Annotated in this window: 54 protein-coding genes (1 of these 54 only partly in view); 21 read left to right on the forward strand and 33 right to left on the reverse strand. The window is 50.5% G+C overall.

The features are described 5' to 3' along the window. Together V5T57_RS05410 and V5T57_RS05415 are read right to left on the reverse strand one after the other, a co-directional pair. On the reverse strand, window positions 1-955 hold the 5' portion of the coding sequence (locus V5T57_RS05410) for a HAMP domain-containing methyl-accepting chemotaxis protein (protein ID WP_332890148.1). 1070 nt of this gene lie to the left of the window's left edge; 955 of the gene's 2025 nt are visible here — the first part of the coding sequence; it begins with the start codon at window positions 953-955; its stop codon lies beyond the left edge, outside the window. A gap of 318 nt (window positions 956-1273) precedes the next feature. Next, window positions 1274-2824: an NAD(P)H-hydrate dehydratase gene (locus V5T57_RS05415; RefSeq protein WP_332890149.1), complete on the reverse strand. Its 1551-nt coding sequence runs from the start codon at window positions 2822-2824 to the stop codon at window positions 1274-1276. A 103-nt stretch (window positions 2825-2927) separates the two neighbouring features. Between V5T57_RS05415 and V5T57_RS05420 the strand changes: the two genes are divergently transcribed. Both V5T57_RS05420 and V5T57_RS05425 read left to right on the forward strand, forming a co-directional pair. After that, window positions 2928-3836 (forward strand): ATP-binding cassette domain-containing protein, encoded by a 909-nt coding sequence (locus V5T57_RS05420; protein ID WP_332890150.1) that lies wholly within the window; start codon window positions 2928-2930, stop codon window positions 3834-3836. 59 nt (window positions 3837-3895) lie between these two features. Continuing rightward, window positions 3896-4678 (forward strand): ABC transporter permease, encoded by a 783-nt coding sequence (locus V5T57_RS05425; RefSeq protein WP_332890151.1) that lies wholly within the window; start codon window positions 3896-3898, stop codon window positions 4676-4678. Between the two features lie 181 nt (window positions 4679-4859). Here V5T57_RS05425 and V5T57_RS05430 read toward each other — a convergent pair whose 3' ends face one another. Both V5T57_RS05430 and V5T57_RS05435 read right to left on the reverse strand, forming a co-directional pair. Beyond that, window positions 4860-5099: a hypothetical protein gene (locus V5T57_RS05430; RefSeq protein WP_332890152.1), complete on the reverse strand. Its 240-nt coding sequence runs from the start codon at window positions 5097-5099 to the stop codon at window positions 4860-4862. 441 nt (window positions 5100-5540) lie between these two features. Next, window positions 5541-6602 carry a helix-turn-helix domain-containing protein gene (locus V5T57_RS05435; RefSeq protein ID WP_332890153.1) on the reverse strand — a complete coding sequence of 354 codons (1062 nt, stop codon included), beginning with the start codon at window positions 6600-6602 and terminating at the stop codon, window positions 5541-5543. A gap of 338 nt (window positions 6603-6940) precedes the next feature. On the opposite strand from V5T57_RS05435, the gene V5T57_RS05440 reads away from it, so the two are divergent. Both V5T57_RS05440 and V5T57_RS05445 read left to right on the forward strand, forming a co-directional pair. Further along, the gene (locus V5T57_RS05440) at window positions 6941-7792 is read left to right on the forward strand and encodes an SHOCT domain-containing protein (RefSeq protein WP_332890154.1); all 852 of its coding nucleotides are present in this window, start codon (window positions 6941-6943) and stop codon (window positions 7790-7792) included. Between the two features lie 101 nt (window positions 7793-7893). Further along, on the forward strand, window positions 7894-8364 hold the full coding sequence (locus V5T57_RS05445) for a bacteriohemerythrin (protein ID WP_332890155.1): 471 nt from the start codon (window positions 7894-7896) through the stop codon (window positions 8362-8364). Window positions 8365-8426: 62 nt separating this feature from the next. On the opposite strand, the gene V5T57_RS05450 is transcribed toward V5T57_RS05445, so the two are convergent. The 4 genes from V5T57_RS05450 to V5T57_RS05465 all read right to left on the reverse strand — a co-directional run bounded on the left by V5T57_RS05450 (window position 8427) and on the right by V5T57_RS05465 (window position 12688). Then, window positions 8427-9242 carry an SDR family oxidoreductase gene (locus V5T57_RS05450; protein WP_332890156.1) on the reverse strand — a complete coding sequence of 272 codons (816 nt, stop codon included), beginning with the start codon at window positions 9240-9242 and terminating at the stop codon, window positions 8427-8429. A 10-nt stretch (window positions 9243-9252) separates the two neighbouring features. Further along, entirely contained in the window at window positions 9253-9669 is a 417-nt protein-coding gene (locus tag V5T57_RS05455) for a GNAT family N-acetyltransferase (RefSeq protein ID WP_332890157.1), read from the reverse strand. Window positions 9670-9719: 50 nt separating this feature from the next. Further along, window positions 9720-10223, reverse strand: coding sequence for an Lcl C-terminal domain-containing protein (locus tag V5T57_RS05460; RefSeq protein ID WP_332890158.1), 504 nt, complete (start codon window positions 10221-10223; stop codon window positions 9720-9722). Between the two features lie 377 nt (window positions 10224-10600). Then, entirely contained in the window at window positions 10601-12688 is a 2088-nt protein-coding gene (locus V5T57_RS05465; RefSeq protein ID WP_332890159.1) for a penicillin-binding protein activator, read from the reverse strand. Between the two features lie 11 nt (window positions 12689-12699). Between V5T57_RS05465 and rsmI the strand changes: the two genes are divergently transcribed. The 6 genes from rsmI (at window position 12700) to V5T57_RS05495 (ending at window position 18871) form a co-directional block, all read left to right on the forward strand. Next, window positions 12700-13575 carry a 16S rRNA (cytidine(1402)-2'-O)-methyltransferase gene (gene rsmI, locus V5T57_RS05470; protein ID WP_332890160.1) on the forward strand — a complete coding sequence of 292 codons (876 nt, stop codon included), beginning with the start codon at window positions 12700-12702 and terminating at the stop codon, window positions 13573-13575. 76 nt (window positions 13576-13651) lie between these two features. Further along, window positions 13652-14026: a YraN family protein gene (locus tag V5T57_RS05475; RefSeq protein WP_332890161.1), complete on the forward strand. Its 375-nt coding sequence runs from the start codon at window positions 13652-13654 to the stop codon at window positions 14024-14026. Between the two features lie 58 nt (window positions 14027-14084). Next, entirely contained in the window at window positions 14085-14714 is a 630-nt protein-coding gene (locus V5T57_RS05480; protein ID WP_332890162.1) for a BON domain-containing protein, read from the forward strand. A 10-nt stretch (window positions 14715-14724) separates the two neighbouring features. Beyond that, window positions 14725-16149, forward strand: a complete 1425-nt coding sequence (locus tag V5T57_RS05485) for an FAD-binding oxidoreductase (protein WP_332890163.1) — start codon at window positions 14725-14727, stop codon at window positions 16147-16149. A 181-nt stretch (window positions 16150-16330) separates the two neighbouring features. Further along, window positions 16331-16801 carry an RNA polymerase-binding protein DksA gene (gene dksA / locus V5T57_RS05490; protein WP_332890164.1) on the forward strand — a complete coding sequence of 157 codons (471 nt, stop codon included), beginning with the start codon at window positions 16331-16333 and terminating at the stop codon, window positions 16799-16801. Window positions 16802-16903: 102 nt separating this feature from the next. Then, the gene (locus V5T57_RS05495; protein WP_332890165.1) at window positions 16904-18871 is read left to right on the forward strand and encodes a CHASE2 domain-containing protein; all 1968 of its coding nucleotides are present in this window, start codon (window positions 16904-16906) and stop codon (window positions 18869-18871) included. Between the two features lies 1 nt (window position 18872). Here V5T57_RS05495 and V5T57_RS05500 read toward each other — a convergent pair whose 3' ends face one another. From V5T57_RS05500 to V5T57_RS05530, 7 genes are all read right to left on the reverse strand, one after another. Next, window positions 18873-20120 (reverse strand): adenylate/guanylate cyclase domain-containing protein, encoded by a 1248-nt coding sequence (locus tag V5T57_RS05500; protein ID WP_332890166.1) that lies wholly within the window; start codon window positions 20118-20120, stop codon window positions 18873-18875. A gap of 203 nt (window positions 20121-20323) precedes the next feature. Then, the gene (locus V5T57_RS05505; protein WP_332890167.1) at window positions 20324-20806 is read right to left on the reverse strand and encodes a cyclic nucleotide-binding domain-containing protein; all 483 of its coding nucleotides are present in this window, start codon (window positions 20804-20806) and stop codon (window positions 20324-20326) included. 101 nt (window positions 20807-20907) lie between these two features. Beyond that, window positions 20908-21828: a GGDEF domain-containing protein gene (locus V5T57_RS05510; protein ID WP_332890168.1), complete on the reverse strand. Its 921-nt coding sequence runs from the start codon at window positions 21826-21828 to the stop codon at window positions 20908-20910. A 101-nt stretch (window positions 21829-21929) separates the two neighbouring features. Next, window positions 21930-22838: a sulfurtransferase gene (locus V5T57_RS05515; protein WP_332890169.1), complete on the reverse strand. Its 909-nt coding sequence runs from the start codon at window positions 22836-22838 to the stop codon at window positions 21930-21932. Window positions 22839-22990: 152 nt separating this feature from the next. After that, a complete protein-coding gene (locus tag V5T57_RS05520; protein WP_332890170.1) occupies window positions 22991-23578 on the reverse strand; it encodes a TlpA disulfide reductase family protein in 588 nt (195 codons plus the stop codon). Then, the gene (locus V5T57_RS05525) at window positions 23575-24036 is read right to left on the reverse strand and encodes a DUF302 domain-containing protein (RefSeq protein WP_332890171.1); all 462 of its coding nucleotides are present in this window, start codon (window positions 24034-24036) and stop codon (window positions 23575-23577) included. Before V5T57_RS05525 ends, V5T57_RS05520 begins: the two co-directional genes overlap by 4 nt. A gap of 301 nt (window positions 24037-24337) precedes the next feature. Continuing rightward, a complete protein-coding gene (locus tag V5T57_RS05530; RefSeq protein ID WP_332890172.1) occupies window positions 24338-24577 on the reverse strand; it encodes a hypothetical protein in 240 nt (79 codons plus the stop codon). Window positions 24578-24729: 152 nt separating this feature from the next. Between V5T57_RS05530 and V5T57_RS05535 the strand changes: the two genes are divergently transcribed. After that, window positions 24730-25605 carry a LysR substrate-binding domain-containing protein gene (locus tag V5T57_RS05535; RefSeq protein WP_332890173.1) on the forward strand — a complete coding sequence of 292 codons (876 nt, stop codon included), beginning with the start codon at window positions 24730-24732 and terminating at the stop codon, window positions 25603-25605. 153 nt (window positions 25606-25758) lie between these two features. On the opposite strand, the gene thiE is transcribed toward V5T57_RS05535, so the two are convergent. The 7 genes from thiE to V5T57_RS05570 form a co-directional block, all read right to left on the reverse strand. Beyond that, on the reverse strand, window positions 25759-26415 hold the full coding sequence (gene thiE / locus V5T57_RS05540; protein ID WP_332890174.1) for a thiamine phosphate synthase: 657 nt from the start codon (window positions 26413-26415) through the stop codon (window positions 25759-25761). Beyond that, on the reverse strand, window positions 26412-26810 hold the full coding sequence (locus V5T57_RS05545; protein ID WP_332890175.1) for a PilZ domain-containing protein: 399 nt from the start codon (window positions 26808-26810) through the stop codon (window positions 26412-26414). The genes thiE and V5T57_RS05545 overlap by 4 nt, the downstream gene beginning before the upstream one ends. A gap of 100 nt (window positions 26811-26910) precedes the next feature. After that, window positions 26911-27903, reverse strand: coding sequence for an adenosine kinase (locus tag V5T57_RS05550; protein ID WP_332890176.1), 993 nt, complete (start codon window positions 27901-27903; stop codon window positions 26911-26913). A gap of 44 nt (window positions 27904-27947) precedes the next feature. Continuing rightward, the gene (locus V5T57_RS05555; RefSeq protein WP_332890177.1) at window positions 27948-28772 is read right to left on the reverse strand and encodes a 3'(2'),5'-bisphosphate nucleotidase CysQ; all 825 of its coding nucleotides are present in this window, start codon (window positions 28770-28772) and stop codon (window positions 27948-27950) included. A gap of 204 nt (window positions 28773-28976) precedes the next feature. Beyond that, window positions 28977-30008 (reverse strand): permease, encoded by a 1032-nt coding sequence (locus tag V5T57_RS05560; RefSeq protein ID WP_332890178.1) that lies wholly within the window; start codon window positions 30006-30008, stop codon window positions 28977-28979. 147 nt (window positions 30009-30155) lie between these two features. Next, window positions 30156-30458, reverse strand: coding sequence for an ArsR/SmtB family transcription factor (locus V5T57_RS05565; protein WP_332890179.1), 303 nt, complete (start codon window positions 30456-30458; stop codon window positions 30156-30158). A 111-nt stretch (window positions 30459-30569) separates the two neighbouring features. Next, on the reverse strand, window positions 30570-31070 hold the full coding sequence (locus tag V5T57_RS05570; RefSeq protein ID WP_332890180.1) for a rubrerythrin family protein: 501 nt from the start codon (window positions 31068-31070) through the stop codon (window positions 30570-30572). Window positions 31071-31216: 146 nt separating this feature from the next. Here V5T57_RS05570 and V5T57_RS05575 point away from each other — a divergent pair, with 146 nt between their 5' ends. Continuing rightward, window positions 31217-31858: a methyltransferase gene (locus V5T57_RS05575; RefSeq protein WP_332890181.1), complete on the forward strand. Its 642-nt coding sequence runs from the start codon at window positions 31217-31219 to the stop codon at window positions 31856-31858. Between the two features lie 74 nt (window positions 31859-31932). Here V5T57_RS05575 and V5T57_RS05580 read toward each other — a convergent pair whose 3' ends face one another. Next, entirely contained in the window at window positions 31933-32487 is a 555-nt protein-coding gene (locus V5T57_RS05580) for a DciA family protein (protein ID WP_332890182.1), read from the reverse strand. 2 nt (window positions 32488-32489) lie between these two features. Further along, window positions 32490-32879, reverse strand: coding sequence for a hypothetical protein (locus tag V5T57_RS05585; RefSeq protein ID WP_332890183.1), 390 nt, complete (start codon window positions 32877-32879; stop codon window positions 32490-32492). 159 nt (window positions 32880-33038) lie between these two features. Here V5T57_RS05585 and V5T57_RS05590 point away from each other — a divergent pair, with 159 nt between their 5' ends. From V5T57_RS05590 to V5T57_RS05600, 3 genes are all read left to right on the forward strand, one after another. Further along, window positions 33039-33755, forward strand: coding sequence for an SPOR domain-containing protein (locus V5T57_RS05590; protein ID WP_332890184.1), 717 nt, complete (start codon window positions 33039-33041; stop codon window positions 33753-33755). Window positions 33756-33998: 243 nt separating this feature from the next. Further along, window positions 33999-36707 (forward strand): preprotein translocase subunit SecA, encoded by a 2709-nt coding sequence (secA, locus tag V5T57_RS05595; RefSeq protein ID WP_332890185.1) that lies wholly within the window; start codon window positions 33999-34001, stop codon window positions 36705-36707. Between the two features lie 142 nt (window positions 36708-36849). Next, a complete protein-coding gene (locus V5T57_RS05600; protein ID WP_332890186.1) occupies window positions 36850-38106 on the forward strand; it encodes a glycosyltransferase in 1257 nt (418 codons plus the stop codon). A 326-nt stretch (window positions 38107-38432) separates the two neighbouring features. On the opposite strand, the gene V5T57_RS05605 is transcribed toward V5T57_RS05600, so the two are convergent. Further along, entirely contained in the window at window positions 38433-39077 is a 645-nt protein-coding gene (locus tag V5T57_RS05605) for a protein-L-isoaspartate(D-aspartate) O-methyltransferase (protein WP_332890187.1), read from the reverse strand. Between the two features lie 138 nt (window positions 39078-39215). Between V5T57_RS05605 and V5T57_RS05610 the strand changes: the two genes are divergently transcribed. Beyond that, window positions 39216-39908 carry a class I SAM-dependent methyltransferase gene (locus V5T57_RS05610; protein WP_332890188.1) on the forward strand — a complete coding sequence of 231 codons (693 nt, stop codon included), beginning with the start codon at window positions 39216-39218 and terminating at the stop codon, window positions 39906-39908. Window positions 39909-40030: 122 nt separating this feature from the next. On the opposite strand, the gene V5T57_RS05615 is transcribed toward V5T57_RS05610, so the two are convergent. The 3 genes from V5T57_RS05615 to V5T57_RS05625 form a co-directional block, all read right to left on the reverse strand. Then, complete coding sequence (locus V5T57_RS05615; RefSeq protein ID WP_332890189.1) at window positions 40031-40975, reverse strand: GDP-L-fucose synthase family protein; 945 nt, start codon at window positions 40973-40975, stop codon at window positions 40031-40033. A gap of 161 nt (window positions 40976-41136) precedes the next feature. Then, window positions 41137-42537 (reverse strand): radical SAM/SPASM domain-containing protein, encoded by a 1401-nt coding sequence (locus V5T57_RS05620; RefSeq protein WP_332890190.1) that lies wholly within the window; start codon window positions 42535-42537, stop codon window positions 41137-41139. 232 nt (window positions 42538-42769) lie between these two features. Continuing rightward, a complete protein-coding gene (locus V5T57_RS05625) occupies window positions 42770-43948 on the reverse strand; it encodes a glycosyltransferase (RefSeq protein ID WP_332890191.1) in 1179 nt (392 codons plus the stop codon). A gap of 843 nt (window positions 43949-44791) precedes the next feature. On the opposite strand from V5T57_RS05625, the gene V5T57_RS05630 reads away from it, so the two are divergent. Both V5T57_RS05630 and V5T57_RS05635 read left to right on the forward strand, forming a co-directional pair. Next, window positions 44792-45637 carry a hypothetical protein gene (locus V5T57_RS05630; RefSeq protein ID WP_332890192.1) on the forward strand — a complete coding sequence of 282 codons (846 nt, stop codon included), beginning with the start codon at window positions 44792-44794 and terminating at the stop codon, window positions 45635-45637. A gap of 2 nt (window positions 45638-45639) precedes the next feature. Further along, on the forward strand, window positions 45640-46635 hold the full coding sequence (locus tag V5T57_RS05635) for a polysaccharide deacetylase family protein (RefSeq protein ID WP_332890193.1): 996 nt from the start codon (window positions 45640-45642) through the stop codon (window positions 46633-46635). Between the two features lie 7 nt (window positions 46636-46642). Here V5T57_RS05635 and V5T57_RS05640 read toward each other — a convergent pair whose 3' ends face one another. The 3 genes from V5T57_RS05640 to V5T57_RS05650 form a co-directional block, all read right to left on the reverse strand. Next, on the reverse strand, window positions 46643-47758 hold the full coding sequence (locus V5T57_RS05640) for a S1C family serine protease (RefSeq protein ID WP_332890194.1): 1116 nt from the start codon (window positions 47756-47758) through the stop codon (window positions 46643-46645). Window positions 47759-47853: 95 nt separating this feature from the next. Next, the gene (locus V5T57_RS05645; RefSeq protein WP_332890195.1) at window positions 47854-48099 is read right to left on the reverse strand and encodes a hypothetical protein; all 246 of its coding nucleotides are present in this window, start codon (window positions 48097-48099) and stop codon (window positions 47854-47856) included. A gap of 42 nt (window positions 48100-48141) precedes the next feature. Continuing rightward, window positions 48142-49971 carry a Na/Pi cotransporter family protein gene (locus V5T57_RS05650; protein WP_332890196.1) on the reverse strand — a complete coding sequence of 610 codons (1830 nt, stop codon included), beginning with the start codon at window positions 49969-49971 and terminating at the stop codon, window positions 48142-48144. A gap of 442 nt (window positions 49972-50413) precedes the next feature. Here V5T57_RS05650 and V5T57_RS05655 point away from each other — a divergent pair, with 442 nt between their 5' ends. From V5T57_RS05655 to V5T57_RS05665, 3 genes are all read left to right on the forward strand, one after another. After that, on the forward strand, window positions 50414-51700 hold the full coding sequence (locus tag V5T57_RS05655; RefSeq protein WP_332890197.1) for a GAF domain-containing protein: 1287 nt from the start codon (window positions 50414-50416) through the stop codon (window positions 51698-51700). 685 nt (window positions 51701-52385) lie between these two features. Further along, window positions 52386-53069: a TIGR00153 family protein gene (locus V5T57_RS05660; RefSeq protein ID WP_332890198.1), complete on the forward strand. Its 684-nt coding sequence runs from the start codon at window positions 52386-52388 to the stop codon at window positions 53067-53069. A 35-nt stretch (window positions 53070-53104) separates the two neighbouring features. Next, a complete protein-coding gene (locus tag V5T57_RS05665) occupies window positions 53105-54373 on the forward strand; it encodes an inorganic phosphate transporter (RefSeq protein ID WP_332890199.1) in 1269 nt (422 codons plus the stop codon). A gap of 436 nt (window positions 54374-54809) precedes the next feature. On the opposite strand, the gene asnB is transcribed toward V5T57_RS05665, so the two are convergent. Together asnB and V5T57_RS05675 are read right to left on the reverse strand one after the other, a co-directional pair. Further along, window positions 54810-56705, reverse strand: a complete 1896-nt coding sequence (asnB, locus tag V5T57_RS05670) for an asparagine synthase (glutamine-hydrolyzing) (protein ID WP_332890200.1) — start codon at window positions 56703-56705, stop codon at window positions 54810-54812. Window positions 56706-56709: 4 nt separating this feature from the next. Further along, window positions 56710-57651, reverse strand: a complete 942-nt coding sequence (locus tag V5T57_RS05675; protein ID WP_332890201.1) for a glycosyltransferase family 2 protein — start codon at window positions 57649-57651, stop codon at window positions 56710-56712. Window positions 57652-57671: the final 20 nt, after the last annotated feature.

Raw genomic sequence — 57671 nt, forward strand, 5'->3', positions numbered from 1 at the left:
GTGTGATGTACCAACCAATGAAAATGGCAACTATGACACTGATTATGGAGACAATGATCACCAGTGTAATGGTGTTTTCGTTGGCCATTTGTACCTGGGGGCCGAGTTTATCCTGATCGGCTTTAACGGATAATTTCACTTCCTCAACCGCTTTGGCGATTTCAGGGCCAAGCCGGTCCAAGGTCCCCGTGATGACTTGATTACGGGCCAAAATAATGGTGACGGTCTCTTTGAAATGCTTAACGTAGGCGTCGCGTGCCAACTTGGCTTCTGCCATCAGTTGGCGACGCCTTGGGTTTTGAAGCTCTTTGTCCATGGTATTAAAGATTGGGTCGAGCTGCGTATTCAATTCATTTAAGGCTCGATCCGCATCAGCTTGGGCATTGGTTTGTAAAAATTTGGCCGCATACAGACGGCCCAGCAGGACATGTTCTTGAGCACGGCCAGCATAGTAGGCACCAGAGGGATCACCATCTTGGAAAGCGGATTCCATAATGGCCGTTATATCTTTGCGCATTTTTAAACCGTTAGGGTCCATACCGTCTTGGACCGCTTTATTTCGTGAAAGGCGAAATGCTTTAACTTGATCAAACCCGCGCTGATACTCTTTTACTTTACGGTTTACATCAGAGACCAGTGAGGCCCGCTCAGGCTTTTGGATCTCTTCAAGCGCTTCGGTCAAGAAGGTGCTCATCTTCTCGTAGTAGTCGTTATATTGATCAATATCCTTTTGGCTGCCGGTGATATTAAAATCCTTAACATTCATCCGCACCATGAGCATGTTGGCCTGCAGGCGGCCCGCCAAATTGGTGTCACGGGCTAAGCCCCGGTATTCGGTAAAACCGGTAACCGCATCTTTTAACCCTAAGAAAGAGGCAATGGAAACAACCAGCAATAAGGTTATGACCACGCCAAACCCCAAAGCCATAATACTCGAGAGCTTCATATTGCCCATAACCATCTCCCCTTTAAGGTTTAAGTCTGAAATATATGTATGCCCTGTTTTAGGCAAAATTTTGTGCGTTATGTGTGTTCCGCACTAAGAGTAGTCTACTGTATTTTTACGTTTTTAGGGTGTAAAAGCGGATGCCTGATGAGAAAAAGACATGAATCTATATAAGTTTATGAAATTCTAGTCAAAAATAATGATTAAATGCGGGGGCTAATGGCTAGAGTGCCGCGGCTAAAACGAACATTTTCAGCCTGTGTGCAGCGCATTGATGCGGATAAGTAACTTCCAAATTAAAAAAGAGTGGCGCTTTATTGCGACAATTCAGTTTATGGCTTGATTACGTAATTGACGGAGATAGGGGAGTAGATCACGGCTGGTCATGCCCACTTGTCCGCCCTGTTGTTGCGCACTAAGGTCGGCAGCCCGACCATGCATCCATACCGCTGCTAAAATGGCGTCTTGCATGCTCCAGCCTTGGGCAAGGAGCCCTGCGATACAACCGGTCAACAGATCACCACTACCCCCCGTCGCCAACCCGTGGTTACCGGTTGGGTTAATCCAAACCCGGTTATCTGGTGAGGCGATAACCGTTCCTGCACCTTTTAACACCAACCAAACCCGCCATGAACGGGAAAAATCTCGGGCTTTAGTGATGCGATCTGCCTGAATTGCTTCAACTGTGTGACCACTTAAGCGGGCAAATTCGCCAGGGTGGGGGGTCAGCACCAATTCGGGCGCCCGGTGCGCACGTAATAAACCGGGCTGAAGTGCCATTAAGTTTAAGGCATCGGCATCCATCACCATAGGTAGGGGGGTGCGTACCAGTTGAGCAATCAACTCAGCCGCGCCACCACCGGTACCCAACCCGGGGCCGACAGCAACCACGGTTGGGTTAAACCCAATCTGTTTAAAGGGGCCGTGGTGTTCAGGCAGCATGCCTCCATCTCCCTCCTCATCCATCGGAAAGGTCATCACTTCAGGACAGAGTGTCGCAACCTGGGGCTGTACAGATTTAGGAACCGCGCAGGTGATTAACCCCGTACCCATACGTTGGGCCCCCATGGCGGTGAGAGCAGGCGCCCCCCCTTTACCACGAGACCCCCCTAGAATGAGCAGGTGACCATGGCTACCTTTGTGACTGGCAGGACAACGCTGGGGTGGGTGCCATAAGTTGGGGGTGTTAAGTTGAACGGAATGTTCCGGGATATCCAACATGGATTGGGGGATGCCAATGGGGGCGGTGACCACCTCCCCACAATACGCTGCACCGGGATGGGTGTAGTGGGCAATTTTGGCAGCCGCAAAGGTCACACTCCAGTTCGCGCGTACGGCACAGCCAAGAATTTGTCCGGTATCTGCATGAATACCTGAAGGAAGATCGACAGACAGTACAGGTTTGGTTGCGGCGTTAATCTGCTCAATGGCCAGCGCATAGTGTCCCTCAACAGGCCGCTCTAAGCCGGTACCAAGAAGTGCATCGATAACTACACCAGCATGTCCGATCCAGGATGGAAAGGCCGCCAGATCTTCAGGGGTGTAGACATGGCGAATACGCCCGCCCATTTTTTCATAGACAGCATAGTTAATGGCTGCATCTCGCTTGAGCCGCTCGGCTGGGGTGAACATAACGACACGGGTATCCATGCCCTGCTCTTTAAGCCAGCGGGCCATGACCAACCCATCCCCCCCATTATTTCCCCCACCACAAAGAATAAGGACCCGTTGCTGGTTGAGGTCTGGCATACGCTCCAAAAGTAGGTTAACGCATGCTCGCCCTGCATTTTCCATAAGGACCATACTGGGCAAACCCAGTTGTTCGATGGTGTTTTGATCCACACGGCGCATTTGATCAGCAGTAAGTAAAGGCTGCATAATAGGTCCTCAATATTCTTTCATTCCAATTTTTACCCATTGCCGTCAGGTTAAGGACGCGCAAAAATAGTGGGCTCTTCCCCTTTTGCCCCGTGGAGCCACTATGGCATGCGTTGTCCGTGCAACGGATTTGACCAAACAGTATCAGGATACTCCAGTTGTCAACCGAATCAACTTTGAGATTCGCCGTGGAGAGTGTTTTGGCATATTAGGCCCAAATGGTGCGGGAAAAAGCACCACTATGCGTATGTTGACGGGTCTCTCACCAGTTGATGGTGGTGAGTTGCTGGTTTTTGATGAGCCCATGACGCCAGAATGCCTCTCTGTGCGTCGCCGCTTGGGCGTGGTCGCCCAGGAGGATAACCTGGATGATGATCTGCTGGTTTGGGAAAATATTCTGGTGTATGGCCGTTATTTTCAGCTACCCGATAGTATCATTAAGCCCCGCATTGAGGCGTTGTTGAAATTTGCTAGGCTTGAGGATCGGGCACAATCGGCCGTACGTACGCTCTCGGGTGGTATGAAGCGGCGGTTGGTGATTGCACGTGCTTTGGTTGCAGAGCCTGAACTGGTGGTGTTGGATGAACCTACCACAGGGCTTGATCCCCAGGCACGGCACCTGATCTGGCAACGTCTGCGTCAACTGCGGGAAGAGGGTAAAACCCTACTGTTAACCACCCACTATATGGAAGAGGCCGCTCAATTATGTGACCGCTTGTTGATACTCGATAGCGGTAATATTTTGGACCAGGGCTCCCCTGTAGAGTTAATTGACCGCCATGTTGAGCCAGATGTGGTGGAGGTGCGCTCGAGCATTCCCTTGGTCCTTGCAGAGCTGCCCCAACTCCCTGCACGCCTAGAGCAGGTGGGGGATACCCTCTTCTGTTATACTGACCAGCCAGGGGCCATTTTGGAGAAGTTGGGTAATCGTCACGATTTAACCCTGCTGGCTCGGCCTGCCAACCTGGAAGATGTGTTTCTTAAACTGACCGGGCGAGAGTTGCGGGATTAAGGGATCGAAACCGCAATCTATTTTAATGATACAGCCCTTTATGGGCTTTAAAAAACCGGATGACTATGCAAGCCACCGATTATCTCCCCTCCAAAGGCTGGGTTCAGACCTGGCGCCGCCACTTTATGGTATGGCGTAAAACCTATACGGCTTCCTTGGCCGGTAACTTGGGTGAACCGCTACTCTATTTGGCAGGTATGGGTTATGGACTCGGGCGTTTTGTGGGGGAAGTGGAGGGGATGGCCTATCTGGTCTTTGTGGCATCCGGTATTCTGGCCAGTAGCTCTATGAACAGCAGTACCTTTGAGGTGCTCTATGGGGCCTTTACCCGTATGACCCGCCAAAATACCTATCATGCGCAGCTAACCACTCCACTAAGTGTCGCGGATGTGGTGGCTGGAGAGGTGATTTGGGCTGCCAGTAAAGCGCTGATCGCAGGCTTTGCCATCTTTTTGGTGGCGACACTGTTTGGTGCTTTTGAGATCCAAAATATCCTGTTAACCCTACCCATTGTCTTCTTGTCAGGTTTAACCTTTGCCAGCTTGGGTATGGTGGTGACCGCTGTTTCACCCAGTTATGAATTTTTTCTCTACTACACGACGTTGGTGACGGTCCCCATGTTTCTCTTCTGTGGGGTGTTCTACCCCGTCAACACCCTGCCAGAACTTCTACAGTATTTTATTTTGTTACTGCCTTTAACCCATGTTGTTGAGCTTATGCGTCCTCTGGCGACAGGGGGGGTGGTGCAAGATGTACTCTTACACCTATCGGTCATTACGTTCTATCTGGTCATTGGGTTTATCTGGGCGGTTAAGCTGGTGCGGCGCCGTATTATTGTGTGAGCCTTTGCCTAACGGCGATCTATGTAACTGCCTTTGCCCCAAGTGTTGCCCTAATGCGTCCGCTGGCGATGGGGGTGCAAGATGTACTCTTACACCTATCGGTCATTACGTTCTATCGGGTCATTGGGTTTATCTGGGCGGTTACACTGGTGCGGCGCCGTATGATTGTGTGAGCCTTTGGCTAACGGCGACGTCTGCGTATACGGCTTTGAGAACGCTTAAGTTGACGGGCAGCCAGTTCCTGTGGGGTGGGAGGATCTGCAATGCGTAGTCGGCTTGCTTTTAGGCGGCATGGATCACACAAAAATGTGAGTGTTTGACTGTCCGTCTGCTCTTTACTGCCACACATTGTACAGGTACGGCTTTTGGCTAATGGCGCCTCTGCCTCGCTGTATGTTTTTTGAAGTACATCTGTACTCATGGCTCTGCCCATACTCTTTAATGTATGTTTTAGCCGCAGCATATCATCTTAGGGTTGCTCTTTAAGCTTTCCTGAAGTCATCCTTCAAGAATACCCCTTTTCGGTGTAGGCCTGTCGGCATCCTAACCCTATGCTGTGCCCTTTGTGGCTACCATACGCACGTTCGTTACCCAGCAGAGGGTAGCTGTGCTCTGTATTGGGGGCCTTAAACTCTGCCAGGGCTCCGTTTGTATAACCGGCCCCCTTTTAGAGAGATCATCTCTGTCGTCTCTGCTGGCCTCTGTCTGAATGGATGAGAAGATTTAACACCGTATCATAATGGCTCTTATGACAATTGACGGGGAGTCTCAAAACTTTGTCAGCATGTATCAATCGTGATGCAGTGGGTATGTAAGAAACAGCATATTGGTGGGCTTGAAGTGCGGTGTGAGAGGCAGAGCGTCAGATGCGGAGTGTCTTAGAAAGCCAGGTTTCGTAGATTCGGTCCCCCACTTTAGGATCATCAAAGGGTGAGGATTGCTGGGTAAGTTGGTGGGATGCCCGGTTTTCTCGAAAAGCCTTTGGTGAGACCTGGAAGTGCTCTTTAAACAGACTGGAGAAGTGTGACTGGCTGGTAAAGCCCCAACCAAAAGCGATATCTGCAATGGAGCGATGCTGGTGGGCGGGGTGGAGCAACGCTTCAGCACAGCGGCGTAAACGCCGTTTTTGAATATATTTATGAATGCCACCTACCGGTTTGAAGAGGCGGTAGAGGCTGGAGCGGGAAATATGGAGTTTAGAGCAAAGATAGTCTGTGGTTAATTTGGGGTGAGACAGCATATGCTCAATCTCTGTTTTAATCTGCAATAAGGTGACCTGTACAATACTGTTGGCCCCCTGATCCACCTGTTCAGTCGTACCATTAATGGCACTGGCCATAAGCATAAGGGTGGGTTGTACCAACTGCGCGGCTTCATCTGGCGTTAGTTGATCGGCGATACGGTGCAGGGTGTGAAAATGGGTGCGGGCAATGGTGGTCAGTGGGTTGTCTGCCTGGAGCACACGCCCTTCCTGGCTATCAGGATTTTCCAGGAGTGGGGCCAGCAACATGCGTGGAACCACTAAGGAAAGATTAGAAAAATCACTGGCTTGGGAATGGTGTAGATCGGCAAGATCCAAAACAGCGACATCACCAGGTCGGCATACATGGGTTTTGGAACCCACCGTAAAGTGTTGCTCGCCGCTAAAATGGGTTTGGATCATATAATAATCCAAACCATCCTCAGTGGTTCGTAATGCATTGCGGGTAAACAGTTGAGCCCGTGTTTGACAGTGGGCCAGCATTAACTGTTCATTGAGCAGATGGCTGGTCACCGAGGCATGGAACTGATCGTCCGTTACCTGATTGGATAGCTTAATATCAAAGAGTGTCCCTATGCTCTCCCGCCAAGCTTCTGTCCGGTCATCTGGATCCAGGTTATTGGCTGTAAAGTGGGATTTTTGTAGTGTCTGAGGATCAGACATGAATTTTCCCGTTCGTTTCGTCAAAGAGCGTATGAAGTTAAGGGGTAAGCCTGGTATTTTTGATATGTGTTGTGTTTAATAACAAACCTCATTTTGTGCGATTGAGCAACCTTTTTTACATATCTTTTGGGTGGTTGCATGCTTATTGATCAAAGGGATGCTTAAGCTTGGCTTTGCTGGAGACGCAAAAAACTCTGGCCCCTTATTGCTTGAAATAGGCGAATCAGCAAGCAATCTAAATCCATCCATGTCATGATGTCCGTAACAATGCAGGAGTGTGCACCCCCGTACAGCTCATGACCCCCAATAAATGTGACACAAAGTAAGGATTTCTCCCCATGGCACGCTTAACGCCCGAAGGCCAACAGATGGTGGATGCCATTGCCCAACGCTATGCGCTATCCAGTGATGCGGTGGCGCAAATGCTCGACGCCGTCGCTATGGGTGGTGGTTCCATGGCACAGTTTAATATTCCTGAACTGGGTGGTGGTGGTCAGTGGATGCAAGGCGGCATGACCATGGTGGGTGATATGTTCAACCATGGTCTGAAAATGACGGTGGATAACCTGTGTGCAGAACTCTCTACCCTCTATTACAATCAGCCCTTTGAGCCAACCCCCCAACCCGCCTCAGGTCCCCAGGGCGGGGTGAGTTTGTTTGTGCCCGGTAGCAGTCAAAGCAACTGGTGGCCGCAGGCTTTGGGGCAGCCGGCCTCCTCGGGTAGCCAAAACAATATGCGTTATGCTTATTTTCCCAATTTTAAGCGGTTGGCGGTGGATGCTGGGGGGCAGGTGGCGCTTTACGATACGTTAAACCATCAGATTGGTGGCTTTAGCCAGCAGCAATCTTTTGATGGAAGCATCACATTAACCAGTCAATTTGGTGTGGTAGCCCTGGCAGAACTGCCCCATGTCATATTAAATGATCCTTTGGGGCCCTCCTATGCCGAGATGGCGCCGACCCCCGATCTTCAGCCAGAAGACACGATGGAGCAGATGCCAGAACCTCAGCCTGATCCCACGATCGGGCAGGTACCGGAAGTACCACCCACGGTTACCGAGCCTGTGGCTGCGGTGGATGCAGATACCATTTTTGCAACCATTGAAAAACTGGGGGGGCTTATGGAGCGTGGTTTGATTACAGAGCAGGAATTTCAAGATAAAAAAAGAGAGTTATTAGAGCGTTTATGAGCGTGAGGTGAGCGGGTATTTATCGGCATGATGCATAGGTCATATTTCCCCTTTCTTTTGCAGGTTATGGTATAGTCCTCTCAACTCTTGAGAGGTGGATTATGGCCAGTAAGTATTCCCAGGCAATGGACCAAGAACCCGAGCAGGCTCGGGATTATCTGCGTTCCAAGCTTCCTGTTATTGGTGTTGGAAATATTGATCTCCAGCATCGTCAACTACTCGATCATATTGTGGATTTTCATGCGCTGGTTGAACAGTTGCTCAAACAGCGCCCGGATGATCAAACATGGGCTGAAATTCAGAGCCACTTTGACTTTCTCTTCCGCTATATTCGTGAACATTTGGCGTATGAAGAGCAGTTAATGGAGAGTAATAACTATATTGGCTTTGAAGCCCACAAACGTGAGCATGAGGATTTTGCCAAAAAGGTTGAATCCTTTAAACGAGACCTGCTGGATAAGCAGGATATTTACGCCACGGTTAATGTGAAGTTTTTTCTGTTGGACTGGCTTTTTTCTCATACCAATAATACCGATGTTCAACTTAAAGGTATGCGGATGAAAAACCTTTAAAACAGATCTGTATGAAGGTGTTAAGAAGGTTATGCCGCTTGTCAGTCTTCTCTGCTGACCGATCAAGTGCTTGAATGATCGGTTGTGGGGCGGGCATGGCTACCTGCCAGAATACCACCATCAATATTCAGCTCAATTCCCGTCACATATTTTGACTCATCCGAAGCCAAATAGAGTGCTGCATAGGCGACATCATCGGCTTCGCCCATCACCCCCAAGGGAATATCCTTGGCAAGGGCTTCGATCGCCCTTTGCCGCGGTTCACCCTGGCCAAGCATGGCATCCCACATGGGTGTCAGGATAGCACCTGGATGTATGGAGTTGCAGCGGATGGGGTAGCGCTGTTCGGCACAGTATAGCGCAACTGATTTGCTGTGGTTACGTACAGCGGCTTTGCTGGCAGCATAGGCCGCTGCTGCAGGAATACCGACCAAACCGGAACGTGAAGATATGTTGATCAGGCTACCGGCCTGCGTGCCCTTCATCATCTTAATGCCATATTTACAACCCAGGGCCACACCATCCAGGTTGGTGGCTTGTACGTGATGCCAGCTTTGCATATCCAGATTTTCAGGATCATGGGGTCCTGGTGTTTCTAAAAAACCGGTTATCCCAGCATTATTGACCAGGATGTCCAACCGGCCATGCTGGGCCAGGATGGATGGGGTGATCTGTTGCCACTGATCCTCTTGGGAGACATCCAAGTGCTGATATTCAGCTTGGCGACCAAAAGGGTGTATCATCTGTTGGCCAAGATTATCTTGGATGTCCGTAGCGATCAGATAAGCCCCTTCTTGCACAAAGCGTTGGGCGATGGCTTGGCCAATGCCTCTTGCCGACCCGGTGATCAGGGCTATTTTTCCCTCTAAGCGTCCCATGGGCTCTCCTTTAAGTGTGATCTGCTCGGCGGCTCATGGCGGGGGATTGGGCATCACGTAATAAAAAGCCAAACTGTTTATAAAACTCGGCTTTTCCCTCTGCAGCAATAAGACCTATAAACCGATTGGGTGTATGGGTGTTTAGCCATGATAGCAGTGTTTTAACAATCTGTTGACCGACCCCCATGCCCTGATAATCCGGGTGCACAATAACATCTTGTAGATAGTTGTATAGAGCACCATCCCCCACCAGACGACCACAGGCAATGGTCTGCCCCTGTACCTGGACATGCACAAAATAGACGGATCCATCAATCGCCCGCTGCATAATGGATGGTTCCAGCACGGGCCAACCTACAGCTTGGAACAACATTTGGTAGGCCGCTAGGGTGGGGGCATAGGGGTGCAATGTATACGGTGGTTTCATGGTGGTGCCTACTGATTATAAAGGATGCTGTGATGTGGACGAAATAAGGGTTAGGGGATATCACGGACCAAACGTACCGCCAAAGGAAAATCGGGGGTATGTCCATCCACATCACCCTGCTTGAAATGGATGGCGTAGACAAGCCCGGGTATCTCCTCAACTGGGGAATTGCTCCAAAAAAAGGCCTCTTCCCCCGCCCTTGTTTGTGGAAATATCTGCGTGTTAATAGCAGGTTGCCCACAGCTTGGATCGACAAGGCTAAACAGCTCATCAATGGTGGGTAAGCGCCACCCTGTTCCCTTTTGTTGGGCAAGCTGGTGGGCATGGTGGAGCGTATGGTGTTCGGCGTGGCCCCGGCACCCTTGCTGGCTGTGCCATGGACTGCCAATGGGGCAGCGCTGCCATAAGATAGCGTTCGTTAGATCCTTAATATAGGGCCCTTGTCGCACAAAACGTTGTGTTAGGGGCGGGGAGCTACAGGCTGCCAAGGCTAGGGCGCTGTGAAAGCCAAGTATCATCACAAGCCCACAGATCATAACGGGTAAGGGTGGCATGGTTTGGTCGTTCCTTTGCGCGCACATGGTCTGGGGGTGTGCTGCTTCTCACGCAGCTTCAATCGATGGGTAAACCATGGGAGGGGGGATAAATTCGTATCCCTTCAGGCAGTGGCAGAGCTTAAAAAAACCGCGTGACGAGCAAACTGTGGTGAGTGCTCTTTTGCTTAGTTATTTCCGACCTTAACGGTAAGCTAGGGTGGCTCAATAGCGTGTCAAATAGAGGGCATGTGCGCTCATAAGGATGCTCCGTTCAAGCGCATAGATGGCTCAGTCACAGGCGTCCATCTTCTGCCTGGTTGGTGTCAGAAACCGATCCCTAAGGCTTTCTGTCGTCAGGCCTGCTCATCTGCTCAACCCTAACCGTTTAACCGGTATTATTCCTCATCATCCAAGACCACAGGAATAATTTTACCATCCCCAATTTCATAGTAGGGATAGCTGCGTACCGAACGGCCGTCGGGCATGTATCTGAGTGGACCTGTGATACCGGCAAAGCCTTCACCACGGCTAAGTTGGCTCAGCCAGTACCGGTGGTTCAACTTCTCCATCCGCATATCCCGCATCAATTGGGCTACGGTGACAACACTGTCATAAGCCAGCATGGCCAAGGTGGAGGGATCCTGTTGCCAGTGGCGTCGGTAGTTGTTATCAAAGGTTAATTTGCGGTCTGCGGGTAGATCAGTAAAGACCGCCCCTTTCAGATAATCGGTCCCTTCTGCCATCAGCTCAGGGCTGTTCCATAAGGGCATGCCCAGTAGCGAGACCGAGGGGGTGCGCACATTATAAAAGGCCAGTTGTGGGGCGATTAAGCGTGCTTGGTGCGCAGGTACTGGAAGAAAAATGGCATCAAAATCCGCCCAAGGTTGCACCTCATCCTTATCCGTTGCTGCCGGTGGATCGGCTGGGTCAAGAGAGCGGTAACGGCTGGCCCGTCTCAGACGTTTGGCCACCATATCCCGATCTACGTGGACCATCTTTTTTAGCCAGGGTGAAAAATCGCGGCTATCTTCAGGAAAATAATAGGGTTCCAGCACGGTGGCACCAAGCTTAATGGCCTCATTTCTAAAGGCGAGCACACTCAGTTTACCAAAGTCACTGTCTGGCGCCAAAAAGGCGATACGACGGCGTCCTTCCACTTTAACCGCATAGTGGGCCATATCCCGCGCCTGTTGCTCAGGATCAAAGGCATTGAGATAGATCCAACGTAGACGGTTTTGTTGTCCAGGCCGGCTGGCAGGATCGATATTGGCAATACTTTTACGGGGGTTTAGAACAATAATGGGGCGTTGCAAGGTCACCGCTGTGCGTGCTGCCGTGGCGGCCTCATAATGAAAAATGGGGCCGAGCATCAACTCGACACCCTGATCCACCAAGCCACGGACCACTTTCTCGGTGATAATTTCATCCCCTTTGGTATCCCCAACAAAGAGGGAGAGGGGAACGTCTGGATAGTCAGCCAGGGCTTGTTGAACCCCTTGGAGCGCATTATTACCCAAATGACCATACTGTCCGGTAAGGGGGAGTAGCAGACCCAGCTGCATGGTGGGGTTGCGATCTGGGGTCAGGCGGTGGCGTGCTTCACGGGTAAGTGGGGTCCAGCGGCTTTTGGCCAGGACCATTTGCCACAGTTTGCGGGCACCCTGTTGGTCCCCCTGCTTCCAGCGGGCATCCCCTAACGCCAAAGCCAGGTAAGGGGTGATCAATGGTCGGTCGGTGGGTTGCTGTTTGAGCAGAACTTCCAACCGTTCTGGGCTCTGCCCCCGGATCATGCGCCAGGTTAAGTGAGCTTGTTGCCCCTGGATTACTGTATCCGCTGGGTAGGCATAAGCCAGGGTCATGGTATCCTGCAACGCACCACGGGTTAGATAGTGGTTAAGGTAGCGCTGCCACTGAATCAGTTCAGCGGGGAGTTCTGGATTTTCATAACGTTCGTGGGGGTTGTTGCTTAATAGCGCGCTGCCTTGACGCTTATGCCCATAGCGCTTGTTCGTAGCCAGCCGTATGGGGGCCATGCTACCATCTTGCTCTTTATCCCCTAAAGGTTGTACCTCTTCACCGGGTAGGGGTTCCATATCCGATAACGAAGCGATGTGTGAACTTGGCTTGGGGGTTGGTTTGTTCCCCGTGGCCAGGGCTTCAGTATCGGTCTGGATGGTGGTGTTGGATAAAGCGCTAGCCTGCTTCACGGCAAGGTTCTCTTGGCCGGGTAGGGGCAGCATATCCTTGATCACCGTTTTGGTTTTCTGTTTAGGCGGTTTCGCCTGCGCAGAATCCTTTGAGGGTGCTTTTTGCAGCGCTTCCGATTCCGCCTTTACCTTATGGGTAATGGGGGAGGGGGGCTGTTTCTGTTTGAGGTCCAAAGGTGCAGTGGCACAGCCACCCAAGAGCACCAAGGCCAAAAACAGGGTGGTATAGGTACGCCCCAAAGGGCGATGGGTCGTCAGATATAGGCGACTGGGCATGATGTTTCCACATGGTCGGGGATCGCGCGGTGACAGGGTCTGAACACACCAATAAACGCACCACAGTAGGTGTTTTGTACCTTATTCCGACCCCCATCGGCAACCTGGAGGATATCACTCTGCGGGCAATTCGCCTATTAAAGCAGTCTGATCGGATCCTGGCAGAGGATACCCGCCATACCGGAAAGCTGCTTTCCCACCTGGGTATTGGTGTGCCCATGACCAGTTTTCATGAGCATAATACGCAAAGTCGAATTCCATCGATTATTCAGAAATTACAAGAAGGTCAGACCATCTCTTTGGTCTCGGATGCCGGCACACCGGGTATCCGTGATCCGGGTGAGCCCCTGGTGCGTGCCTGTATTGAAGCAGAAATCAGCGTGGTGCCCCTCCCTGGTGCGACCGCTGTAACCACCGCCCTTAGTGGCTCTGGTCTGCCTACCGATACTTTTTTGTTTGATGGCTTTGCCCCCCGTAAAGAGGGGGAGATGAAGCGCTATCTGACCTCTGTTGAGGAGGAGCGGCGTACCGTTATTCTTTTTGAATCCCCCAAACGGATCGTCAAACTGTTGGAGCGGGTTGTGGATGTGCTGGGGCATGATCGCCCCATGGTGGTGGCGCGGGAGCTAACAAAGATACATGAGACCTTTCATCGAGGGAGTGCCGGAGAGCTGTTGAGCTATTTTCAGACCCATGATCCCCGTGGGGAAATGGTGGTTTTGATTGCGCCGGGCGAAGTGAAAGTTAAAGATCCTGAGCCTTTGCTTAAACAGGCTCTTGAGCAGGGGCTTCCGGTCAAAATGGCCAGTAAGAAGGTGGCTGAGATCACAGGGCTACCCCGCAAGCAGCTCTATGAGATGGCGCTGCGGTTGAAAGATCATTCATGAATCTGCTCTGGCTCTTCGGTTTAGCACAGTTCTTGCTGTTAGTGGGCTGTCCCATGGCTGTGGGTAAGGGGGAAATATGGACTTCTTAACCCCTAAAACCTTTGGCAAACAGGCGGAAGATTACGCCTGTAAGATTTTGAAAAAGAATGGGTATAAGATACTTAAGCAGAACGCACGTACCCGCTATGGTGAGCTGGATATTATTGCGCTAGATGGTGATGTACTGGTGTTTTGTGAGGTGAAAGCCCGTCAAGGGGATGTCAGTGGCTCCCCAGCCGAGGCGATTGATGCGCAAAAGCAACGGCAACTTGCTCAGTTGGCAGAAGCTTGGCAGCAGAGGCACCCTCAATGGTTGAATGCGCCATGTCGTTTTGATGCTGTGTTGGTCAAAAAACAGAATAAGCGCTGGCAGGCGGAGATTATTGCAGATGCTTTTCAGCTTGGATGGTAATGAAAGCCTAGATCAGGGAAAGATCTGGGGAACGTGCGTTTCCAAACAGGATCTAAGGATGGATCAGATGGTTAACGGGATGGTTCGTGGATTGTTGGTCGTGATGATGGCAACCCTGCTCTCAGGCTGCTTACCCTTTCTAGGGGGAAGTGTCGCCACCGGCGTGGCTGTAGAGCGGCGTAGTACGGTTGCACTGGTTGAAGACCTTTGGGTCTCCAATAAAATTCGTGCCGCCTATATCGAGAGCGAAAAAGTACGCTGGGGTAACATCAACGTTACGGTTTTTCGGGGTAAGGTATTGCTCACAGGCACCGCGGCTTCTGAAGAAGAGCTGCAGGAGTCGGTGCGCATTGCCAAAGCGACCCGAGGTGTGCGGGCTGTGCACTCCGAACTGAAAGTGCAGTATGCCTCGGCTCAGGAGCTGGCTGAGGATACCTGGATCTCTACCCAGGTCAAAATGATGCTGCTACGGGATGAGCAAGTTCGTGGTTTGGATATCCATGTAGATACCACCAAGAATATTGTGTATCTCACCGGTTTGGCCGCTTCGATTCATGAACGGGACCGAGCTGCGCGCATTGCCAGTGTGGTTAAAGGGGTCAAAGAGGTTGTCTCCTACATTGAGGTGGATACAGACAGCTTTAAACCCACGCCCTTAACCGATGAAGAGATGAAACAGACACCATAAGGATTGACCGATGGCCTCACGCCACACCTTTGCGGATTCTATCCAGACAACCCTGACAACCCTACAGGGGCAGTTGGGTGGGCAGAAGGTGTTGACCGATGCGGCGCATCTGGAGTCCTATGCCTGGGATAATACCGGTTTGTATGCGCGCCCTCATGGGGTGGTATTGGCCCAAACCGTCAAAGATGTTCAAACAACCCTCGCCCTGTGCCACGAACACCGTGTTCCGGTTATTCCACGAACCGCCGGAACGGGTAACGTGGGCGGGGCGTTGGCCGTTGAAGGGGGGATTATCCTCTCTCTACAACGCATGAACCGTGTGCTTGAGGTTCATGCGGCTGACCGACTGGCGGTGGTTGAGCCAGGGGTCATTAATAACGACCTTCAAGGGGAACTGGTGAGTCATGGTCTGTTCTGGCCACCCAATCCCTCCTCGGCAAAAAGTTGTGCCATAGGGGGGAATTTGGCGATGTGCTCCGCTGGCCCCAATGCCGTACGTTTTGGTGTGGTGCGCGATTGGGTGATGGGACTGAATGTGGTCACGGCCGATGGTACACTGTTACGCACAGGTTCTCGTTGCTCCAAAAGCGTGACCGGTTATGATATGACCCGGCTATTGGTTGGCTCTGAGGGTACCTTGGGGGTGATTACTCAAGCAATTCTGAAACTTGCACCAAAACCTGCTGTCCAACGTACATTGCGGGTTATCTACTCCTCTTTAGAATCAGCGTCAGAGGCGGTGAGTGCCATTATGGCTGCGGGTGTACCACCTACGGCCTTGGAGTTTATGGATGGTGCATGTCTTGGCCTGTTACGTCAGTCGGGGATGGATATTCCGACACAAGCGGCAGCCCTGCTGCTGTTAGAAGTTGCCGACGATGCCGAGCGTGTTGAAGCGGAACTTAAACGGATGGTGGCCATCCTACAGAAATTTGCACCTCTGGAGCTGGTAACAGCCAATAATGACCATGAAGCCAAAGAGGTTTGGGCCGCACGCTATGCGCTCTCGCCCCTTTTAAAAAATCTGGCACCAAAGCGTATTAATGAAGATGTCGCGGTACCGGTTTCGCGCTTACCTGCTTTGATTGAAGGGTTACAACAGATCGCCCGCAAGGTGGATCTGCCCATGGCGAATTTTGGTCATGCCGGTAATGGCAACATTCATGTTAATCTGTTGGTAGACCCAGAAGATTCTGCGGTGATGGATCGTGTGCCAGAGGCACTGGATCGGGTATTCAGCTTGGTGGTTAAATTGGATGGTACCCTGTCAGGTGAGCATGGCATCGGTTTTCAAAAACGGGACTATCTGGGTTGGGAGTTGGATGCGGAGAATCTGGCGATGCAGCAGCAACTTAAAAAGCTGTTTGATCCCCACGGAATTCTCAATCCTGGCAAGCTGTTCTCACCACACCCGCGGCCGCCTTTGGTCCTATAAAGGGAATTGTGTGGGGTGTGCACTTTGTGCCTGTCATTTTGGCGTAAAATGCACTAGAGTTTGCCGTTAGCATGAGTTCTGACACGTGTTGGAATTCTAAAAAGGATTGCGAATTTGGCCCTGGATGCATAGGCATGGATTCGGTCGAGTCATACATAAGACTCGGGATGGAGGAAAGATAATGAGCGAACAAGGCGTAGCTGACAAACTGGCCGATGTAATCCTTCCAGAGGGGTATGAACCTTCTGAGGAGACTGATGAGGAGTACATGTGTGAGCTCCAACGGGCTTACTTCCGCCTACAACTGCTGGATTGGAAAGAGCAGTTGATGGAAGAAGCGGAAAAGACCGTGCACGGTATGCATGAGGAAAAAGCGGTTTTTGCGGATCCGACCGACCGTGCCTCGCTGGAGACAGACCGTAACTTTGAGCTACGCACCCGTGATCGTGAGCGTAAGCTGATCGGTAAAATTGAGCGGACCATCCGTACCATTGAGGAAGATGAGTATGGCTACTGCAATGGTTGCGGTGTAGAGATTGGCCTTGGCCGCTTGCAAGCCCGTCCTGTTACCGACTTATGTATTGACTGCAAGACCAAAGAAGAGCAGCTCGAGCGGGTGCACCGTGACGACGATGATGTTGATGAAGAGTAAATCCTGCTCCCTTCTTTGGGGGTAAGTTGATATAAAAAAGGCTACGCTTGTGCGTAGCCTTTTTTTGTGACCCATGTGTGTCATGCAGGTTGGGGGGTTGGTATGTGGCGATCTGGTTCTGGGGAATGGATTAAAAAACGGTTGTTCCAACTGTTGGCCGTGGTTTTTTTGGTGGTTGCGGTGGTGATGGGGCTTGCCTGGTTGCTGCCCTCTTTTCATGCATTGGAAAACCATACTTCCGACCATCGCATTGCCCACTACACCCCGTTTCAACCCCAGCATGAGCAAATTACCTTGGTGATGATCACTGAGGAGACCTTAAAACAGTTTCCTTACCGCTGGCCGTTGGACCGTAGCTTTGTGGCTGACTTACTCCAAGCCCTACAGAACAAAGGGGTGCGGGCCATTGGTTTGGATGTTCTGTTTCATCAAGAGAGTGAAGCCCACAAAGATCGGCATCTCCACCAGACCATACGGGATATGAAGGTTCCAACCGTGGTGCACTATGCCACCACTAAAGAGGGGGTATCTTCCGCCGAACAGGCCTATTTGGAGAAGCTTATTCCACCATCTATGCGGGGGTTGGCACAGCATCAAGCCAATGGTGTGGATAAACGTGTGCGTCATCTACAAGGGGGATACAAGGATCCGCAAGGTAAGCATATCCCCAGCTTTGCCCACCAGATGATGGTACGTATGTCATTGAAGACCGATCATGAGGCACAGGCTATTCGTTGGCGGCGAGGCCCAGATGCCGAGACTTCAGCGTTTAATGAGATTCCTGCCCACCTGGTTACATCCCTACCTGACCATTGGTTTAAGGATAAAATTGTTCTGATCGGTGTGGCGTCCGCGTACACCCCTTCCTATCAAACGCCTCTATCTCTCTCTAATCAAGGCCAACCCCATGCCAGTGCGATGATTCACGCTCAGGCGTTGGCCCACCTGTTGGCCAATCATAAAAGCCCCCATGCGGATCGTATGGCGGTATTGATCCATTTTGGTGGGGCTTTGCTCGTCGGGCTGTTGTTGGGTTTTTCGGCACGTCTGTGGGCGAGAGTCTCTTTGGTTTTATTGGTTATGGGGGGCATGTGGTGGGGTGTGGTTGAGCTTTTTCAGCAAGGGGGGGTGCTTTTACCGTTTGTGGGCGCCGCTCTGGTTTTGTTGGTGACTACGGTGACCACAGATCGCTTGGTAGGAAAGATGGAAAGGCGGGATAGAAATCTTCTAAAACAAGCGTTTAGCCGTTATCTGTCACCTGATCTGCTCAAACAGCTGCTTGACGACCCCAGCCGCCTAACCCGAACGGCCGAGCGTAGAGAGTTAACCTTTCTGTTTACCGATCTGGAGGGTTTTACCACATTATCTGAACAGAGTGAGCCGTTGGTACTAGGTCGTGTGATGAACGCCTATTTTGATGGAGTCTGCTCGATTGTTATGAACCATGGAGGGTTGGTGGTGGACCTGATTGGTGATGCTGTGTTTGCAATCTTTAATGCCCCGGTGGCACAAAAAGACCATGCGCAGCGGGCTGTACGTTGTTCCCAGGAAATTGCCCTTTTTACCCGGAGTTTTCAGGAACAGCAGCAGGCGGAGGGTATACCGGTTGGTGCGACACGTATTGGTCTACATACAGGTCAGGCTTTGGTGGGTAATTTTGGCTCAGAACAACGTTTTAAATATGCAGCATTAGGCGATGCGGTGAATGTGGCTGCCCGTATTGAGGGGCTCAATAAGATTTTTGGTACCCGTGTGTGCAGTTCCCGCGAGGTTCTACAGAAAACCGAAGGAAACAGCGGTCTTTATCGATCTGTAGGTTCGATTGCATTGAAAGGTAAAGAAAAACTGGTGGATATTGAAGAGGTGGTGGATCCTCAACAGTATAATCAGGATTATCTAAAACAGTACCGTACAGCTTATGAAGCGTTAACGGCAGGAGAGGTGGATACAGCATTGACCGGGTTTAAACAGCTGTTAGAGCAGAATCCGGATGATCACTGTAGTCGACTTCATGTGAACCGAATTGAACAGGGTGCTACCAATACATCAATCTATATGAAACAAAAGTAGATTAGGGGCTAACGCTGTAGAGCTTGATTAAGCCTGTTCGGCCACGAACGGCTGTTTCAGCAATAAAGCGGGTGCGCATGGTGCTTGGTAACTGTTCCTGGGTCTGTTCACTCAATAGAATGGAGCAGGGATAGTCTTTGGTCAGGCTTTCAATGCGTGAGGCCAAATTGACCGTATCACCGATCACCGTATATTCCATTCGCTCGGCGGAGCCAATATTTCCAGCAATGACCTCTCCAGAATGTAAACCAATCCCCATTTGTAAGGCGGGGTGACCTTGAGCTTGCCAGCGTTCATTAAGGGCCTGTAGCCGTTCTTGCATCTGTTGGGCGGCCTGTAAAGCGGCTGAACTGTGTTGGGGATTATCCATAGGGGCACCAAAAACAGCCAAAATACCATCCCCCAGGAATTTATCAATGGTTCCGCCCTGTGCAAAAATAGCCTGACTCATTTCAGTCAAATATTCATTGAGCAAGGTGACGACAAAATCGGGATCCTGATTTTGTGAGAAGGTGGTAAACCCCCGGAGATCCGAGATCAAAACGGTGACGTGATGTTTATCGCCTCCTAGCTCCAAATCAAGGGTGCCAGCATCCATTTGCGCCACAATATCCCGCGATAAAAAACGCATCAGGCGTTCCCGTTGGCGGAACTGGATGAAGAGTTGGCTGAGGTTTTGGGAGAGGAAGTAGGTTAAGGCGCCAGAGACCAAGCTGATGATTAGGGTATAGATGATCAGTTGATCGGAAACTTGCCCCCAGTGTAGGACCAGGGTATTGGCGATCAAGGTTAAGAACGTGCTGTAAATGATAACCGCATGGCCATGCCGGAACGCACTTAAGAAATTAAAACAGATAAAAACGGTGATAAACATCATGCTCCAACCAATATCCAGGAAGGGCGCAAACTGTTCCATTTGGTGTGCGGAGAGGATACCACCAAGCAGAAAAAGATAATCAAAGCTAATGGTAAGGTATTTGATCCAGGGCTGATATTTTCCCCCACGGGTACGGCGATGCACAAAGTAGATAAAGGCGCCAATCAACAGGCTGGTCATGATGGTGACCATGAGTATGCTCATGGTAAAGAGATTATTTTGCAGACCTGCAAAGGCGTCCATCACCCAAAAAATAATAAAATAACTGGCGCGCAGCTGATTAATGCGGTTTTCCGATATCATCTCCCGCTCATGCAGGGCTTCGACAAAATGGGTGTCGTATACAATGGCAGGGGGGGTTGGTTGAGCCATCATGGCGCACCTTTGTGTTAAAAACCGGACAATATGTACGAAAGAACGTACTTAGGCGTAGACTATGATCAAAGCATATCGGAAACAGAGCGGTGCGCCCAGTCATGCTATTATTTGTATCTTTTCTTTAAGGTGAGATGGGTAAGCTATGGGGGAAAGAAAGAAGGTTCCTGGATGAGAGGAACCTTCTTGCGGTGCAGCACTTAATGGTTTTCGAACATCGCATTATACTTCATCTGTGTAGTCAGGTTTTCCACACGTTTGGCCAGTAAGGCCGACACTTTGGTCATGATCTCCAGGCCAGAGACTGGGTTGGTCTGGCACCATTGGGTTAATGCCTCACCATCCAGCCGTACCGCCACACTCTGCTGTGTGCAGGTCACATTGGCCGTTCGTTTACTTTTTAGCAACCAAGCCAGTTCACCATAGAGGTTGGTATCAATAGGGTGCAGTTGATAACGGTGGGACTCTGCTTGTTCAGAGAAGTTAACACCGACGTTGGTGGCCCCTTCAATTAAGAGATACAGCGCTTGGTTATCCTCACTTTTTTGCGCATCAATCAGGGCTTGATCTTTGTCTATTCGGATAAGTTGGCAGAACGTTGCGATCTGTTTAAGCTCATCATCACATAGTTCAGAAAAGATCTCTGAGGTTTTTAATTTTTCGAAAAGCCATTCACTATTCATCACAATGATCCCTCTACTCTAATCGTGAGTAAGCTCTGGTTGTCCTCAAGATTGAGATTCATACCTCTTGATCTTGAATGCACCAGCATCGTGTCGAGGGGTCAACCCATGTTAATGCGATTGCGCCCCTGTTCTTTGGCGGTATACAGCCTTTGATCGGCCACTTGAAGAAGTTGTTCCCCAGTTTGTCCAGATTGTAGCTGTGCCAAACCCATAGAGATGGTGACGGTGGGTAGAGAGGTGTGTTCAAAATGTAGGTTCAGTTGTTCGACAGATAAGCGCAGCCGCTCGGCCACTTGTAGCGCTTCATCGGGGGATGTCTCAGGCATGAGGACGGTAAATTCCTCCCCCCCATAGCGTAGGGCCGCATCGCTTGGGCGTGTATGGTGGATCAAGGTTTGACCCAAGGCGGTTAAGACCACATCCCCTGCGGCATGACCATAGCGATCGTTAAATTTTTTAAAATGATCCACATCCAGCATAACCACACATAGGGATTGTTGAGAGGCCTGATGACGGCCAACCATGCGGGGAAGCATCTCATCAAGCCAGCGGCGATTGTATAAACCGGTTAAAGCATCGGTTTGGCTTTGTGCTTTATGCTGGGCCAAATCTTGGGTGTTGTGGACCAGCCATTTGGTCACGGTCCGTAACAGATTACGGGCAATAAAGGCATGTTTTTCAATAATAGCCCATAGAATATTCTCAGGTATTTCCAGGAGTGTGCTGGACTGTGTTGCAACCACATACGCCGTTGGGTATGTCTTTTGAATAAGGGAAATTTCCCCACAAGACTCACCCGGTATAATATGGCGAATCCAGCTCTGGGTCTCACGGCTTAGCTGTACACTCAGCTGTCCCTCTAGGAGGATATGTAAGCCTTCATTGGGGTGGTCGGGAGAGATAACAACCTCGCCTTCTGTGACGTGATAATGCCGGGCAGCTTGTATAATAGGAGGAATTTCATGGGCTGAAAGTCCTTGAAATAGATGGATACGGGTAATGTTTTTATGGTCCAGCACAGTTCAAACTCCCAGTAAATGCATGGCATCTGCTCATGCTAACACTGTTGGTTGAATTTGCCGAATGATTCGAGCGTTTTAGGCAGGAGGGAAAAATATCCTCAACCCAATGGCCCGCCCATATCATCGGTTTGGTCCCAAATATCATGACGATAATCTTCCCATTCCACCATGCCCCCATCGTAGTTCATGGCTCTTTTATTGCCCAAAACCTCATAGAGCGCAAACCAGAGCACAGAGGAGAGTTGACCGGTATCACTAAACGCGACCGTACGTTGCATAAAGTGGAAAACACGGTGGCGGTTAAAGATAGTGATCATCTGTTTGGCGGATAAAAAACGTCCCGCTTTGTCTAGCAGACGTTCAACAGGCAGGTTGTGGGCATCCCAAATGGAGCCAGCTTGTTGTAGAAAACCGGCATTTTCTGATCCCATGTGTCGTTCGTAGGGGCGGGCATCAATGGGTGGAGCGTTGTTGTCCAGCACATCCTGGGTATCCTCCTCCATGGCCAGTATCGGTGGGGCAGATTGCTGGAGATATTGAACCGGTTGATGGGGGGTAGGGGAGCCTTCAACCAGCTTGTCTGGGTAGCTCCAGTTGGCCATACCCCCATCGAGGAGAGAGAGCTCTTTATGGCCCAACCATTTCAATGTCCAGTAAATGCGGACGGCCTGTTTCATCTTCTCGGCACTGCCACCTTGACCAACCACCACAATATGTTGATCAGCAGCTAAGCCCAGTTGTCCAACCAAAACCACCAGATCTGACCGAACGGCCAACATGTGGGGGCGTCCCCAGCGGGTAACCATCCAACCATCCCCATGGTAGTCACTCCAGATCGCACCTGGGAGATGCGCTTTTTCGAAGATCGGTTTCGGACGGACATCCAGCACCGTCACCTGTGTCTGGTTTTTAGCCAGCCATTGCTGATCCACCAGGGCGGAAGCGGCCTGTACAGGGGAGGCGCTGAATAAAAGAGTCAGGCTAAAGAGCAGCGTGCGTAGGATCATCTATCCTATCCAAAAGGGGATCTGTCCCATGACTGGGTATCGGTTGTTTAAACAGGGTTGGACCGTAGGGTTGCCCAAGTAACCGGTACATCGTTGCGCGTACAGAAGGTTAAGCCATGGTGCTTGCTTACAACCCCTGCATCTCAATCAAACTAGGATTTAGTTTCTGGAATTTTAAGATCCAGGCAGCTTTCTACGAGCTTGATTACATTGGGGGCTTCCCAGTTAACACCGCCAACTAACATGCCAACCACCCACCCTTCTCGGTTAACAAACAAGGTTTGTGGTAGGGCGCCAATACGGTGTTCATGACCAATTTTGCCAAATCGGTCTGCGGCTAAAGGCATGTTTTTAATGGCGTACGCTTTGTAAAATGCCACAGCCTCAGAAAGCCCCTTACCATCCCGAACCAAAGGTACAATGAGAAGATCTTGTGTGCTGACACGGCCTTGCAGGCGGTCCATAGAGGGCATCTCTTTTTTACAAGGGATACACCAAGTGGTCCAAAAATTAACCAGTAAGGCTCGGGGTCCTACAATGTGTTGTAGGGAGATCTTCTTGGCGCCGGTGGTGGTAAAAGGGTGGCCGGTAATCTGTTTAGGGTTGCCATAGGCTCGGAAGGAGCCACTGCCCAACGACTGGCTTGTACAGCCATCGGGCAGGGGGCGCTCTTCAGCCTGTAAAAGGGCTGGGGCTAAGATAAGCCCCAGTAAGACAGGCAGTATGGTGCGTATGTTCATTGGGCTGCATTTTTGGTCAGCATAGCCAGACCACCATCCATTTTATCCAATACCATGCAATTTTCGACGGCATAGACTTGGCGCAGGGAGGTTGGTTTACGGTACACAATGTGGGTATCTCCCACATCATCTTGGTAGACCAAGACCTTCATGGGTAGATCCAGAGCCACGGCTGGATCATGCCACATAACCCGCATGCCTGTTGCTGGCTTACCAAACATAACGACCTGAGAAGGGGCCATGTTACGACCAATCTCTTTGGCAGCAGCGGCATGGTCGATTACGCCAAACAGTTTTAAACCTTTGGCGGCGATTTGATCTTTTAATTTTTTAACGGTCGTGGCCACGTCGTTGTTGCTGGTGAGCTTGACTATGGCGTCAGATGAACCCGCATGAGCCGGGGCTGTGCTGACAAATAGGGCGAGTAGGGCAACAATAAGAGAACGACTAAAGAACATGGTAGTGCACTCCGTGATCATCAAGTAAAAGTGACATTCCTAGCTATCATAAACAGAGTTGCCGTGTGGGTGGAGAAAAAAAATGATCTGACTACGTATTTTTACGTAGGCTAAGCCGCTATTCAGCAAAAACTATAAGTGTTGCTTATCCAGTGTGGTGCAGTTTTTTGAACGATGAATCGGCCTAGATTCTGGTGAACAATCGCCGGAAAATAGGCTGTAGCGTGGGGTGCGCGCCAAAAAAAACCCGGCCAATAAGGCCGGGTGAAGGAGATGAAACAGACAATCGAGTATAAGGAACTTAACGACCTACAGGTGTGATCCGTGCACTGCTCAGGTAGAGCTTGGCAAGCTGTGCAGGAGAGCTGATTAAGCTCTGCGCTGGGATTGCACTGGTCAGTCGTGACGGTGTTAAGGTACGTACAAGAGCCTTCCAGAACGTGTGCAAAAGTTGAGCTTGGACTTTAGCGCGTTCGGCGCGGGCTGCCTGAATATGAGCTTGAACGAGTTGGGTTTTACTGGTGATTTGTGGGGTGTTCATGGTGTGAACTCCTTCTCAATATGGCGATGGGATGCCGTGTTGGTTATCCCTGCCAACCCGGTCGATGTAAACATCATGCGCCTTTTTGTGGTATATTAGAAACGAATAAACTTGATGTTTGTGATTCGAAATCTTGATAAGTGAGGTCAAGGATGCGGGCAGATCTGGATATTGATTTGGTGCGCTGTTTTACAGCCGTTGCCGATACTGGTGGTTTTTCCTCAGCGGGGCGTTTATTGGGCCGTACACAGTCTGCAGTGAGTATGAAGATTAAACGGCTGGAGGAGATTTTAGAGAGTCGCCTTTTGGATCGGGATCGTCGTTCAACGCACCTAACCGCAGAGGGGGAGCGTTTTTTAAGTTATGCCCACCGCTTGCTGGATTTGCATGATGAAGCGCTACGGGTGATGTTGCATCCCGATGCAGAAGGGTCCTTGAAGTTGGGCGTAATCTCCTATTTTTTACCACAAAAACTTCCCGAACTCTTGGCGCGGTTTGCGCGGGCCTATCCTAAAGTGCGTTTGGAGGTTCACTCGGGGCTGAGCCGTAATTTAATGCCGATGTATGAGTCCGGTGAGCTGGATCTGGTTATTGCCCATAAGCGCTGGCCTGCCGCCGGTCGAACGCTCTACCGAGAGCCGATCTTATGGGCGGCCCATGGGGATTATCGCCCACAATTGGATCAGCCGGTTCCCTTGGTTACCTATGCCTACAATACGCTCTTTCATGAATGGGCTGAGGAGGCCCTGCATCATGCAGGAAAAACCTACCGAGTCGCCTATACCGGCGCGGGTATGATGGTTTTGATTGAGGTAGTGCGGGCTGGGTTGGGGGTCACCATGTTGCCTAAGTCGGTTATTCCGGAGGATCTACGTATTTTAGGGCCAGAGTCTGGTTTTCCAGAACTCCCGATTATGGAAGTAGCTTTGTATGGGGAGGAGCGTATGGAGACCCCCTTGGCACGGCATTTATCCGCCTTTTTTCTGGATACCTTGCAATCTATGGGCTTAATGGAGCAGAAACCTTAAGGGTATGGTCACCTACCGTAGGTGTGGTGATGGTTGAGAGCGCGCACAACCGCCTGACAGCGGCCCCAAGTAGAAGGGGCAGGGTAAGGGGAGCGGCCTGACCGTTTTGATCCCTGCAGCCGGTGGATATGGTTGATCGGTGCATGGGGTTGGTTAGGCTGAGTGCTCGCGTTGCGTCCGTGCTTGGGCATCTTCCAGGCGTTGGGCCCAGTTTTCATGCCGCCACAGGGCACTGATCATGGCCACGCCAGAGGCCCCTGCCTCTATGCAAGGTGAGACCTCATCCAAGCCAATACCACCAATGGCAACCAGGGGTAAATCCCCGGCTGTGGTGCAGGCATCGGTTAGGCGTTTATAGCCCTGTATGGTATAGGTATTGGCTTTTGTGCCTGTGGCATGGATGGGGCCAAAGCCAATATAATCACAGCCACTGGCTAAAGCACCTTGGATCTCTTCTTCATTATGGGTCGATAACCCAACCCACACTTGATCGCCCAAAAGCTGGCGACAGACCGCCACCGGTAGATCATCCTGGCCGACATGTATGCCATCCGCCTTTAAGGCCAAGGCAATGTCCACACGGTCATTGACGATCAAACGGGTTGCCGGTGCAGTTTTTCTAAAGGCCGCAAACCAGGGTTCCATAAATGACCATTGCAGGCCGCCTTCCCCTTTGCTGCGAAGCTGCAGAACGGGTATGGCCAAACGCGCAAAACAGCTGGCTACTTCATCCGGCGAGACATGAAAACCAGACTGATCCAGCCAGCCTTGATCCAGGATGGGATAGAGACCACGGGGAGAAAAACTCATAAGGCGTCGAACAACTCACGATCAATACGTTCAGCATCCCCTGCATTGAGGGAGACCAATGTACGTAAATGGCTAAAGGATTCCAGATCTAACTCTGTGAACTTAATGGCAGCACCGCGTTCTGCGTTACTAAAGACCACATCTCCATTTAATTCAATAATGACATCACCCAAGGGGAGCTTGCCGGTTACTTTTAGCCCTTCAGCCGGTAGATTATCCCCAAGAAACAGCATGCCTTTTAAGCTGATATCCTGAAAGGTGCCATCGTAGGTGTTGCCTTGGGTGTCCGTAATCATCATGGCATGGTGATACTCTACCCGTGTGAATTGACGGCGGCCATTTGGGTTTTCACGGCGTGAAGCGCTACGCCGATCTTGGGGGTTTTCAACACTCATGATATGTAAAATCCTTATATTGTTATCAATATATTTGGAGTATACCATATCTTGCAAAAGGGTGTAAGCAGGGAGGGGGTGCCTCCCTGCTTGTGTTGTTCTAGTTGTTGAATTGCTTGAGTATATCTTGTGTGCGAGCTTTAGGTAGGCGTGCACCCGGATGGGTGACCAGTACCGCACAGCAGGCACAGGCCAGCTTGGCGGATTTTTCAAAATCCCAGCCTTGGGTGATGCCGTAGAAAAAAGCACCCGCAAACATATCGCCCGCACCATTGGTATCAATGGCTTTGGCAGGTTGGCCGGCCACACGGATCTCTTTTTCACCATCCCATAACAAGGCGCCATCAGCACCGAGGGTAATGACAAAACTGCGGCCATGCTTCTTTAAGACCTCTTTAGCTTGATCCATCTCTGCCGTTTCAGCAAAGGCCAGGGCCTCCTCTTCATTACAGAAGATCAGATCAACACCTTGCTCACCAAGCATCGCATTAAAGCCATCACGGAAAAATTTGACCATGTTGACATCCGAGAAGGTTAAGGCTGTTTTTACCCCATTGGCCCGTGCAACCTCCAGCCCTTTCAAGGCTGACGCCATGGTGTTTGGTGCGGTGACCAGATACCCTTCTACATAACACCACTGTGCCTCAGCTAAAGCGCTGTCGGGGACGTCAACAGGCTCCAGATCGGCCGAAGCACCCAGGAAGGTACACATGGTGCGTTCTGCATCTGGTGTAATAAACACCATGCAGGATCCGCTGGTTCCTTTGATGTGATCATCCAGTTGATGTTGCACACCATTGGCGGTGAGATCTTGCGCAAAAAAGAGTCCCGTCTCATCCCCAGCAACACGGCAGGCATGAAATGCTGAGCCACCCAGTTGGGCCAGCCCAATCAGACTGTTGGCTGCAGAGCCACCGCAAGCACGTAAAACTTTGATTGTGCCCAATGCCCGGCTAAGTTCAGCCTGACGCTCAGGATCAACCAAGATCATGCGCCCCTTCTCTTCACCTATTTCGGTCAAGAAGGCGTCATCCACTTCATAGACCTGGTCCACCAGGGCGTTACCGATACCAAACACATCAATCTTAGCCATGTTGTTCTATCTCTTTACTGCTGGGGTTGGTCCAGGTTTAGGGTTCAGCGCCGGTCAGGTCCCAAGGGTACATCTTCCAGGCGGTTGAGAATGGGTTCATGCAGGGGGCCGTTGGTGGCGACCACAGAGCGTGTTTTGGGGTGTTCCTGATTGTACTGGAACAAGGAGCGATCTTTACGACAGATATCCCCGCCCGCTTCGGTAACCAGGAGGTGGCCCGCGCAGAAATCCCACTCATTCTTTGGGGTTAGGGTAAACGTCATGTCATAGCGACCGACCGCTACCAGGGCCAATTTATAGGCAATGGAACCCATGGTTGTAAGCTGTAGTTCGTTTTTAAAACTATCCCACTCACCGCGCTTAGTCTCTGAACGGCTGGCCAAGCAACTGGCATCTTTTAGTGCGGCGTGGGTTGAGGTCTGGATAGGTTGACCATTCAGTGTGGTTCCACCACCAAGATACGCACTAAACAGCTCTTCAGAGGCTGGGTTATAAACCACCGCTGCAACGGGATGGCCGTCTTCCACCAAGCCGATAGAGATCGCAAATTGGGGAATCCCGGCGATAAACTCTTTGGTGCCATCAATGGGGTCAACCACCCAAACGCGGCGTTTTTCCAGACGTTTTAGGTTGTCTACCGTCTCTTCCGATAGCCAACCGTAGTCGGGTCGAGCGGTCAGTAGGGCTTCATGGAGAAAACGGTCCACGGCCAGATCCGCTTCGGTCAGAGGGTTGTTAATGCCTTTGTCCTGAACATTGGCATCTTCTCCAACGGTCTCGCCAAAGCGGAAATATTTCATGATGATATCGTGGCACTGTTTGGCCGCATTGGTCATCAATTCACATTCTGTGGCGTAGTCATTGTGCATGGGTTGGGCTTTCGTTGTTTTTCTTTAAAGGCAATAGGAACCATACCCTAAGCCAATGCCCAGCTTTTGTCAGTGAATTTATTGATTCAGGTTTCATCAGGCAGGATGGTCAATAAGAGTATGCCCTCCCATGGATCGTAGAGGGCACACTCTTAAGGTGGGCTGCGACGGCTCCTCCTCTTAGAGATCAAGAGAGGAGGTTAGTTAGTAAAGCAGGTGAAAGAGCAGGCCAGCACTAATGGCAATGGTAAACACCGTTACAAGAAAGGCCAGTAGCAGGGGCAGTTTAAAGATACGCTTAAGCATAATGACTTCAGGCAAGCTGGCCCCAGCACCGCCGATGATTAAGGCGACAACAGCGCCCAAACCCATGCCCTTACCCATTAAAGCCACGGCGATGGGAATCATAGATTCCACACGCACATACAGTGGTACACCAATGATGGCAGCGATGGGTATGGCCCATAGACTATCTGAGCCTGCGTACTGGGCAACAAAGGTTTGGGGGACAAAACCATGGGCCACGGCACCGATGGTCACTCCGATCGCGACATAAGGTAGAAACTGTTTAAACTGTTGTACCGATTGTTTAAAAATGTCGCCCCAAGGTAGTGAAGCAAAGGGTATAGAAGGGGTGAGTGTGGCGGTTGAGTCGGTCTGAATTTGCACCTCACAACGGTTATCGGCACAGCTGGGCGTTTTTGGTTCTACTTGGCTGCAGCAGCTGCTGTTTGCTGGTTGTGTGCCTGCTAAGGGGCGCGTGTTCGCAGGGGTGGCATGATCGGTTAGTGCATGATGATTAATAAAGCGTTGAAAGTTGAGTCTCTCTAATACGTAGCTAATGAGAATTGCCATGCTAACGGCAAGCAGACCATATACCAGTGTGGCTTTAAGGCCAAAGGTCATCCAAAAAAGCCCAATTATTACAGGGTTTACCAGAGGGGAGGTTAATAAAAAGGAGAGGGTCGGACCAAACCCAGCCTTGGCTTTAAGTAAACCAATCATCAAAGGAATGGTTGAGCAGCTGCAAAAAGGGGTCAGCGCACCCAAGCTTGCGCCAACAATATAGCCCCGACCTTGCCGGGCGGAGAGCAGTTTTTTGACTTTCTCTGCAGGTATGTATATCTGCAAAATACCGACAAACATGGAGATACCAACAAAGAGAATGGCCAGTTCTGCAAATGTAAATGTAAAGAAACTGAGGGCCTCTTTGGCCATAGGAAGAAACGTATCCATGCTCATAACCTCTGTAGTTCTAGAGAAATAGAAATAAAGAATGCATTCAAGGGCCGTCTGGTTCGGTTGGCTTTATGTGCATCGTTGTGTACGTAAGATTTATAATTCTAGAAAACTAGAAATAATAAGACAAAAAAAACGTTCAACTTAACACCCGTTCTTACCCAATCCGCTACAGCACTCCAACTGTAGATAATCAATTAATTCAGTCAGAGCTTGGTATTGTGGCAAACAGTGTAGGGTCCGGCTTTCACGTGCCTGTACCACTAAACCCACCCTAACCAAGCGGGATATATGGTGGGAGAGGGTTGAGCCGGGTATATCCAGCTCCAGCTGTATTTGCCCCACGGGCAGGCCTTCTGGCCCTGCTTTGACCAGCAGGCGAAAAATAGCCAGTCGGGTGCTATTGCCCAGTTCGGCTAAACGTTTGGCGGCATCATCGTGTTCCATAAGGTTAGGCTAGAGTAGTTATCTGAGTATGTCAATCATATTTCCAGAATAATAGAAATGTATAGCTAAAGAAGAGGCGGTCCCATCGACCGCCGCTTCTCTTTGTGTGGTTTAGCCTAAGGCGAGAAATTTTTCGCCTTTTACACCACAAATGGGGCAGGTTGCTGGGGCAGGCCCCATTTCGGTATGGCCGCACACCGGGCAAATGTGGAAAGCTTGGCCGTCCAGATCTTTACCCGCTTTGACAGCGGCCAAAGCTTGCACAAAAAGATCATGGTGGATCTTCTCTACAGCCATGGCATTTTTGAAGGATTTTATGGCTTTGGTGTTACCTTCTGCTTCAGCGGTGGCAATAAATTCTGGATACATGGTATTGAATTCATAATCTTCACCTTCCATGGCTGTTTCCAGGTTGGCCGCGGTGTCACTGACCCCTTCCAGAACCCTTAAATGGGCATGGGCGTGGATGGTTTCAGCTTCGGCGACGGCTTGGAACAGTTTGGCCACCTGAGCAAAGCCCTCTTTGGCTGCTTTTTGTGCAAAGGCCAGATATTTCCGGTTGGCTTGGCTTTCTCCCGCAAAGGCTGCTTGTAAATTTTCGGTGGTTCCCATGGTTAGGCTCCTTGATGAATCCATAAATTGCGTGAAATGCTTGGTGCGCATGGTGTCTGTTGGAATGAAGCTTAGTTTGAATTAATAGATAAAGATAATACTATATAAATATACTATCTATAGTTTTGAGCTATACAGAGGTGTGCATGGTTGAGTTAACGGAAATATGTCGGCGAACCGGTGGTGGGCCAGAACCAGGTATGCTGGCGGCTCTGATGGCAGGTATGCCGGGTCGGCGATATTTAGAGCTGGGTGCTGGTTGTGCCCAGGCTTCGATTACGTTGGCGCACCTCAATACGGAATGTGAGATTGATGCGGTGGAGCGGCAAGCTGTTTTGGTTGAGGAGGCACAAAAGCTGATCGACCATCATCAGGTCGCCGTACAGATGGTGAGGGCAGATCTACGTCAGTTAACACCCGTATTGGCCAGGCAGGCTTATGATGGGGTGTTTTTTAATCCACCCTACTTTGAGGCGGGTAAGCACCGCCCCCCCCAAGATCCTATACGGGCTGCGGCACGTTTAACCCTGCATGGTGATCTACATGATTTTTGTCTCTGCGCCTGTGAGATGGTGAAATGTGGGGGTTGGGTTGTCATGATCCATCGCATGGAGCAGGTCGAGGTCTGCGCAAAGGTGCTGGCCGATGTTGGGTTAACCTTACACCGTCAAATTGTGCTGGGAACCGGGGGGGGAAAACAAAGTTTGGTGGTTTTGATGGCACAAAAGGGGGGGGTTGGACCTTGGTGTCGGGTTTATGACATGACCATAGGTGCCAGTAAGCGATAAGGATGTCGGTTTGAACGAGACCGTGTTGGGGTGAATGCTCCAGCCGACAAAGCGCCCAGAGCTTAGGGATGATGCTACTTAAAGCGAGATCGGTTAAGGCGCATCCATACCAGATGTTTGGTTAAGGTGCGGTAGAGGGTTTCTTTTAACTTTTCATCCGTCACATCCGCCACAATGGCGCGAATTTTCTCCTGCTCATCGGGCCTGGGTGGGGGTAGGGGGGTTTTGGGTGGTTTGGTGGGGCGTTGTTGGCGGCGTTTTAGTGGACCTTGGACAAACTTCATGTCTGCCACAATGGGCTCTGGAAGAGCCTGGTTAAGGTGCTGTAAGAGCTCAGTTTTCAAAAAAGATAACTCTTGTGCCCAGCTGGCACTATCCACCCGAACCGTCAACACCCCTTTATTCAAGCGCACCGGTTCGGTGTGTTGGGCAATGTGTGGCGAGATCGCCCGGTGCCAATACTTCCAGATCAAACTGGCTTGACCCGTCGGGTGTTCCAGCCAGGGCGCCACCACTTTGCCGATAATCCCCTTGAGGGCGGCGGGGGGACCTGGTTTACGCCTTTTCGAAGGCGGGGTGAAAGGTTGTTTCCCCCCCTTCGATTGGCGATCATCATCAGAAGCGCTCACACTTAGTAGCCGTCTGTATACCGAATGGCGGTACCGCGCAGTACCCGGTAGATGGAAGGTCCATAGATGGACTCTGTACCGGTCACCATTTTTTTGCTCTTTTTCTCCACCACAATGGCATTAGCGCCAATATTTCGTGCTTTGGCCCGCATGTTCTCTAACAAAAAAATGTCGGAGTTAGCGGCCTCATTACCCTGGGTTTCCAGACGGGCAATGCGGTGATGGCTGCGTGTTGGAAAACTATCCAGTAGTACCACACTATCGGTGGGGGTCATCTGTTGGCTTGGATCGGTAAGTGCAACGTTGGTAACGGCTTCTGGCGATCCGCAAGCAGAGAGAAGCCACATCATTGTACCAAGCAACAGCGCAAGAGTTATACGTTTCTGACCCATGATAAAGACCTTTTGAGAACGGGTTGGTGCGATTCTTGTAGTTCATTCGAATGTTGTCATTTAATAAACAGCAGGATTGAAACATCCGACTTAACAGAAGCTGTTTGCAAAGAGTGTGCAACCTCAAACAATCACCAGATATAAAGCTGGAGAAGCGCCATGGGGCTGTTTCAGTTACACCACCGTTGGCAACGAACCACCGGTTGGATCATAAGTATAGGCCTGCTGGGTATGACGGGTTGTACCGCACCCATTCAGGAGTATCCCATTCACTACACAACACCGGGCGATCAGCAGCAAGCGATCGAAGAGGGTAAGCGTGCCTCATTAGAAAAAGAGGTCGATGAGGACCTTGAGCCTGCTCCGGTACTGGTGCCTCCTTCCTTTGAGGAGCCGCCCATCGTTGAGGTTGCACCTACCCCGCAACCTGCGGTTGCACCTGCTCCTATTGAAACACCCCGGGTGGGTGAGGTGGTTATTCCAGAGCCGGTAGAACCCACACCGCCAACCCGTATGTCTGAGTTGCAGCCGGTGGCGATTACAGCACCGGTAGCGCCACCTGTGATGAAACAGCCAGTACCCACGCAACGTCCGGTTGTTCAAACCAAACCAGTGCATGTGGAGCAGAGCCCCTCGATTACCAATGGGGATCTGTACTATGTGGAACTGGGGAGTTATGCCCACATGCTCAACGCAGATCGGTTAAAGCGTAAAGTTGAGCAGATGGGTATACCGGTTCGTAGCTTACCTTTACAGGTTAAAGGGACCAACTTTACCCGTGTTCGTGCCGGGCCTTTTCCCTACCGAGCGGAAGCAAGTTGGGCCGCCCGTGTTTTGACAAAAGAGGGGGTGGAGACCAAATTGGTCAAGGAGTGACCAGGTCTCTACACACTTTTGCCAGCCACAAAAAAAGGTGCCCTTGCTTAAGGGGCACCTTTTTCTTTTTTTGTACGACCGCCTTAAAATACATCCATTGGATCTGTTTAGGCTGCTTTTAAGCGGCTTCGATTGTGTCCAAGGGGCGGTACGTGCTATAAGATTTCTCTTCACACACGCGGTTTGAGCTGTTTGATGGATGTTGGTTCGCCGCACCCCTTTTAAGAGATAAAGAGACGACTGATGTTCTCCGCCATTGCCCGTAAACTGTTTGGCTCCCGTAATGACCGCTATCTGCGCACCTTGCAACCGCTGGTGGACCGCATTAATGGCCTGGAAAAGGAGTATGAGGCGCTTTCCGATTCGGAACTAACCGGAAAGACCTATGAGTTCAAGGCTCGCCTGGAAAAAGGCGAGACACTGGATGAACTGTTGCCGGAGGCCTTTGCTGTGGTGCGTGAAGGGGGCAAACGCGCCCTGGGTATGCGCCATTACGATATGCAGCTGATTGGTGGCATTGTTCTGCACCAGGGTAAAATTTCTGAGATGAAGACCGGTGAAGGTAAAACCCTGGTCGCAACCTTGCCGCTCTACCTCAATGCCCTCAGTGGTAAAGGGGCCCATTTGGTTACGGTAAACGACTATCTGGCCAGTCGTGATGCCGAGTGGATGGGGAAGCTCTATACCTTCCTGGGTATGACTGTGGGGGTTATTGTCCACGGTATTGAGGATGAAGCCCGTCAGGATGCCTATAAGGCGGATATTACCTACGGTACCAACAACGAGTTTGGCTTTGACTACCTACGGGATAATATGAAGTTCTCCCTTGAGGAGATGGTTCAGCGTCCCCTGAACTTTGCCATCGTTGATGAGGTTGACTCTATTTTGGTGGATGAAGCCAGAACACCGCTCATCATCTCCGGTCCCACCGAAGACAATACCGATAAGTACTATAAAGTGGATCGCTTGATCCCCTCTTTGGAGAATGAGGTTCATTACTCGCTGGATGAAAAACAGCGTGCGGTGACCTTTACCGAAGAGGGTAATGAAAAAATTGAAGAGCTCATGCGCAGCGCTGACCTGATTGGGGATGGCGATCTGTATGATCTGCACAATATTGAGATGGTTCACCATGTCAATCAGGCGCTAAAAGCCCACGCCATGTTTGAGAATGACCGGGATTACATCGTTAAAGATGGTCAGGTCATTATCATTGATGAGTTTACAGGACGTATGATGCCGGGCCGTCGTTTCTCAGATGGTCTGCACCAAGCCCTGGAAGCCAAAGAGCAGGTGGTGATTCAAAATGAATCCCAGACCTTAGCCTCCATTACCTTCCAGAACCTGTTCCGTCTCTATAACAAGCTGGCCGGTATGACAGGTACGGCCGATACCGAAGCGGCTGAGTTCCAATCCATCTATGAGCTGGAAGTGGTGATCATTCCCACCAATAAAGATATGGTTCGGGAAGACCGGGATGACATGGTATTCCGCTCCTTGGAAGAGAAGCTCAAGGCTGTGGCGGATGATATCAAAATCGCCCACGATAAAGGTCAGCCTGTGCTGGTGGGTACGGTTTCCATTGAGAAGTCAGAGATGGTCTCCCACTTCTTGAAGAAGCTTAAAATTCCTCATGAAATTCTCAACGCCAAACACCATGAGCGTGAAGCTGAGATCGTTTCACAGGCTGGGCGTTTGGGGGCGGTTACCATTGCAACCAACATGGCGGGTCGGGGTACCGATATCCAGTTGGGTGGTAATGTGGATATGCGGATCAAAAATGAGATCACCGCCGATACACCCGAGGATAAAAAAGCGGAACTGGAAGCCAAAATTCGTGCAGAGTGTGAAGAGGCCAAAGCCCGTGTGTTAGAGGCGGGGGGGCTACACATTATCGGCACCGAGCGGCATGAATCCCGCCGTATTGATAACCAGCTGCGTGGACGTTCCGGTCGTCAGGGTGATCCCGGTTCCAGTTGTTTCTACCTCTCCTTGCAAGATGACCTCATGCGTATCTTTGGTTCTGAGCGCATGGATGGCATGTTGAAAAAGCTGGGCCTGCAGGATGGGGAAGCCATTGTGCACCCCTGGATCAATAAAGCTGTGGAGTCCGCTCAGAAGAAGGTCGAAGGGCGTAACTTCGATATTCGTAAAAACCTGCTCAAGTTTGATGATGTGATGAATGAGCAGCGTAAGGTGATCTATGATCAGCGTAAGGAGTTGATGGAGAACGAAGAGATTCGTGACTACATCGATGAAATCCGCCAGGAGCTGGTTGAAGAGACGGTCAATGTTCACCTCTCCGAGGAGATCTATCCAGAAGAGTGGGATGCCAAAGCCTTTAAAGAGGCGATGATCCACCAGTTTAATCTGGATCTAGATGCCGAACCTTGGAAAAACGAAGAAGGGGTGACCAATCAGGTCGCCAAAGAGCGTGCGTGGGAGGCCGTCAAAGAGTATTCGGCTGCCCGTGAAGAGCGTCTTGGCCCTCCCCTGATGCGCTATCTAGAAAAATCAATCATGTTGCAGGTGCTTGATGCTTTGTGGAAAGAGCACTTGTTGAACATGGATCATCTGAAAGAGGGTATTCATCTGCGGGGGTATGCGCAGAAAGATCCGCTCAATGAATATAAGCGCGAAGCCTTTGAGCTGTTCCATATGTTGCTGGAGCGTATCCGTCAGGAAGCGTTGGAGTTCCTAAGCAAGGTTGAGGTGCAGCAACAGGAAGATGTTGCGGCCCATGAAGCTGAGCTGGCGGCAGCCCGTGAACAGCAGATGAATATGGATCATCCCGAGAGTGGTGCTTGGGCCGGTGAGGGTGGGGGTGAAGCCCCAGCCGAGGGTATGCCCCAAACACCCTTTAAGCGAGAGGGTGAGAAGATTGGGCGTAATCAACCCTGCCCCTGCGGCAGTGGTAAAAAATATAAGCAGTGCTGTGGTAAGTTAAGCTAAGAGATCGCTTGAACTAGGTGCTCTTACCCAGCGGGTGTGTCTGGCTGTCTGTGGCTTACAGGGTGGTTTTGCTACCCTGTAAGCCCAGTCTGCCCTTCGTTGGTATATCGGTTTTGTGGCTTCTACAAAGGAGGGCTCATACATGCGTAAACGCGTTTTGATGGTCGCCTTCCACTTCCCCCCGGCCATGGGCTATAGCGGTACGCAACGTGCCCTGAAATTTTGCCGATATCTGCCGGACTACCAGTGGGACCCTATTGTGCTTTCCGCGCATACACGCAGTTATGCGCAAACGAGTGATGCCCAGCTCTCTGAAATTCCCGAACAGGTTCCGGTTCACCGTAGTTTTGCTCTTGATGCCACCCGCCATCTGGCCATAGCAGGTCGTTATTTTGGCTTTACAGCCCAACCAGACCGTTGGCGTAGTTGGCGGTTGCCGGCCATTTGGCAAGGGTTACGGTTGATCAAACGTTACAAGCCAGATCTGATCTGGGCCACCTATCCCGTTGCGACCAGTCACCGTATTGCCCATACCCTAAGCTTGATTACGGGCCTTCCTTGGGTGGCCGATTTTCGGGATGGTCAGTGGACGGAGACTTTTCCTGTCAACGCTAAACTGCGTGAGACCTTTGCTACACTGGAAGCACGGCATATTGCCAGTGCCAACCGTGTGGTGGTCACCACACCGGGTATTCAACGGTTATACAGCAGCCGTTACCCTTTTTTGGACCCTGGCAAGGTGGTGGTTATTCCCAATGGTTTTGATGAAGAGAACTTCCAGAATTTAGAACCTCAAACGGCGCTTAATCCGGATAAGCCGATCCACTTGCTCCATAGTGGGGTGATCTATCCTGGTCAGGAAGAGCGGGACCCCGTGACCTTGATGGAGGTGTTGGGACGTTTGCACCGCCTGGGTGTGGTGGGGCCTGAGACCCTAAAGATCACCTTTAGGGGAAGTGGCATGGAAGCGCATCTGCAAAATCAGATTGATCAAAATGGTCTGGGCGATATGGTGCATGTGGCGCCAACGTTGCCGTATAGTCAGGCATTGGAAGAGATGGCCCAGGTCGATGGCCTGCTGTTGCTGCAGGGGGCCAACTTCAGCCATTTAATCCCTGCCAAGCTGTTTGAATATCTGCGTATGGGCAAGCCGATCCTGGCCCTGGCCGACCCTAATGGGGATGCCGCAGATCTTATGTTGGAGTCGGGTGTCACCACCATTTGGCCACTGCATGATACCAGTGAGATGGAAAATGCCCTGCCAGCTTTTGTGGAGCAGGTGCGCTGTGGTGCCGTGCCTGTTGCCAACCAAGATGCGGTTGGTCGTTTCTCCCGTCAGGCCCTGACCGGAGATCTGGCCACACTGTTTGATACCGTTGATATGAGTGACTTAAAATAAAGGGCCATGGGCTGTGATGGCCCAGCCGCCGCTCGCCTTCCCTTTATCCCCCCCCTAAAAATCGCTTTTATGCCCAGTTGCTGGAGCCTATGGGTCGCTGGAAGCTTGCGACAAGAGAGCCTTGTGGCAAAAGTGGCTGGTAGATGGACACCACGCCCGATCCCTGATCCGAACTGCAGCCAAGTTCCCCAGCCTTTAAGGTGGCTAATGGGCCATTGAAAGAGGCGTGTCAGCCTTGGTTTCATGGATGCAAAACAGAGAAAAATGCCCGCAGCGCGCGTCATTCACCATCCTATGCTCGTTAGAGCGATCATGACGGGTATGATTTATAAGGTGTGGTGTGTTTGGCTTGAGGTCAGCGGGACAAAACTAACCGGTAAGAGTGGGTGGGCCTGTAAGTGTCCCTGTATTTTTTCGTAGAGCATTAAGGTTTGATGGTGATGGGGGTTGCCCATGGGCACGATCATTTTGCCCCCTTCGGCCAATTGATCGATCCAAGCTTGGGGGAGGGTGGGTGTGGCCGCAGCGACGGAAATTCGATCAAAGGGGGCCTGTTCAGGCCAGCCAAGCTGTCCATCTCCGGTGTGAATGGTTAGGTGGGTCAGAGCCAATTCAAGGGTGGTTTGTTTGGCCTGTAAAGCCAGAGGCTCTAGGATCTCAATGGAGTAGACCTGAGAAGCCAGTTTTGAGAGCACAGCACCATGGTAGCCGCAGCCTGTCCCAATTTCCAAAACCCGGTGACTGACATCAATATCCAGTTTGTCACACATATAGGCCACGATGTAGGGCTGGGAGATGGTTTGGCCATGGCCGATGGGTAAGGGGCGATCTGCAAAAGCATGGTGTTGGATGTTTTGGGGAATAAATTGCTCCCGTGGTATCTGTTGCATGGCGGCCAACACCCTGGGATCAGACACCCCCCGAGCCTGTATCTGTTCCTGAACCATTTTTTCGAGGGGAGTGGGTGCCATGGAAGTGCCTTTATAGGTTGTTCGTCCGAACTCTCTCCATCTTGTGCCATATGGGGAGGGTGTCAAGCTTGCTGTACACATAGGTGGTGGGGCATACCTTTTAGGGTCGGTTCCTTTTCACCATAAGGAGGGGGTTGGATGAAGTCTGCACGTACGTTCAGTGACACTCTGCACCACTATATGTTGGACCACTCCTTAAGGGAGACAGAGCTGCTGTTTCGATTACGACAAGAGACAGCCCAGCACCCCTTTGCGATTATGCAGATCCCCCCGGAGCAAGGGCAGTTTATGGCCTTTTTGCTGCGGATGTTGGGCGCAAAAAAGGTGATAGAGGTCGGGACGTTTACCGGTTATAGCGCGTTATGTATGGCCATGGCACTGCCGGATGATGGGCACCTGGTCACCTGCGATATTCATGCGGAGTTTGCCGCCATTGGGCAGCCTTACTGGCATGAGGCGGGTTTGGAAGGGAAGATTGAACTCTGCCTTGGGCCAGCGGCTGATACCCTGGAAAACTTGATCCAAACAGGGGCTGTAGGCACCGTTGACTTTGTGTTTATTGATGCCGATAAACAGGGCTATGATGGCTACTACGAACAAGCCTTAACCCTGCTTCGGCCTGGCGGGGTTATCGCTCTGGATAATGTCTTTTTATTTGGTTCGGTGGTGGCCTCTGAGGCCGATGAACCGTTGCCCCATCGTATAGACCCGGCTGATGTAGAGGCTATGCAGAGACTCAACCGCAAGATTACCTATGATCAACGGGTGGAGATCACCATGCTGCCTATGGCCGATGGTTTGACCTTGGTGCAAAAAAAGGGTGCGGGTTAAAAAAACAGGCCTGATCACCCTCTTTAATAGGGATTGACCAAGCCTGGCTTTGTCTTAAGAAGTGCCTAGAGACGGGGGCTGAAAGGTTTAACCGGCTTGAAGTGGGCTCGGTACCGGCTCCACTATTTTTTACGCAGGCCATCCTGATGATCCAAGAACCATTGGTAGGCATCCTTTAACCCCGCCTCCAGGGTAAAGGCAGGGGACCAGCCCATCTCTTTAAGTTTGCTGACATCCAGGAGTTTACGGGGTGCGCCATCGGGCTTGCTGCTATCCCAAATAATCTCCCCTTCATACCCCACGGTTTGGGCAACCAACTCCGTCAGTGCTTTAATGGTTACATCCTCACCGGTACCTACATTGACCTGCTGCATGCCCGCATAATTCTTTAACAGATGAATGACGCCAGCGGCGAGATCATCCACATGTAAAAACTCACGACGGGGTGAGCCTGTACCCCAGGCGCTGACATGGGGCTGCCCCTCTTGCTGGGCTTTATGGAAGCGCCCGATAAGGGCTGGGATTACATGGGCGTTAAGGTCGTGGTAGTTGTCTTCGGGCCCGTAGAGGTTGGTTGGCATTGCGCTGATGGCGTTAAAGCCATACTGCTTGCGGTAGGCTTGGCAGAGTTTAATGCCGGCAATTTTAGCGATGGCATACCACTCATTGGTCGGTTCCAAAGCGCTCGTCAGCAGGCACTCTTCGGTCATGGGTTGCGGTGCCAACTTGGGGTAGATGCACGAAGAGCCCAAAAAGAGCACTTTATTGACCTTGGACCGGTAGGCGGCATCAATCAAGTTGGTGGCAATTTGGATATTGTCGCGAATAAACTCAGCCGGGTAGGTGCTGTTGGCATGAATACCCCCCACGCGGGCCGCCGCAATAATCATATAGTCCGGTTTGTGGTCGGCAACATACGCTTCCACATCAGCCTGGCGGCACAGGTCCAGTTCGTTACGGCCAGCCAGTAGTAGGTTTTCATACCCTTCACTGCGCAAATAACGGCACAGGGCAGACCCCACCATGCCACGATGTCCAGCGATATGAATTTTTGCGCCCTTATCCATGCCTTCATCCAACTCTTTGCAGTGTAAAAAATGATTAGGTCAAGATTGTCCTTCAAACCGTATAAGAAATCCACGTTCAAAACGTGATAGGTCGGCCAATAATAGACAAAAAAAAGCCCCCTGGCTGACAACCAGAGGGCTGGCACTGAAAATCAGAAATCTTAACAGAGGCAGCTATCGCCACCACAGCTGTTGCATTGGGTGTGAGATTCCAAGCGGTTAAGCAGTAAATCTTCAGCATGATCGGTGGCGCTCAGGCCGTTCCAGATCATATCCACCCCTTGTTGATGTACATTGCCCAGAGGCATGCGGGCATTGATATCTTTACTACAGGGGATCAAGGTGCCATCCCACAGCAGATTGAGTTGATAAAAAGGTTCACGGCACTTGGGTGTGGGGCTGTCATGTACCAGTGCCGCGGGCTCCATACGATCCACCAGGGGTGCCATCACTTCCGTAAGTTGGGGTGAACCCGCTTCATGATGAGGGTCCAGCACCAGGGTTATGGTCATGGTGTGATCGTCGGGTAAAGCCGCACGTTCTTGATGCAGCAGGGTCAAACCTTGCAACATACGTGTCCAGGACCCTTCCCCATGAATGGCATCAACCTCTTGGGCGCAGGTGCCTTCGGGAGAGATCTGTAGCGTGTCTGGTGGATTGCGCAGGAGCTTTTGGCGAACCGTTGTATCGGCCAGTAAAATGGCGTTGGTGCGTAGATGGACCTGAGCACCACGGGCACGTCCCATAGCAATCAGTTGATCCAAATGTGGATGCAGTAACGGTTCCCCAACCGCATGTAGATTTAAAGCACCACTGAGTATCACCCGTTGATCCACTTCGGGATGCGGCAGATAAGGCAGGGTCATTTGATGGGAGGCGCCATTCCAAGTGGTCAGGGCCTGCTCAAAGGTCTCCAATGCCAGTATGCCTTGGGCACGGGTCATCTCCCCCAACTGGCTTAGGGTACCCATACCTTGGTTGGTTGGTTCAACCTTAAGTGCAGGGGGTGAGGAGGGCCGGAAGTGAAAACGGCTGCGTCCACGGCTATCCCGATAGGGTTTAAGGCGCTCCATAAAGCGCACTTCAGGATCATCTCGCTCTACAACACTGCCCAGGGCATTGCGTAGGTTCATGGAGGTCCGTGCGGTACGGTAACCCATGTTACACAAGGCGTGGTGCAGATCTGGGTTGCTCTGTAGTGTGACCAGATGGTTCACCTGTCCACAGACCTGTAGCAACTGACCGCAGAACGCCTGCAAAAACATCAGTTGATCCGGTTGCAGCAGTACCAACTGTTCACGATCCTGCAACAGCTCCACCAGGTCCTGCCAACTGTTTAGACCAGAGAGCAGGTTACCTTGGGCGCAGTAGAGGTATCCCAGGGTGTAGAGGGCATGTAGATCCAGTGGTTCCTTTTCCAGTCGACGTCGGGTATCCACCTTGGCTGGGGTTATACTCCCCGCTGCGATGAGGTGAGCCATGCGTTGGGTGTAGGGTTGTTCCCCGCCACTCTGCATGGGTTCGACGCCGCCATGGACTTCTGCTTTATGCACAAGGGCCATGGTCATTCCTTTCAGACCAGGTGGGCAATTCCTGCCCATGTTTGTCATCCGTGGTTAAACCTTCATGGTTGCCATTGATGACCTAATCCCTTGCCAATCCTTGGTTTTTCTCGGCCTGCCGTGGCCTAATTGGGATCTGAAAAAGTGTCAACTTATGTAAGCAGGCAGCAGCTTTTGTGCCAGGGTGGCGTATCGGCAGGATGTTGGGTTGTATCTATTTGAAAAAGCGTGACTAGATCAATAGGTCCAGGAGCCACTCTTCTAAAGTGCTGGTTCGTTGGTCCCAGGTGTTTTGGGTCGCTACGTCGCGGCGGGTCTGGGGGGTGCCGACACCACCGGTGGTGAGTGCGGCCTCAATGGCATCGGCCCACTGCTGAGGATCGTGGGCAATGGCAGCGACATGGCTAAACTGGTTGGCGACCGCATGTTGCGCGGCGGCGACCACAGGTTTACCCGTAGCCAGATATTCATGCAGCTTAACGGGGTAGCCGTGTACCACCCAATCATCCGGGCGGATGCGATAGCAGATGGTATTAACGTCCATATGCTGGACATAGGCGGGGACATCCTGACGGGTTTTGGCCCCTAACAGGTGCACATTATCCAGGGCGCAGCACTGTGCCCATAGGTGCCGGGCTTGTTGATCCCGTTGGCTCTGTCCATTGAGCATGACGGGGCCAATAAAGACCCACTGCCAACGGCTGTAGCGGCTGGCCACATAGAGAATCATCTCCAGATCCAGTTTAGAGTTGACGGTACCAACATAGCCAATACGTGGACCGGGTATAGCAGCGAGGTCATCCGGGCAGGGGCAACCATCGGCCTGTATAAAGGGGTAGGGGTCGGCGCCGTTGTTGAGCAGTTTGGCTTTGCCTGGGCCGGGATCAGGCAGCTGTTCCAACATACCTTGAGAGGAGGTTGTAATCAGATCGGCCCGTTCAACCAGTTGCTGTTGATAAGCTTCCAGTTGCGGGTTCCAGCTATCCATAATGGAGAAGACATCATAGATATGATAGACCACATGGCGGGGGTTTAAACGCTCGACATAGGGCCAGAAAGAGGGATGAAAAAGAAATAGAATCTGCTGGCTGGGATCAGGCTGGCCCATCGCCTGTTGCATGCGGGCGATATGGGTGTTGAGTGCCCAAGTTTGCCACCATGCGTAGCGGCTCCAGGTGGGAAACCAACGTCCAGGCTGGTCGACCTGAACATGGTCGGTCTGTTCAATGTGGCCGAACCAACCCGCCTGTTGCCATAAAGGGGTGTCTCTTTGCCACACATTGAGGGGGCCATAGCTGTAGGTGACCGGCCAACCCCGCTGCCCCAGTCGGGACATCAGTTGTTGGCGGCTTAACCAACGGTCATGCCAACTATGGGGCGCCAAAGCCAGAATAGATGGGCGGTGCGTCATCGCTTTGGTTACTCCTAACCCCTACAAATACATAGAACTATGTGTAGTATTAGTGTAACCCGGTGTCGATGTGGCGTCTAGAAGCAATCGGTCTACATGGTTTGGGGATGTGAACCCCTTAAACATATAGGGCGGTAGCCCAAGATATGAGCCGCTCTAAACTTTTTCTGTAGCAGGGTCTTTATCTTCTTTATGCTTCTTGTTGGGTTCGCAGAGGATATGAAAGATGATACCCGAACAGAAAATGACAATACCGATGGTCGAGATCCAGGCCAGATCTTGCAGGGCATTGGCTTTACCCAAGAGAAAAAGGGTGCTGAAGATCCAAAACGTGGATAGACCCATACTGATTTGAAAACAGCTCATGGTAAACCTCAGTGGATGTGGCAGATTAGTTTGACCTATCTACCGATAAAGCAATTTGAATACCTTAAGGATGAGCAAAGGCATCGTCAATCTTTTTTAGCGCGATTAATTATGAAATTATTTTTGGTTATATCATGTTATGCCGTTATTCTACCCATAAATGAGTAGTATGTATGGATATGAGTATGAGTTTATGCATCTCTGTGAATGGGGTGGATAATGTGGGCTTTAATGTGATGGTTTAAAATAGAATGGGTACGAGCATCGTGCTTTTTTAAGGTGATCCTTTACCGGTTGATCAAAGTTTAGAGTAACCCGCGCTTCATTTTCTTCGATAAAAAAAATCAATACCTGTTAGGTGTGCATAACAAGATACCGAAATGGCGAACAAAGCAACGGTGGTGAAACAGTGGGTAAGTCATTACACTGCGCGGAGCAGAGATGATTTTAGTGGGATGGTAAAGAGAGTAGGCAAAAATGGTTGAGCTGTTACCCATAAAGGATGAGGATCTTCAAGGGGTGTGTGATTTTTTACACCGACAGATGAATCCGCGTATTACCCCTGATCAGTGGTATACGGCGTTCAAACAGCCTTGGATGGTGGATAAGCCGAACCATGGTTATATGTTAAGGGAAAAAGGTGATGTTGTTGGGGTATTGGCTGCCATCTATAGCCAGCAGCAGATCAATGGTCGCTTAGAGAGACTTTGTAATTTGACCAGTTGGCGTGTGTTGGAGCCTTACAGTGCCATGTCCATGGGGCTTTTAAAGGCGATTATTAAACAACCCGACCAAACGGTGATTGGGACCACGCCCAGTGAGATGGTATGCAAGATCTACAAACTACTGGGTTTTGAAATGGTTGCACAAACGCGTCGGGTGCTGCTGCCTCCACTGGGTTGGGATCCCAACGCTAAAGTCCTAATGGGGGATGCCGCCCGCGCCAGTTTACCCAAAGCAGAGCAACAGCGTTGGCTGGATCATGCTGACTTTGCTTGGCTGGATCAGGCGGTTCTGTTGGGTGGGAAAAATGAGGCGCCCTGTCATCTGGTTTGGCGTCGAGGGGTGTGGAAACGTCTACCCGGTGCGGTGCTGATGCATGTGGGTGCTGCAGAGACCTTTGTTGCTCATCATGGTATGTGGTCACGGTGGTTGTTGGGCAAAGGTTTGCCCTCTGCCCATGTAGAGCAGCGTTTGGTGCCGACATTGACCAAAGGCCGGGTCGAAGATTACGGTATGGCTATGGGCTTAAAAAGTGAACGGTTACGGCCAGAGCAGTTGAGCTACCTGTATACTGAGCAGGTCGCGTTACCCCTGGAGTAGCGATGATGCATTCCGCCATACAGCTTAAACCTCTCAGTAAGGATCACCCCCCCATGTTGCAAGTGGTGGTGGATACCGAAGAGGTGTTTGATTGGCATGCCCCCTTTGATCGGGCCCAGACCGATGTTTCACATATGCGCCATGTGCACCGGGTGCAGGAGATCTTTGACCGTTATGGTATTAAGCCGATCTATGTTGTGGACCATCCTGTGGCTTCACAGCCCCAGGGTTATGAGCCCTTAGCCGCACTATTGGCCCAGGATCGCTGTATGATTGGTGCACATCTGCACCCTTGGGTCTCGCCACCCCATGATGAGGTGGTTAATACCCACAATGCATATCCGGGTAACCTACCTTATGCTTTGGAGCAGGAAAAACTAGAGCGGCTGACGCACACCATTACAGCCAATTTTGGCCAACGACCGGTTATCTATAAAGCAGGACGTTATGGCTTTGGGCCAAATAGTGCGGAGATTTTGGCTGAGCTGGGCTATCACATTGATCTAAGCCCCTCACCAGGATTTGATCAATCGGTCGACGGTGGGCCAGACCATAGCCGCTACCCATATACCCCTTTTACCTTTGCCGCGGGTAAACAGCGGCTGCTCTGTCTGCCCACCACCGGTGGTTTTATGGGGGGGCTGCATCGCTGGGGGCCATACCTGCAACCCTATCTACAAAGTACGTGGGCTCAGCCTCTTAAACTGGGGGGGATTTTCTCTCGGTTGGGGTTGCTCAGTCGATTGCGTCTTTCACCTGAGGGGTTCGAGCAGGCTGACTTGCAACAATTGACACAGTGGTTGATGGGTAAAGGTGAACGTCTGTTTACCTTAAGCTTTCATTCACCCAGTTGGGAAAAAGGCCATACCCCTTATGTGCAGAGTGAGACCCAGTTACAGGAATTTTTGAACCGTATTGATCGCTATTGTCATTTTTTTATGCATGAGCTTGGTGGGGTGTATCATACCCCTGCTACCCTGCAACAGATGCTTAAGTAGAGGCTGTTTAGGGATTGCCCAGAATCACAGGTACCTGCACCGTCTCACCCTGGCGCCATACGGTAACCAATACTTTATCCCCAACCCGGTACTGCTCTAAGATCTGCTGTAACTCACCTATATTCTTAACTCTTTGCTTGCCAATGGCGGCGATCACATCCCCTAAGACAATACCTCGGTTTTCCAGCCGGCTGGCATGAAGGCCCGCATGGTCAGCGGCTGATCCAGACTCAATACCAAGAATTAAAATACCCTCAACATCCAAGCGACTAAGAATCTGTTCACTGGTTTGGTCGCTGGCTCGAATACCCAAACTTGGGCGCTGGTAACGACCTTGGGCAATTAACTGGGGAACAACCCGGTTAACCACATCAACGGGTACCGCAAAACCAATACCGGCATAGGCACCTGATGGGCTGAAAATGGCGGTATTAATACCAATTAAACGCCCTGCACTATCCAGCAGCGGGCCACCAGAGTTACCGGGGTTAATGGCGGCATCGGTCTGAATAAGATCTTCAATGGATCCACCCTCTTCATTATCAATGCTGCGCTCCAGAGCAGAAATGACACCGGTGGTTAGGGTATGGTCCAAACCAAAGGGGTTACCAATGGCAAAAACCTTCTGCCCAACTTGCAGGTTATGACTTTCCCCAATGGGAAGGGGAGGGACCATGCCTGCACCGGCATCAATCCGCAATACGGCCAGATCATGTTCTGGGCTTGCCCCCACCAAAACCGCATTAAAACTGGATTGATCAGAGAGGCGTACAATAGCCTCTGTAGCTTTTTTAACCACATGCCAGTTGGTCACAATATGGCCTTGGTTGTCCCATACAAAACCCGAGCCCGTACCTTGAGGGGTCTTAAGAATATTGCGGGTCCAGTAGTCGCGTACATGTTTGAGCGTGGTGATATAGACAACGGAAGGCTTGGCCGCTTTGAAAATATCAATGGTGTTACGTTCATCATCTGCCAGGGTGCCACGGGCGGTAACCGCACGGGGCTCAGCCTGAAAAGAGATTAAAAAACGTTCCAGCATTGGACCAAACACAACGCCAGCTAAAAGAAACAGAACGGCCCAAAAGAATAGGGTCTGAAGACGTGAGCTTGGACTACGCATCGTATATACCGGCTATGATGAAGAATAAATAGAAAGAGCCCAGCGATTATAACAAGCGCTGGGCTCTGGATCCATTCTGGTTCTCATGCCGGGTGTTAGTGTTTTAAACCTCGGCAGATCTTATTCGCTTTTTTCCAGTGAGTCTGGAGTACACGGAGATCTTTTTCCAACCGTTTTTTGTGCTTCTCGTTTTTCTCTTCAGCAATCTCTTCCTGCAGCTTTTTTTCTTTCTTTTTAAGCTTTTTCAGGACTTCTTGCATATCCTCGCATTGATCTTTTTGCTTGGATTTTTTTGCGTCAAACAGACCTTCCAGGCGGTCTAATGCTTTGCCCAGCTTCATCCCCACATCTCCTCGGTAAAAATAGATGATCCGGGGTGGTCATTATGAACCGTTCTGTGCCCCCCCGTGATCCATAACCGTTTCTAGTTCCTCATCGCTCAAGGAAATAGCACGCTCAGCGTCACGCAGTCTCTCTTCATTAAACGGTACAAAAACAGATTCGGCAACTTGAATCAGTCGTTTGGAGATGTCATAAGCATAAGCACTGTCATTCATCAGTGATGTTGCCATCTTGTCCGTGATCTCTTTATTACGGATAAGGTGGTCCAAATTGTCATTGGCCAGTACATCACTGTCTTCAATGCGCACACGCAGAGTATCCAAAGAAAGCACCGTTAGTGTATCACTTTGCTCAGTGGCTTCAAGTCGTACTTCAGCCAGTGAGCGAAGTAGATCCAGCATCTGCCCACGGATTTTATCATATTCATCACGAATGGCTGGATTATCAATGTTGGCATAGCGCACCAGGTTTTTGCGCATATGTTTGACATCTTTAATCGCCTCAACCACTTTTCGGCAGGCAACCCGCTGTTCAAACAGCCGGGAGGCCATTTCTGACGACATGTTAAACTCTGGTGTGCCGGAGAATTCAATGATGGTGCCGTATAGACCCTTAATGCGTTGGTCATAGAGCTCATCCACATCCATCTCCATCACTTTACGTCGCTCTTTGACCAGATCACAGGCATCGGTGGGGTGGTCGATGTCATTATTTTCCAAGTTGAGCGCTTGAAGAGAGATGCCAACGGCATTGTCATAGAGGTGAATGACCTCTTTACGTAGAGACTCCAAAAAGGCTGCTGGGATGCTGCGGTTGGCATCATGCAGATATTGGGCGGTAACCAGATCCTGTTGCTTGTCTTGTAAGGTGCGCTCCAAAAAGGTAACCAACCAGCCTAACCAAGGGAGCATGACCAACAGCCCCAACAGGTTAAACAGAGTATGGAAAACAGCCAGTTTTAAGGTGTAATCGGTGGCGGAAATTCCCACATAGCTACTGACCACATCAACAGCCTGTGAGATCTGCATCATAAAGACGATGGCCAGCAGACCTGTGGCAATATTGAAAATTAGATGGGCCATTGCCAATCGTTTACCTGCCACGTTGGCACTTAAAGAACCAATGATGGCCGTGATGGTTGTACCGATGTTGGCACCAATGGCCAAAGCCAAGGCATTTTCATAGGTAATTTGGCCAGCGGCCAAGGCTGTAATGATCAAGACCAGGGTCGCGTGGCTGGACTGCATAACAACCGTGGCAAAAACACCAATACCGGTAAAGAGCAATAATCCTTTTAAACCACCTACTGCAAACTGAGAAAGGTCGATGGAAGATTTAAAGGTTTCAAAGCCCTCTTTCATATGGTGAATACCCAAGAAGAGCAGCCCTAAACCCACCAGAATGTAGCCGATACCGCGCCAAGCGGGTGTCTTTTGGAACAATCCAATCACACCAAAAACCAACATGGGCATGGCATACGCTGAAATTTTAACCTTCAGCCCCAGGCCAGCCACCAACCAAGCACCGGTGGTGGTGCCTAAGTTGGCCCCAAAGATAATACCAATGCCCTCTTGTAGGCCCAGTAAACCCGCGCTGACAAATGAAATGGTAATGACCGAAACCAGTGAGCTGGATTGCATTAATGTTGTACTGACAACACCAAAGCTCAGTGACTTCCAGGTTTTATCTGTGGTGTGACGCAGGATTTTTTCCAGAACACCGCCTGAGAATATACGGAAGCCCTCCTCCATGGAGACCATGCCAAACAGGAAGATGGCAACACCTGCGGCAATTTCCTTAAAATCAGGGCTTACCCAAAAGCCATATGCCAGAAGAAGACAGATAATAGGCAGGAATATTTTACGGATCATAAGGCCACTCTCAATATCATTAACACAAACGTAGATAACCGGTATGGCATGTCATGCAACACAAGCATAGAAAGCCTTAAGATATATGCTTCTTCATATGTTTATGTATGCAACGACGAAGGTTGGGAACCAGAACAAATCGTGGTATGTCCAATATCAAAAATAGCAAGAACTCCATCATAAAGTCACATAAAATTTACAAACACGACATGTTGATTTAGAATGAGTGCGTTCCATATCGCAAAATAAGTAGCACTATTTAAGTATGGAATGCTTTTTAAGGTTATAAGAACACCTAAATATTCAATAGCATATGCCATTATGACAGGGTGGTATTTGAAATATGGGGTGGATTGTTACCGGTGAGACACATGCAGATCAAATGATTGTGTTGTGCTTATCGTACGAAGAGACATTGTTTTGCTAAAGGGAGGATGGACAGATGGAGGAAGTTGTGTTGCAAACGCAGCCATTCTCTGCCCATAAAGAGTTAAAGGGTGTGCGCTACCCTCAGGATGCTGTATTCAGGGACCTGATTGTCACCGGCCCCCCCGGATCGGGTAAAAGTACGTTGATTGCCTATCTGGATGGATGGCCTGACGAGGGGATTATTGACCTAACGCAGAAGGATTGGTGGAAATCACCAGCCCTGCATATGCGTCCGCGTGAAGTTCATTTCCTTATCCCCTTTGTCGGCTTTGAAAAAGCGGTGCCGGTCTATGAGCTGGATGAACTGGATGATCCCGATTTTTTAGAGGTCGACCTGTTCCGTATTATCTTACCCCCCCGCAAAACAGGACCTTTTGCAACGGATTTCCGTAGTCGGTATCTGTTTGAGTTTGTTTTGCCTGATGCTCAGCTCATGTTCAAACGGCGCCAACAACGGGCAAAAGCAGGTAGTCACACTGTAGATCAAGGGCTTAGTTTGGCCAAAGTGCAGCATGAGCTGGCCGTCTACCAAAAGCTTGCGATGTTTATGCATCAAGCTGGTATGCGTATTTTGATCCGTGAAGATGTGGATGCCCCTCCGGTTGCCATTCATAATGCCCAGGCTTTTTCCATTCAGGAACGCCACCTCTCATCCAAAGAGTTGTTGCAGACCATGGATCAGGTGCAGCTGCGCCAGCGGGTACTAAACCGTTCCTGGAGCGAGCGTGCCAACAAAGAGCTATTGGCACTGTTTGTTGAGATGGTACCTAAAGCTCTGGATGTAGCCTCTTGTGCTATTTTTATTCGTCAGCAAGATGGCGACGACTTCTGGCTGGCCTGTGGCAGTGATGGGGATCAAATGCCACTGCTTGCCCAAGCGACAGAGGGGCAAGCGCCGGGCTGTGCGTTAGTTTCTCGTGTCATACGTGAAGGGGTCTACCATGTGGTGGAGCCCATGCCTCATGGACTGAATTCACCATCCAAGGATGTGTTGCCTGAAACCCGCAATGCGCTGTGTGTCCCCATTGCTCACCTTTCAGGACAAGGGGCTTCTGGGGCGATCTTAGTACGGAATACGTTGGGTGAACGTGATTTTCGTGAGTCTGACCGTCTGTTTTTGGAGCGACTGTCCCAGCATCTTCAAACGGCTTCGGAATCACTTTTCTTGCGTCAGGAGTTGTTGGATTTTTCTCAACTCCTCTCTCAAAAAGTGCAGAGTTCGCAGTGGATGGTCATGGTCATTGCTTTTTTGTTGATGGCATTGCTGGCAGAAACCGCTTTGTTGTTGCTTATTGGGTAAAGCGGTTTAACACACCTGTGCTTGGCCATTTTGCGCAACTCAGGTATTATCCTGTGTTATGCCCCATAGCATAGGTTTATGGTAACCCGTGCGGGCGGCAACCCTTGTGTGCTTGCCTGGGCCCCATCCCCCCCCCTGTTCGTCCATCTCTCTCGTTTGTTTCTTCGTACGCTTGATCTGAACAATGCCCCGTGAGCACCTCTTTCGTTCCTGAGCTGCGCAACATCGACCCACTCCCCTTTTGTACAAAAATGCAGACCATGCTGATCGTAATGAGAAGCGAAACGCCTCGTTGGTGTTTTTTTATCGCTTAATTCTCCTTTTCTAGATGTGGATTTCACCAAAAGATGCTTATCTGAACTATTGCGGCTAGATTTTTCTGTAAAATCATCACAAAAAAATGCGAATGACGCAGAAAAGTCACAGAAAGGTGAATAAGACTGTCACATTGTCAGGTCATTCTAGTGTGGTGTAGAGTTTCTCATAACGATAAAAACCAGTTGGCGGGTCGTTTTTTCGGTGAATGGGGAGGGTTCTCATGAATGCTGACCTCTCTCAATTTCGGAGGACCATTCTGACCAGCTTGGTAAAGGATGCAGGGCACCATCTGTGACAGATGCTGTTATCGGATTATGTGTCCATTCATTTCAGTTCAGTGACTTTGACTAAGAGGAGAGGCAGATCCATGGGCACCACCAATCCGTTGGCCTCGCTATTGGGGCGATCACCCTTTAAACCGATGCAAGAGCATATGCGAACCGTTGTCACTTGTGTGCAGCAGGTCCCTGATCTGTTTAAGGCACTTGAGAACAATGATCGTGATGCATTGAATAAGGTTAAAGATAAAATTTTTGAGTTGGAAAATAAGGCCGATGATCTGAAAAATGATCTTCGAGCCCATCTGCCTAACTCGCTGTTTATGCCTGTTGCTCGGCGAGATTTGTTGGAGATCCTGGATATGCAGGATGCCATTGCAGATACCGCCCAGGATATTGCAGGTCTATTGACCCTGCGTGAAGATCTGTCACCGCCAAGTGGTATGTGTGCCCAGTTTGCTGAACTCTCTGTGCGCTGTGTGGCAACCTGTGAAAAGGCAGGTGAAGCCATTGAAGAGCTGGATGAGCTGCTTGAGACAGGCTTTGGTGGTCGTGAGTCTGAGTTGGTTGAAAAAATGTTGAAAGAGCTCAGTGATCTGGAAGATGAGACAGATCACTTGGGTATCGCTTTATGTCAATCCCTGTTTGCCCGTGAAGATGAGATCAAACCGGTGGTGACAATAATGCTCTACCAGATGATCCGGGACATCGGAAATCTGGGGGACTATGCCGAGAAGGTGGGCGATCGCCTGCGCCTTCTTATTGCACGCTAATCGGTAACTGATCAGAGCAGTCAGGGGATCTCTCTATGGAAATTATTCAGGAACACGGCACAATCTTCATGTTCATGGCCATTATCTTTGGCCTGTATATGTGTTGGGGCATTGGTGCCAATGATGTGGCAAATGCCATGGGTACCTCGGTGGGCTCAGGGGCCATCACCGTTAAACAGGCAATCTTAATTGCCGCCATTTTTGAATTTGCTGGTGCTTTCGTTGCCGGTGGTCAGGTGACCAAAACCATTCGTAAGGGGATTATTGATCCGGAGCCCATTGCGGCCAACCCGGAACTTTTGGTCTTCGGTATGTTAGCGGCCCTTTTGGCGGCTGCGATCTGGCTGATGGTTGCCTCAACCAAAGGTTGGCCTGTATCCACCACCCACACCATTGTTGGTGCCATTGTTGGTTTTGCCATGGTCGGCATTGGGATTGATGCGGTGAATTGGGGCAAGATCGGTAAAGTTGCCGCTTCATGGATCGTATCACCCATTATCGGTGGCTCCATCGCCTATATGTTGATGGTCTCTATTCGAAAATTGATCTTGAATACAGATAACCCCTTCAAAAAAGCCCAGCAGTGGGGGCCTATCTATGTCTTCATGGTGGGCTTTATCACCGCTTTGGTGACCTTGTGGAAAGGGTTGAAACATCTGAAGCTTGACTTCACCATGGTTGAGAGCTTCTTGCTCTCCAGTTTGATTGGTCTAATCGTTGCCCTCGTCGGTAAGCGTATGATCATGAAGGTTGAGATGGATGAAAGTGCCGATCGTGAATACCACTACGCCAGCGTAGAGAAGGTATTCATGCCGATGATGATCTTTACCGCTTGTGCCATGGCCTTTGCCCATGGTTCAAACGATGTGGCCAATGGTATTGGTCCTTTGGCTGCGGTTGTTTCCATCGTTCAATCCAATGGTGAAGTTGCGCAAAAAGCTGGCCTGCCTATTTGGATTCTGCTGCTTGGTGGTGGTGGTATCGTCATCGGTTTGGCCACCATGGGTTATAAGGTGATGCAAACCATCGGTACTAAAATTACGGAGCTGACACCAACCCGAGGTTACAGTGCGACTTTGGCCTCTGCGGTGACCGTGGTTTTGGCTTCTAAAACCGGTATGCCTGTTTCGACCACACAGATTGCTGTGGGTGCAGTGATGGGTGTGGGCTTTGCCCGAGGTATTGGTGCGTTGGATATGCGGGTACTGGGCGGGATCTTCCTCTCCTGGCTGGTTACCTTGCCTGCTGGTGGTCTGTTGGCTGCTGGTATCTTCTTTATTATCAAAGGAATCTTTGGTAACTAAAGCTGACGTACAGCCCAATTGAATAAAAAACGCGGTGGTCGCAAGATCACCGCGTTTTTTTTAGGGCACGATGGGCCTTTTTTAAAATCCCCTGTGGTGTGTAGGCGGTTTACAACGGTTATGGCAGGTGATCACGTACTGTGAGCTTGTGTGCGGTAAAGCCTCCAAAGGGTTGGCCGCTTTGGGGTAGGGCTGTAAAAGGGTGGGGCTTGATCTGTTAATCTTGCTCGGTTGGACGATGCCTCTTTATGCCATTTAGGGCTGTTGGTATGGCAAAGTCTTGAGGATGGTTTGGGTGGGATAAGCATCGGCAGGGTGAATTTTTTAGGCTTCACCGATCAGGTGGCATAACCCTACGCATGAGCAGAAAAAGATCACCTGTTCATCGTGGGGTCTGTTGTGCATGAATAACCTGCTGTTGGGTTGGATGCAGGTATCACCGGGATCTGGTGTAGAGCTTGTGGTTTTCTAACCAGAGTCGAAAGCAGGTTATGCGCCACAGCAGGTTTGGGGCAGAAGGGCCAATATGTTGGGCGTAGCTTGCCCAGGTTTGAAAGGGCTCTGGTAGGGCAACGGGTAGAAGTGCATGCTTCTCCAGCTGGTGAATGGTTTGTTCCAGAGTACGGCGAAGTTCACCTTCCCACAGTTTGGTGCTGTCTGGAATAAAGCCTTGCTTAGGTCTTTCAAATAACCTCTTGGGTAAATGCTCAGCAAGGAGTTGATGAGAAAGGACCTTACTCAATCCCTTCTGTGAGTCATAGCGGTTTTCTTTGGGCAGGGACAGCAACCACTCCATGAGTGTGTGATCTAAAAGCGGTTCTCGCACTTCCAAACCATGGGCCATGCTGGTCCGGTCAATTTTAACCATGAGATTTTCGGGTAGGTAGAGCATTAAATCCAACCGTCCCACCCACTCCAGGGGATCGTGGATCTTGGAGAGCTCACCGCTTTGCCATGTAAAACTCTCTGCCAACGGCTCCAACTGCATAGAGTCCACAACAGGATAGCGGTTTATCTGATGACTATCCTTCCATCCTCGCATGGCAAGCCATTGAGACATTCTGTCTTTTTGCGCAATGGTAACCGCTGTTGCCCTGCACGTGGGGCGTATGCGGGGTGCCCAAAACCCAACCAGTTTTCGCATCCAAGGGGGTAACCGGTTCCATGGGTTGAGTTGCTGCATTTGATGGTGCCATGAATAACCAAATGCCGCTTCATCTCCACCATCCCCCGAGAGCACAACCTTGGTATGTTGGGCAACTTGCTCGGTTAGGGAGAGGGTAGGGAGTAGAGATTCATCTGCAAAAGGTTCATCAAAAACGGTGAAGGCTTGTTGCAGTGCATCCAGGCTGTCACCTAACTGAAATTGAATATTCTGCAAGCCAATATGTTCGGTTATCTGTTGGGCATAGGTTGATTCATCCAGCGCACTCCCCTTAAACCCCATGGTATAGCTGGTTATATCCCCCCCGGTTAATTGGCCAGAGAGTAAGGTCACCATGGTCGAGTCGATCCCACCACTCATTAAGGTTCCTACGGGTACATCACTGACCAGACGATAATCAACCGCCTGTTCCACATGGGCTTTATAGGCATTCAGCCGGTCGTCTGCACTCAGGTGGGTCGTATTGGGTGGTATGGATGCAATACTGTAATAGGGGGTTTGTGTACCCACGTCTACCTTAGAGCTGTTCCATTGAATGCTCATATGGTGACCTGGTAACAGTTTGGCCACATTTTTTAAAATAGAACGGGGTGAAGGGATATAGCCCAACGTTAAGAAATTACGTACAGAGATTGGATCAACCTCCAAAGAGGTCATGGGCAATTTTCTTAAACTATGTAGATCCGATGCAAAACAGAAATTCTCCTGATCATATGTATAACAGAGCGGTTTAACCCCAAAACGATCACGGGCTAAAATGAGCCTGTTGTTTTGGGGATCCAGCCAAGCGAAGGCAAACATACCATGCAGTTTTTGTAGGGCCGCGATCCCCCAACAGTTTAATGCTTGGAGTAAGACCTCGGTATCACTGGTCGAGTTGAAGCGGTAGTTAAGTGCTTGGAGCTCCTGTTTAAGCTCACGGTAATTATAGATTTCGCCATTGAAAGTAAGCAGAGAGCCTTGTTCGGCCCGCATGGGTTGATAACCCCCTGCGCTGAGGTCCTGGATGGCCAACCGGGTATGTCCCAAAACCCAATGTTGACCTGCTTCTAGCCCTTCTCCATCAGGACCGCGTGGACGCAACGCCTTAAGGGCGGGCATGGTCTGCGCCTTAGCTTGCTTTGGTTCCGCCACGCCTGGTCCGACCCAGCCTAAAATCCCGCACATGAGCTTAGTCCCACTTACTGGGCATAGGAGGCATAAAGCGTGTTGAGATAGGAAACTTGAGTATGGAAAACCAAGATAGGTTGAGATAGCGTTTCATATTGATAGCTCTACGTAGTTGCCGATATCTAAACAGAGTGAAAAAAATATCCTTACGGTAACTGCGCTGTACGTTATGCCAAGCCCATTGACGTTCTCTGTTGTTAAGGGGGCAGTCGTTATGCTCCAGCGCTTCTTGTTGTATTTGCTGATGCATACCCAGCTTTTTTTCCCGATTAAGGGATTTTTCCTGACCAGGGTGGGTCCGGTCCCAAGCTAGTGCGGGGGGGGTGGTTAGCAGCGGGTAATGACGGCTCAGTTTCAGCCAGATCTCATGATCACCCACATGCCGTTTACCACTGAACCCGCCAATCTGACGGAAGGCATCTGTTCGTATAAATGCACTATTGGGGGAGCGAACAAACAGGTTGTAGTGGAAAAAATTGATAAAATAGGCTTCATAGGGTGAGAGCAGGATGGGATGAGGGCGGTTAACAAAACTGTCTTGTGAAAGGGCGTAACCTGCCTCTGGGTGCTCCTCCATCAAAGAAACCAAATAGGCCAAGCTATGGGGGTAGAGGTGGTCGTCGGAGTCTACATATTTTAAATAGCGACCTCGGGCCAACTCTGCCGCACGGTTGCGGTTGGGGTAGTCCCCTAAATTGGTCTCATTGCGGTATACATGAATACGATGGTCTTTTTCGGCATAGCGGCAGCACAAATCGTAGGTGGCATCCAGAGATCCATCATCAACGATGATCATCTCCCAGTCTGTATAGGTCGACTGAATGACGCTTTCAATGGCTTCTCCAACAAAATCCTCACGGTTATATGCGGTAATCAAGATGCTAACCGTTGGATCAGATGGAGAGTGGGATACGCCATCCATCGCGTGTGGCAATGTGCCCATCTAAAGTTTACTCCAGCTTA

The organism is Magnetococcus sp. PR-3 (genome assembly GCF_036689865.1).
Taxonomy (GTDB): domain Bacteria; phylum Pseudomonadota; class Magnetococcia; order Magnetococcales; family Magnetococcaceae; genus Magnetococcus.

Coding starts and splice junctions, on each gene's coding strand:
- V5T57_RS05420 (WP_332890150.1), top strand. CDS start 2,928: ATGGCATGCGTTGTCCGTGCAACGGATTTGACCAAACAGTATCAGGAT.
- V5T57_RS05605 (WP_332890187.1), bottom strand. CDS start 39,077: ATGGCACCCACTCCCCTCGAAAAAATGGTTCAGGAACAGATACAGGCT.
- V5T57_RS05525 (WP_332890171.1), bottom strand. CDS start 24,036: ATGTTCTTTAGTCGTTCTCTTATTGTTGCCCTACTCGCCCTATTTGTC.
- V5T57_RS05515 (WP_332890169.1), bottom strand. CDS start 22,838: ATGATCCTACGCACGCTGCTCTTTAGCCTGACTCTTTTATTCAGCGCC.
- V5T57_RS05440 (WP_332890154.1), top strand. CDS start 6,941: ATGGCACGCTTAACGCCCGAAGGCCAACAGATGGTGGATGCCATTGCC.
- V5T57_RS05645 (WP_332890195.1), bottom strand. CDS start 48,099: ATGAAGCTGGGCAAAGCATTAGACCGCCTGGAAGGTCTGTTTGACGCA.
- V5T57_RS05430 (WP_332890152.1), bottom strand. CDS start 5,099: ATGAGTACAGATGTACTTCAAAAAACATACAGCGAGGCAGAGGCGCCA.
- V5T57_RS05495 (WP_332890165.1), top strand. CDS start 16,904: ATGTGGCGATCTGGTTCTGGGGAATGGATTAAAAAACGGTTGTTCCAA.
- V5T57_RS05550 (WP_332890176.1), bottom strand. CDS start 27,903: ATGGCTAAGATTGATGTGTTTGGTATCGGTAACGCCCTGGTGGACCAG.
- V5T57_RS05545 (WP_332890175.1), bottom strand. CDS start 26,810: ATGAGTGTTGAAAACCCCCAAGATCGGCGTAGCGCTTCACGCCGTGAA.
- dksA (WP_332890164.1), top strand. CDS start 16,331: ATGAGCGAACAAGGCGTAGCTGACAAACTGGCCGATGTAATCCTTCCA.
- V5T57_RS05660 (WP_332890198.1), top strand. CDS start 52,386: ATGGGCACCACCAATCCGTTGGCCTCGCTATTGGGGCGATCACCCTTT.
- V5T57_RS05675 (WP_332890201.1), bottom strand. CDS start 57,651: ATGGGCACATTGCCACACGCGATGGATGGCGTATCCCACTCTCCATCT.
- V5T57_RS05640 (WP_332890194.1), bottom strand. CDS start 47,758: ATGCGTAGTCCAAGCTCACGTCTTCAGACCCTATTCTTTTGGGCCGTT.
- V5T57_RS05425 (WP_332890151.1), top strand. CDS start 3,896: ATGACTATGCAAGCCACCGATTATCTCCCCTCCAAAGGCTGGGTTCAG.
- V5T57_RS05590 (WP_332890184.1), top strand. CDS start 33,039: ATGGGGCTGTTTCAGTTACACCACCGTTGGCAACGAACCACCGGTTGG.
- V5T57_RS05630 (WP_332890192.1), top strand. CDS start 44,792: ATGGTTGAGCTGTTACCCATAAAGGATGAGGATCTTCAAGGGGTGTGT.
- V5T57_RS05560 (WP_332890178.1), bottom strand. CDS start 30,008: ATGGATACGTTTCTTCCTATGGCCAAAGAGGCCCTCAGTTTCTTTACA.
- V5T57_RS05505 (WP_332890167.1), bottom strand. CDS start 20,806: ATGAATAGTGAATGGCTTTTCGAAAAATTAAAAACCTCAGAGATCTTT.
- V5T57_RS05475 (WP_332890161.1), top strand. CDS start 13,652: ATGGACTTCTTAACCCCTAAAACCTTTGGCAAACAGGCGGAAGATTAC.
- V5T57_RS05635 (WP_332890193.1), top strand. CDS start 45,640: ATGATGCATTCCGCCATACAGCTTAAACCTCTCAGTAAGGATCACCCC.
- V5T57_RS05575 (WP_332890181.1), top strand. CDS start 31,217: ATGGTTGAGTTAACGGAAATATGTCGGCGAACCGGTGGTGGGCCAGAA.
- V5T57_RS05600 (WP_332890186.1), top strand. CDS start 36,850: ATGCGTAAACGCGTTTTGATGGTCGCCTTCCACTTCCCCCCGGCCATG.
- V5T57_RS05465 (WP_332890159.1), bottom strand. CDS start 12,688: ATGCCCAGTCGCCTATATCTGACGACCCATCGCCCTTTGGGGCGTACC.
- V5T57_RS05500 (WP_332890166.1), bottom strand. CDS start 20,120: ATGGCTCAACCAACCCCCCCTGCCATTGTATACGACACCCATTTTGTC.
- V5T57_RS05665 (WP_332890199.1), top strand. CDS start 53,105: ATGGAAATTATTCAGGAACACGGCACAATCTTCATGTTCATGGCCATT.
- V5T57_RS05620 (WP_332890190.1), bottom strand. CDS start 42,537: ATGGCCCTTGTGCATAAAGCAGAAGTCCATGGCGGCGTCGAACCCATG.
- V5T57_RS05435 (WP_332890153.1), bottom strand. CDS start 6,602: ATGTCTGATCCTCAGACACTACAAAAATCCCACTTTACAGCCAATAAC.
- V5T57_RS05615 (WP_332890189.1), bottom strand. CDS start 40,975: ATGGATAAGGGCGCAAAAATTCATATCGCTGGACATCGTGGCATGGTG.
- V5T57_RS05445 (WP_332890155.1), top strand. CDS start 7,894: ATGGCCAGTAAGTATTCCCAGGCAATGGACCAAGAACCCGAGCAGGCT.
- V5T57_RS05535 (WP_332890173.1), top strand. CDS start 24,730: ATGCGGGCAGATCTGGATATTGATTTGGTGCGCTGTTTTACAGCCGTT.
- thiE (WP_332890174.1), bottom strand. CDS start 26,415: ATGAGTTTTTCTCCCCGTGGTCTCTATCCCATCCTGGATCAAGGCTGG.
- V5T57_RS05650 (WP_332890196.1), bottom strand. CDS start 49,971: ATGATCCGTAAAATATTCCTGCCTATTATCTGTCTTCTTCTGGCATAT.
- V5T57_RS05530 (WP_332890172.1), bottom strand. CDS start 24,577: ATGAACACCCCACAAATCACCAGTAAAACCCAACTCGTTCAAGCTCAT.
- V5T57_RS05610 (WP_332890188.1), top strand. CDS start 39,216: ATGAAGTCTGCACGTACGTTCAGTGACACTCTGCACCACTATATGTTG.
- V5T57_RS05520 (WP_332890170.1), bottom strand. CDS start 23,578: ATGAACATACGCACCATACTGCCTGTCTTACTGGGGCTTATCTTAGCC.
- asnB (WP_332890200.1), bottom strand. CDS start 56,705: ATGTGCGGGATTTTAGGCTGGGTCGGACCAGGCGTGGCGGAACCAAAG.
- V5T57_RS05415 (WP_332890149.1), bottom strand. CDS start 2,824: ATGCAGCCTTTACTTACTGCTGATCAAATGCGCCGTGTGGATCAAAAC.
- V5T57_RS05455 (WP_332890157.1), bottom strand. CDS start 9,669: ATGAAACCACCGTATACATTGCACCCCTATGCCCCCACCCTAGCGGCC.
- V5T57_RS05565 (WP_332890179.1), bottom strand. CDS start 30,458: ATGGAACACGATGATGCCGCCAAACGTTTAGCCGAACTGGGCAATAGC.
- V5T57_RS05570 (WP_332890180.1), bottom strand. CDS start 31,070: ATGGGAACCACCGAAAATTTACAAGCAGCCTTTGCGGGAGAAAGCCAA.
- V5T57_RS05625 (WP_332890191.1), bottom strand. CDS start 43,948: ATGACGCACCGCCCATCTATTCTGGCTTTGGCGCCCCATAGTTGGCAT.
- V5T57_RS05485 (WP_332890163.1), top strand. CDS start 14,725: ATGGCCTCACGCCACACCTTTGCGGATTCTATCCAGACAACCCTGACA.
- V5T57_RS05450 (WP_332890156.1), bottom strand. CDS start 9,242: ATGGGACGCTTAGAGGGAAAAATAGCCCTGATCACCGGGTCGGCAAGA.
- V5T57_RS05480 (WP_332890162.1), top strand. CDS start 14,085: ATGGATCAGATGGTTAACGGGATGGTTCGTGGATTGTTGGTCGTGATG.
- V5T57_RS05655 (WP_332890197.1), top strand. CDS start 50,414: ATGGAGGAAGTTGTGTTGCAAACGCAGCCATTCTCTGCCCATAAAGAG.
- V5T57_RS05585 (WP_332890183.1), bottom strand. CDS start 32,879: ATGGGTCAGAAACGTATAACTCTTGCGCTGTTGCTTGGTACAATGATG.
- secA (WP_332890185.1), top strand. CDS start 33,999: ATGTTCTCCGCCATTGCCCGTAAACTGTTTGGCTCCCGTAATGACCGC.
- V5T57_RS05460 (WP_332890158.1), bottom strand. CDS start 10,223: ATGCCACCCTTACCCGTTATGATCTGTGGGCTTGTGATGATACTTGGC.
- rsmI (WP_332890160.1), top strand. CDS start 12,700: ATGGTCGGGGATCGCGCGGTGACAGGGTCTGAACACACCAATAAACGC.
- V5T57_RS05555 (WP_332890177.1), bottom strand. CDS start 28,772: ATGCACAATGACTACGCCACAGAATGTGAATTGATGACCAATGCGGCC.